The sequence below is a fragment of the Virgibacillus carmonensis genome (assembly GCF_057836705.1).
The window spans coordinates 56,757-113,092 of record NZ_JBYQFJ010000010.1 but is presented as its reverse complement, the minus strand read 5'-3'; the positions used below and the strand labels follow the sequence as shown (position 1 = coordinate 113,092).

The following is a 56,336-nucleotide window of genomic DNA, read 5'->3' as shown; positions in this document are numbered from 1 at the left end:
AAAGGTTAAGAATCAGGAACAACGCAAAGATATGAACGATGATTATATTAAAGAAAATCAAGCTGCTATGGATAGATGGCGCTCTCAATGGCAGGAATTAAACCAGCAGGAGTTTAAGCATGAAGCAGATTGCAATTGTCCAACATGTGAACAGGAACTACCTCAAGAAAAAGTAGAAGAGGCTAGGGAAAAGGCTCTAAAGCAATTTAATGCTAATAAATCCGAGCAACTTGAAGGCATCAAAAATAAAGGGTTGGACGCAAATAAAAAGGTTGAATCAGTTAAAACAGAAAACGAATCCATCAATATCAAAATCCAAAAATTGACGGCTCAAATTGACGGTAAGCATTCGGAATTATCCAAGCTGGAAGAGAAGATAGAAACTACTAAAAATAATGTTCAACCTATCACTGAGAACGATAAATACAATCAGTTGATCAGTGATAAAGAAGCACTAGAACTAAATATTGAGGGATTAAATAAATCCGTTGCGGAATCTGTTCAAGCTGTCCAGGAAGAGATTACAAGCTTAAAAGAACAACAAAGTACCATTCAGATTGATTTAAGCAGACTAGCGCAATCGGAGCAATCAACTAACCGTATCGCTGAGTTGGACGCTCAGCAGCAAAACTTGTCGGAACAATATGAGCAATTGGAACATGAATTATACCTATCGGAAGAGTTTATTCGAACTAAGGTTAACATTTTAACTAAACAGATTAACAGTAAGTTTAAGTACGCAAGATTTAACTTGTTTAAAGAAAATATCAATGGTGGCCTTGAAGAGGTTTGTGAAACCACATTCGAAGGTGTTCCTTATAGCTCTGGCCTTAATAATGCAGCACGAATAAATGTCGGTTTAGACGTTATAGACACACTTTCTAAGCATTACGGTGTTCAAGCACCTATATTTGTCGATAACGCTGAGAGCATTACTAAATTAATAGATATAGATAGTCAGATTATAAGCTTAGTAGTATCTGAACCAGATGAAACACTACGTGTAAAAAATGTTCGAGAAATGGAGTTGGTTTAATTGAGCAACAACCTAATGGTCAAACCTGTTGAATTTGAAGTGAATGGTGAGACGGTAACGCTATCAGGTAACACGGTCAAAAACTACCTTGTTAGAGGAAACGGTGATGTGTCTGATCAAGAACTGGTTATGTATATAAATCTATGTAAGTTTCAAAAGCTAAACCCATTTTTAAATGAAGCGTACCTGGTTAAGTTCGGAACACAACCAGCTCAAATCATTGTATCAAAAGAAGCGTTTATGAAGCGTGCAGAGAATCATCCGAAATATGAAGGTTTTGATGCAGGCATTATCGTTGAACGTGAAGGTGAATTGGTTGAGGTTGTGGGTGCTGTAAAGCTTGAAAAAGACAAATTAATTGGTGGTTGGGCAAAGATTTTTAGAAGTGATAGAAAACAACCAGTTGTTGTAAGAATCAGCCTTGATGAATTTAGCAAAGGACAAGCAACATGGAAGCAGATGCCATTGAACATGATTCGTAAGTCAGCAATTGTTAATGCGCAGCGTGAAGCATTTCCAGAAACACTAGGTTCTTTATATACAGAGGAAGAGGCTAATTCAGCCCCACGTGAGGAAATTGTCTATGAACAAGAAATCAGTAAGAATGCTAATTCAGAGGTAATTGATATCGATTCTGTAAAAGAAGATAGTAGTGAACCTAACCAAGATAATACACACCAGGATCAAACAAGTTTAGACCAGGTTATGAACGACATGGAAGAAAAAGAAACTGCTTCATCTGAAGGACCAGGATTCTAATGATTGAGATTAAAACACTGGCTTCTAGTTCAAAGGGGAATTGCTACTTCGTGACGGATGGTAGCACTCCCTTGCTCTTGGAAGCAGGAATACCCTTTAAATCGATTAGAAAAGCATTGAATTTCAAGACTAGCAATCTAGCAGGGTGTTTAATCACCCATGAGCATAAAGACCACTGTGCGGCCGTAAATGACGTTTTAAAAGCAGGCATTAACACATACATGAGTAACGGCACCAAAGAATCATTAAACATAGAGCATCATCGATTGAAGCCTGTTCAAGCTAAGAAGCAATTTCAAGTCGGTACATGGACCATATTACCTTTTGGTGTGCAGCATGATGTTTCAGAGCCTTATGGGTACCTGCTAGCAAATAAGGCCGGTGAGAAGCTTTTATTTGCTACAGATACCTATTACATCAAATACAAGTTTAAAGGGCTCACACACGTCATGGTTGAATGTAATTACAGTAAAGATATCTTGAATGAAAATATAGCCTCTGGACGCGTTCATGAAGGCATGAAAAAAAGGTTGCTACAATCTCATTTTAGCTTAGAAAATGTTAAGGGATTTTTGAAGGCGAACGATTTAGCGAATGTGCAAGAGATCCACCTGCTGCATTTGTCAGACAGCAACAGTGATGAAGCATTGTTTAAAAGAGAGATCCAAGAGCTAACTGGAAAACTAGTTTATATAGCATAAGAAGAGGGGTGATGTTGGTAATGCTAGGGTGGGTTAAATTACACCGAAACATCATGCAGAGCGATACTTTTTCAAAATTAAATGCCATTCAACAGCTGATAGCTATTTACATTATTTTAAATGCTAATCATGAAGATGGCGTTTGGTATGACAGATATAAAGATATACAAGTTCCTGTAAAAAGGGGTCAGTTAATTACTTCCAGGAAAAAGATAGTGAACGAATGGTTCAAGGGTGATAAAGAAGTGACTGAGCAAAAGGTACGGACAACTATAAAGAAATTAGAGGGACTAAACTTTTTAACCACCCAAGCAACCAACAGTTACACCATTATAGAAGTGCTTAACTACAACGTTTATCAGAAAAAAGATAATGAAACTAACCAACAGAATAACCAAGAAATAACCAAGTCTCAACCAGCAATTAACCAGGTCTTAACCACAAACAAGAATGATAAAGAATGGTCTAAGAATGTAAAGAATGATTTAAAAGATTCTACTACTACTGTCGACGCCATTGTTTTTTATCAACAAAACTTCGGGACCATTTCTCCTAGAATGTCTGAACATATTCTGGGTTGGATTAACGATGTTGGAGACGAAATGGTGATTGAGGCATTGGATAGAGCCTTGAAGCGAAATAAAAAATCTTGGGGATTTGCAGAATACCTTTTAAAAGATTGGGCTCGAAAAGGGATTAATACGGTTGATCAAGCGAAGGCCGAGGAAGTAGAGTTCCAGAACCAGCAAACCAATCGGACTGGATATCAAAATCAATCAAACGAAGTTGTTCCAGATTGGTTCAAGAATCGCAAAAAGCAATCGAATCCTAAACAGGAAAAGACTTTGGGGCAAGAAGATGAACAAAAATCCAAAGAAGAATCAGAGCGCATTTTAGCCATTTTAAATAAATACAGCGATTAAAAAACGATTGGGGATTGAATCATGAAAACAGTTGATGCACATGAAGAATACATGAAATCTCACATCATAGAGCAACTACACAAGGTTGGTTATTACAAAACAGAGGACAAGCCATGCAGGGAATTGGCTCATAAATTGGCGGTTGCCAGGGCGATGGAAGTAGATGTTTCCAAACCTGAAAATAAATATTTCTAGAAAGGGTGGCTTTGATGGGCGTACAAGCTGTTGAATATGACAGACAAGGAAGAATGGTTTATCACCCAGATTTCCACTCGAAAACAGGAACAAGATGGTCAAAATCCGACTTGGAGTATCTTTGCAAATACTACGAATTTGACAATCGTCGAAATATCTCATTTGCCCTGGAAAGACCAGAAGGACTTCTTGCATGTAAGTTATCGGAACTTAAGAAGTCAGGGAAATATGAGTATTATAAAAACCTTAATAGACATTGGTAAGGAGGATAAATCATGAATTTTAAACACTGGATCCAATGTAAATTATTCGAGAAACACAGAATTGACTATTGTTCCGATCGCTGCATTGTCTGTGATCGATTGAGGAGGCGCAATTGATGAGACCGGGTGAAAGGAAACGATTAAGAATTGTTTCCGAGAGGCAAATGTTTCTAATGCGTGAGCTATATAGATTTGGTATTAACCAAACTAGTGATGGCAGGAATTTCGAAGATGTACCCTTACCCGTTTTAGAAGTTGATTACATCAACGAAAAATGCAGAATGGCAAATATAACACAGCTGCAGGAGAGTGAATGGCAATGATTAATTATGGCAATCGGGGCATGGCGTTTGAATATAGCTTGGATTACACCAACCAGATCTACATAAATCAAAGAAAAGCTATGATCAATAAACGGCCAACACCTATGAAAATTGTTGGAAATGCTAAGGGAAATAAATATGTTTGCGTGTTTGATAGCAAATCAACAGTTGATTATGACGGGATTTACAAAGGGAAACCAATTGCTTTTGAAGCGAAGTCAACGAATGAAAAGCGATTGCCACTAAGCATGGTTACCGATGATCAAATCAAATACCTAGAATCAGCAGAAAAACAAGGAGCTATCTCATTCCTAATCGTCGAAATGAGGATATCTAGAGAGGTTTACTTGATTCCGAATAACATGCTCCAGAAATATGTGAAAGAAGCTAGAAATGGTGGTAGAAAGTCTATTCCGATACGTGATTTGGAAGTCTATGCGTATCTAGTTAAGTCACAACAAGGTGTTCCACTTGATTATTTGAGTGTTGTAGATAAATTACTTGCTGCAGCAACAGCATAATTAAAACAAAATTGGAGGTTTTGAAATGGACTACATGGTTAATTTGAATGAATTTGCAGATGGTGCTCTAGCAGAACGATTTAACGAGGAGCTTCAAAAGATTTTAACGAACATCGCGGATCCTAACACTGATCCAAAGAAGAACCGTACGCTTACTATCCAGATAAACATTCATGGTGATGATAGACGCGATGTGTTGAATGCTAGTGTCATAGCGAAATCAAAGCTACTGCACGCTAGGGAAGTTGAAACAAAGCTTCTAACCGGAGTTGATGGTCAAGGCAACATGGTTGGAAAAGAGCTCAAGTCAGGTGCAAAAAATCAAATGTTTATCGATAACGATGGTGATGTGGCCCAAGACGACGGGGAGAAGGTTCAAGAAAGAGAAAAGGTGCTCAATTTTAGGGAGCAGCGGTAGTGGACCAGCTAAATCTGTTCGAAGTTGATTACCAGGAGATCATTATCCCTAATGATGTTATCTCACCACTGGAATCAACAAAAGGTGTCAAAACAAAGGAATTCAAGAAACAGCAGCTGCGATGGTCTGAATACGTTCAGGCCATCCAGAATCATCATAAATGCTCCTGGAACGATGCTAGGAATCTATTAATAAAACATCGAGATGAACAAGAGCCAATAAAGGCGCAAAACAAATAAATAAAATATTTGGAGGAATGAAAAATGATTAAAGAAGCTATTCAGTATGTTGTAGGTATGGGGAAAGCTGAGATCCATGAAAGAAATGGACAGGATTACTCGGACAAGTCGTTGCAACTTTTGAAAGAGCCAATTGCTGGCTCATTAGGGGTAAATACACTTTCAGGATTAATTGATTATCTAAAATCAGAATTCGATGGTACCGACCAAGTAATCGTTCATGTGGAAAGTCCAACAAGCGTTGTTGCTCATTCGCAACTTAACGGGGATAAGAACAGAGATGCATGGGTCCATGCTGAAGCAATGCTGCCAAAATTCCACTTTGATCGTTTTTACGATACAGAGTTATTCAATATCAAATTACAGTCAGCTTTTGTGAAGAGTGAAGACCGCGACATCATGCTTAGGGTAGTTGGAAACATTACGGAGGAAAATGTCCAGACTCACGGCGACGATGGTGTATCACAAAAGGTTGTTGCAAAAACAGGTGTGGCATCCGTCGGAAATGTTGAAGTTCCTAACCCTGTTTCCTTGGCTCCATATCGTACATTCGTAGAGGTTGATCAACCGCAAAGTGATTTCATATTCAGGATGAAGTCGGGCCCAGAATGCGCGCTATTCGAAGCAGATGGTGGGGCTTGGAAATTAGAGGCTATGAGAAACATTGAGGAATATTTGTTGAAGCATCTTGATGAGGAAATTCAATCAGAAAGAATTACCATTATTGCTTAAATAATAAGAGGGGCCTGCTGCTTAGGTGGGCTCCATTAAAAAAAGCCAAGAGCATGGCTCCTGACTTCATTCGACAAATATATTATATCATACGGGGGTCTGCTTTGTGCGATTACAAACCGTTCCAGTAGAATTAGATAAAGAAAAATTGAACATAGATGTTGACTTAAATGCAGGAAAAAAACCGTTTATTGTCGTATATTGTAATGGAGAAGCAAAATTAACCTACCTTCCTGAATATGGTGAGACTAAAGTAATTACACACCAGGGTAAGGTGAAAAGGGTTAAGTTTGATGAGGGGGAGGATTTTTGAAAAATTATCTTAATACGCTACTAGCTGACCCTAGCTTTATGGGAGCTTTACTTGGCGCACTTCTCACAGGGGGAATTGCGATTTATATAATGAACTGGAATAACGTCCTCAGTAAGAGACGGAATCAAAAAAACATATTAGAGAATTATTTAAAAGAGTCTAGTTATTTACTTTCTGCTATTAAGTCATTGCAGGAGCATTTAAATCAGTATATTAATTATCAATTTGATGATGAGAATATTGAGACAAGGGTGGATGACGAAGGTTTTCCTACTCAAATTGTAAATGATGTTATATTTGCCAAAAAACTGAATGAATCCGATATAAGAAATTACTTAAATAAAGTTAAGTCTATTGATAGACACCATTTCACATATGACACTTTTAACATTTATTTAGACATTCTAAATTTGTGTGAATCAAAAATTGAATATTTTTGGCAAAGAAGTTTGAATGTAAATTCGGATGGAATAGCTGATATTCTAGGATCTTCATCTGAGGAATTAGAAGGTTATATCAAAAGACTAGATAAAAAGCATCAGGAAAATGAAAGGAAATATAACAAATTATAAAAATCTCGAATAAGTTCTACGAGGGGGAAGATTTATGAGTACAGCAGATATTATACAATTAACTGTTACTGTTTTAGGGTTCTTAGGAGTGGGTTTCATTCCACAGTATTATTATGAAAAAAAACTAAACAAACTGAAGAGTGAAATCGCAAGGTTAAATATTTCAGTTGAACAAAATCATCCAGTGAAAATGGAAAGGTATAAAGATTTTGTTGATAATTTTTTTCAGCATACAAAAATCAAAGACGAGAAGAAGAAAAATGAAAAGGCAGGTCAAAGTATTAGAGATATATCAAATGCAGTTTTCTTATTTGGTAGTGATCAAACCATGGAAGCATTTTTAAAAATTAGGGAATTAAATCCCATGACAAAAGAGGAACAACACCAAACATTAGCTTACACCGCTAAGTTTATGGTTGAACTGAGAAAAGATTTAAATGGCGGAAAAAGTAATGTTAGTGCAAAAGACTATTTAAGATTATTAATTAATGATTATGATAATATAGGTGATAAATTAAATAAATATTTATAGTTTCTACCAGCTAACTGGAAGAAACCGAATGAAAACTTATTAAAGAAGATGAAGGTAGATGAGAGGGAAGATTTTTATGGATGCTAATAGAAGAAATGCTTTACGAATAATCAGTAAATATAACCAGAGGAAAAGAAAATTTGAAAATTTTTCCAACGCCTTACAGAATTTGATAGAGAGGCTTCTTTACGCTAAAGGAATTTATGTTCATAGTGTCCAAGCCAGAGTAAAGGAAGTATATAGTCTTAGAAAAAAAGTCGATGGTGGAAAGTATTCTGATTTAGAAGAAATCACAGATTTAGTAGGAATAAGAGTAATAACTTACTTTGAAGATGATGTAGACAAAATCTCAAATGTTATCGAGGAAGAATTTAAAATAGATGAGGATAATTCCATTGATAAAAGAGAAAAGTTGAGTCCCAATACTTTCGGGTACATGTCTGTGCACTATATTGTTAGTTTATTATCAAGTAGAGAACAATTGGTTGAGTACTCTGAGTTCAAAAATATGAAGGCAGAAATTCAGGTTAGATCTATTCTACAGCATGCATGGGCAGAAATAGAGCATGACTTGGGTTATAAAAATGAAATAGATGTTCCAAAAGAGATAAAAAGAGATTTTTCTAGAGTAGCTGGTTTATTAGAAACAGTCGACAAAGAGTTTGTGCAAATTAAAGATAGGTTAGAAGTTATTGAGGGTAAGATTAGTGATAAATTGAACGAAGGAGAATATGATATAGATCTTAATAAAGCTTCTTTAATTAATTATATTATTGAAAGCAAACTTATATCTGAAATGGATAATAGTATTGCAGATTATGGTCTTTTAGAGGAAACGGTGAATATAACTGGTTTATTAAATAAATTAAAGTATTTTAATATTGAGAAAGTTGATGAATTAGACAAGTTATTAATCCATAATAAAGATAAAATTATTAAGTTGGCAAAAAAATGGTTAGATCTTAGAGAAAATTCAAGCAAATTAGGACACGGTATTTCTATTTTTTATACAGGATATTATATGGCGAGTAAGGATAGTAATAAGGAAATGCTGGAACATTACCTAATTGAAAACAAAATTGGGGAAATAGACAATAGGGAAGAAATTGTAGAAGAACTTTTAAAGTTAAGCAATGATTTATAAATGAAATTTGTTCTACCAGCCAACTGGAGGACACTGAATGACAGCGAAGCAGCTGCCGTTTGGTGTCCTTTTTTTATTTCAATTTAGGAGGGGTTCAATTTGAGAGGTTTCAAAGTATTTATCATTGCGTTAGCAATATTTATGATTTTTGTAAGTATCGCTGGAATTATAGCTGAGATATTCCAGATAAAAATTACATTCATACTGTCAATATATTCATTTGCTGTGGTTTCTTTATTGCTTGTTGATGAGGTGAAGAAATGAAACAGGTCTATCGCATTAAATTCGTGATTAGTCCATATCGGAAAGATAAAAAGAAAAAGGCGCAACAACCGATAAGATGTAGTAAATATGCTCAATTACTTTTCGATGAAGGGGCTGGATTCAATGAACGTAAAACAAATTGAAGACCTAATCTATCAGTACCATTGGAGAAAAAAAGAACTTGATCGAATCAGTAATATATTATGGGGATCAAATCGTCATAGCAAGTCCGTAGGTGTGGCTCAATATGGAATTGAAGCAACATTACCTAAACCAAATACAAACCTTAAGAGCATGGCTGAAATGGACGATATGGATGCAAGGGAAAAACGTTTGTTTGAACGATGGATAACCTATCAAGAAAAAGTAGAATTTGTGGAAACCATGATGTATAAGCTTTTTGATGAACAGCACCAAATTATATTAGATTGCATGATGGAGGGTATGAGTTATCGTTCTATAGCAGATCATTTACATGTTAATCGAAATAAGGTAACAGATATGAAAAAAGATATGTTGTGCCAAATATGCCAATAATGACAGAAATGACAAAAAGTGCAACATTTTTAGAATTATTTTCCACACTGTAAACTGTGGGTAGGGCGGCTAGGCGAACAGTCCTGGCTGAATAACATTACGTTGGCAGCCTTTCAGATGCTCTTCATTTTATGTGCCTCCTAACCGATAATTTCATTGGTGAGGTGATTTATGTGAAGTATATTAAAAAAGCATGGCCTAAAGTTAGTGTCTTACTTTTTATTATTTATTTATTAGGTGCATTAGCATCTGTATTATTAATGATGTTTATGATTTCTGTAGTATTCCTGTCGAATAAAATTACAGACGTTTATACAATTAATACTATTACTTTGATGATAGCTTTATTATCAATTCCAGGTATTTTTATCACAATGACTGGTGTGGTTCCAAAGAAGAAAAAGAATAAAAGTGTTAAAATGGAAGGTCAATGTTCTAATTGTTGGGAAAAAATGAATTTTTACTATGAAGAACAGTAATGCAGGAATTTGCCTTCTTTTGTCGAATGTGTTTGATGAAAGGAGAATGTGATTTATGGTGACAAAGAATATAAATCGGTTACATTTTATATACTGGTTTATCATTTGGGTTTTAATTACAGGTTTTACTGCTGGAGTAAGTTTCTTCAATAATACTGATATGATAAATATAATTTCTGTTTCCTCTGCTATTATATCAATCATTATTGGTGTATTAGCTATCTTTATATCTATATATCAAGGTATAACACAAGGTACAAGTATTCAAAAAATTAATCAATCCGCAGAAAGAGTAGAAATTATAACGAAAAAATTAGAAAGTTTCAAGTTTGAAAAGATGGATCAAAAGATGGACACAATAATTGATGTGGTGAGTAGTGATTTTAAGTCAAGCCCAGACCAATTAAATGGAAATTCCGATGAGGTAACCAAAGATTTATTAAAAATAATTTTCTTGAAAACCAGAATAGATACTAACATTTCATATTTTTTAATAAAATCTTATGAGAAAAGTAATATTTTAAATATGGCTGCTTTTACGAATCTTTTTAGCAACAGAAAACGAAATGACAAACTGAATGAAGATGTATATAGAGGAGCGGTAATAGAACATTTATCATTACTAAATAGGACTAATTTTATTGCAATAATTGGATCGCCTACCCAAGATTCAATTGAATTTGAAGACATGAGCACTGAATATATTGAAACTGTTAAGGACCAAATTGATATTATAAGAGAAAGCAAGGAAAACTTTGTCATGTTTAAAGAGATAGATAAAATGATAAGAGAAGATTAGCATCCAAATTGGATGCTTTTTCTTTTGCCCAAAAAAACGAATCACTGGAGGCGGTGACAATGTAAATGCCAAGAAAAAGAGATCCAAGACGTGATGAAGCATTTGAGATATGGAAAAAAACCAAAGGCGAACGAAAGTTAAAGGATATTGCTGCTGAATTAGATATAAGTGATTCCCAGATTCGCAAATGGAAAAGCCAAGATAAATGGGACGATAAATTAAAAGGTAACGTTACTAATTCGAAAAGGAGCATTACTAAACAAAAAGATACGAATCGAATTAGGGATGCTACTCCTGAAAAGCAAGAGTCTTTGCAAGGTGATGAACTCACTGATAAGCAAAGGCTTTTTTGTATTCATTATGTTAAGAGTTTTAATCAAACTACAGCCGCTATTAAAGCAGGGTATTCTCCAGATAGAGCTCACGTAACAGGTAGCGAGCTGGTAAGAAATCGTAAGGTTGGCGAATATATCCGAGAATTAAAAGGCAATATGACCGACTCGTTATTCATTGATGCGATGGACGTATTACAGAAGTATGCAGCTATTGCTTTTGCTGATATTACCGATTACACCATCTTTGGAAAAAAGGAAGTAGAAGTAATGGGGATGTTTGGACCCGTTAAAGATGAATTTGACAACCCTCTTATGCAAGAAATTAACTATGTAGACTTTAAAGAATCGAATGCAATTGATGGAACAATTATTACAGAAGTCAAACAGGGCAAAGATGGCGTTGCTATTAAACTAGCTGACAAGATGAAAGCGTTGGACAAGCTGGATAAATACTTTGAATTACTTCCAGATGGTTACAAACGAAAACTGGAAGAGGAAAAAGTCGCTATGCAACGTGAAAAGTTAGCACTTGATAAGGCAAAAGCTAACATTGATGATGGCCAGTATGAAGATGATGGATTTATCGAAGCGTTAGGTGATGCGGCGGAGGTGTGGAACGATGACAGCGACGATGGAAGCACCGAAGAAACTTAAACCAGCGCTATTTAGATTTAAGGCTTTTTCTAATAAACAGAAGAAGATTTTGACCTGGTGGCAAAACAAGTCACCGGTTAAAGAAAAAGATGGGATTATATGTGATGGGTCCGTTCGAGCTGGTAAAACAGTAGTCATGTCACTTTCCTATGTAATATGGGGAATGGAAACATTTCACGAAGAAAACCTAGGCATGGCTGGAAAAACGATTGGATCATTAAGACGTAATCTCATTACACCATTAAAAAGAATGCTTAAATCAAGAGGATACCGAGTAAAGGACCACCGATCTGATAACTACTTAACAGTAACTTTTAGGGGTAAAACAAATTACTTTTATATATTTGGCGGAAAAGATGAGAGCTCACAGGATTTAATACAAGGAATTACATTAGCTGGAATGTTCTTTGATGAAGTAGCACTAATGCCTGAAACATTTGTTAGTCAAGCGGAAGCACGTTGCTCTGTCGATGGTTCGAAGTACTGGTATAACTGCAACCCTGCAAGTCCTTATCATTGGTTTAAAGAAAAATATATTGATAACTTACAGGGTAAAAACTTAATTAGATTACATTTCACAATGGACGATAACCCATCATTATCTCAACGAGTAATCAATCGGTATAAGCGCATGTTTACAGGTGTTTTCTATAAGCGATTTATTCTTGGTTTATGGGTGCTTGCTGAAGGTGTTATCTATGACATGTTCGACCAGGACACTCATGTAGTTAAAACGAAAAAACGTAGCTACTCTGAATACTATGTGTCGATCGACTATGGAACACAGAACCCAACTACATTTGGGTTATGGGGGAAACATGAAAAGACATGGTACAAAGTCAAAGAATATTACTATGATGGACGTAACTCGTCCAGACAAAAGACAGATGTTGAATACAGCAAGGATTTAAAAGAATTTGTAAAAGGTATCCGGGTTAAAGGTATTGTGGTGGATCCATCGGCTGCTAGTTTTATAGCGCAATTAAGAAGAGATAGGTTTTATGTTATCGAAGCTAAAAATGCAGTGTTGGATGGAATACGTAACATGCAAACAGCATTAAGCGGATTGATGATTCTATACAATGACTGCTGCAAAGAAACCTTTCGGGAGTTTTCTTCCTATGTTTGGGATAAGAAAGCGTCTGACCGAGGGGAAGATAAACCGGTTAAGCAGTTCGATCATCTACTTGATGGTGATCGCTACTTTATACAAACAATTTTGTTTGCTCCAAAAGCAGGAATAAGTTCTTCAAGCGCCTGGTAGGCGTTTTTATTATGCATTAAAAAGGCAGGTGAGTACATGACAATAAAGTGGGCTAAGTGGAATAAATCAATAATCGAAAAAGAACATGGTAAAGTATATTTTTATCGTGATCTATACGAGGGTAACCATTCACAGATATTCTCCAGGGCAAAGGAATTAATCGGTAAGGGTGAGATTATTGATAACATTGTGGAAGGCTCACAGAAGGCTAAGAATGTTCGAACACCTTACATTATGGCTAATATATCTAAACTCATTCCCGAGATTCCCGCTATGTTGGTTGCCCGTTCAATCGGTGGTATTACATCCTCAGTGGCTTCGACAGAAGAACAGGATGATAATTCTAATAAAGATACGAACGATCAAATTGATAATCCTGGCGATGCTATAAATGATATTCAAATAAAGCTTATAGACCAAATCGAAAAGAACTCAGGCCTTAAGTTCGAACATTGGAGTAACATCGTTCAACAACAAGTAGACGGTGGTCTTGTCGGTGTACCGTGGAACGATGAGCGCGGCTTGAGAATCGATTTCAAGCAACGTGATGTATATTTCCCTCATGAGGATGGATTAGGCGCTGATTTAGCATATGAACGTGAATTTGATGAGGAAGATTATTTGCATGTTTATCGTGAACGAATTGAAGATGATGGATTAAGGGCTACGCATTTTTTGTATCGTCTTAATTCGGGCGACCGAACAGAAAAGGTTGAAGAAGATAAGACGAAAGAATTACTTGGACTAGATGGGTTAGAAGAACTTTATGCAGGGCGTACTCGTCAATTTATTGTTTACTGGCCGAATGAAAAGACATTCTCAAACCCATTAGGTGTTTCCTGCCTTAAGAACCAAGAAGGCAAGCAAGATGAGATTAACTGGACTCTTACTAGGAGCGCAATCACCTTTGAGCGTAATGGAAAGCCAAGGGTAGCAATCTCAAAAGAAATAATGGCAGCTTTGCAGGACGCGGCACAAGAGCGATACGGGGACGAAAAGAAGATTGATCATCGTGATTTAGAAATCACCACTTTTGATGATAAAGGTAAGGCTCTGGAAGTCATTCAGATTGATATTACGAAAATAGGTGATATGCAGTGGATTAAAGACTTAATGAAGCTAATGCTCATGGAAACTAAAACTTCGGAAAAGGCGGTTGACTTTTATCTGGATGGTGAAGGCTCAAATGCCGCTCAATCGGGCGCTGCTAAATTCTATGATTTATTCATATCTCTTATCAAAGCTGAACAAATACAAGGGGAGTATATTTATTTCCTGCAGCAGTTATTCGAAAATACGTTATGGCTTGCGAATAAAGATGATGCAGCAGTCATTATTGAAGAACCAGAAATCACTATTAAGTCCATGATTCCGATTAATCGCAAAGAGCTAATTGAGGAAAACAACAAAGCATATACAGATGGCACACAATCGCTTGAAACAACGATTCGAAGGAATAACCCGGATGCATCCGAGGAATGGATTCAGGAAGAGATTATAAGGGTTGAGGAAGAAGCGCAAGGGGATGATTCAACATCATTAGTAAGCGGACGTAATACGTTATCTAACTATATGGACAATCGCGACAAAGATGGTAATCCGATACAGGATGATGACGAATGAACGAAGAAACGTTATTAAAATACATCGGATCTGTTGTTAAGGAAATCCTTGCAAGGGTATTTAATGCGCGTGATTTACAAGACAAAGAACAAGAGAAAAAATTAATTGATGAAATAATATCCATACTTGATCAGTTCGGTTGGACACTAGATAAAGTTATTCCGCAACAGGTAATTGTTAATTATTTTGGCGGTGTCGATAAAGCTACTAAGCTACTGAATGGAGAAGGTATGGCCATTGATCCTACACTTTCTTTAACGAAAGATGGACAAGTTGCAAAAAGGTTTAAGAAGAAAATTCATAAAGAAGCTGTTGCGGAATTGGTGGACGATACCCTACTTGACTTGAAATCTGCAATCAGAACTGCAAAAAAGAGCGCAGAGACTAATATAACGCAGATGCTTGATGATGTTCGTGAAGACCTTGCAAAAGGTGCTATAACAGGTGATGCAAATAAGGTTGTAAGTCAACGTGTTGGCAAGTCTTTTGCTAAGAATGGTTTGACTAGCTTTGTAACATCAGATGGTAAGGATTTACCGCTTGATTATTATAGTTCACTTGTTGTTAGGACTAAGAATAGGGAAGCAGGAACGAGTGGTGCAAGCACTAGATATCAAGAAAACGGTGTTGGACTAGTTAAGATCAATGAAAGAGCAGATACGTGTCATATATGTGCTAAATTCAGGGGAATGGTTGTTGATTTGACTGGTGAGCATGAAGGTTTCAGAAGTGGTGTCAAATTGCCGCCTTATCACCCTCATTGCAGAGGGAATATAATCCCATTTGTAATTGAATTCAAAACGGATGAGGAAATCCAAGCGGAAAAGGATAAATGGAAAAAGTTTAAGCCTGAAGAAGATACACGGACAGATGCGCAAAAGAAGGCTTATGAAAAAGAGCAGTCCACCAGACGAAAAGCCAATGAGGAAATAAAAATGTTTGCTCGTTATCAGGCTTTGCTTGGCGATAATATGTATAAAACCATCGGCGCTTTTCGGCGCGGCAAAAGGGAAAACTCAATAAGGTTTCAAGAATTGCAAAGTGAATATCGGAGCATAACGCAACAGATTAGCAGACGCTAGTCTTTTTATTATGTTTGAAAGGCGGCAATTAGATGATTCCGAAACAAATAAAAGTTGGTGGATTGAATTATAAAGTCGAACAAAAGCCGTTTGTCGAAATAAACAACAATAAAAATTATCTTGGAGCTTGCGATTATGACAAAACAACCATTGAAATATTTAAAGGGCTATCGGAAGAAAAAGGACAAGAAGTATTTACGCACGAATTAACGCACGCAATATTCGAACAAGCAGGTTTTGAAGAACATGACGAGGATATGATTAATCGCGTTGGCAAAGTGCTTCACCAGGTACTTAAAGATAATTTTAATTTCTAGTGGAGGTGATCATAAATCTCGGTGCTATTCCGTTAAATAGCTTGTCTATAACCATGCCGATGACGCTATAAACTGCATGAGCAAGGTTCCTGCTACCAAAGCAGAGGAAAGGAGAAATACAATGTTTAAAGCTTTTTATGTTTGGTTCGTTCAAATGATAAATAAAATGTTCACTCGTTTATTTAAGCGCAACCTTCCAGCGCAAATGGAAGAGGTTAAAGGTAATCATCTTAAGTTGAATCTTCAATACTTCGCCAAGGAAGATGACCCCGAGGACGACCCGGAAGACGATCCCGAGGATGACCCTGAAGATGAAGACGACCCGGAAGATGATTCTCCTAATCTAGATGAATTGCTTAAAGATAAGAAGTTCAAGAAACAATACCAGGCTAAAATGAAAAAACAGCTTGGAAAACGTATGAAAAAGTTTGAAGGAATTGATCCAGAAGAGCATCGCCGACTCAAAGAAAAGGCAGGTAAGAAAAAGGATAAAGAAGATGAGCAAGAAGAAGAGGAACTAGAAACATTGAAGAACGACTTAAGCGAGAAAGAAAAACGTCTCGTTCGCGCGGAGCGGACTGAAAAAAGAGCGCTTGTTAAAGAGTTTGCAGCAGATAACGGTCATAATCCTAGATTGTTAGCGCGTTTGATCAACGTGGATGATATTGAATTGGATGATGACGGTGAGCCTGAAAACCTAGACGAGCTCTTTGAAGATTTAGAAGAAGAATTCCCTGAATATTTTGGGGAGCAAGAAGACGATGACGAGGATGAAGAAGAAGAAACTAAAAAAAAACGTAAGAAGAAAAAGAGTTCTTACAATCCTGGTTCTCGTCAAAAGAATAACAAGAAAACAAAAAACGAAGATAAAAAAGCTAAAGGCGCTGAACGAGCAAAACAACGCCATAAGAAGGAGGAAGACAAGTAATGAACTTACAACCACGTAAGGAACAAATTGTTGGTCAAAAAGAATTTTTACGTAATGCGCAAGGCATTGAAGTGAAAACTGCAGGGGCAACATTAGATGCTGCATCTTTTACTGCAGGTGAATATGTGAAGGCAGGTACAGCAGTTTTTAAAGATGGAACAAGCGGTTTATATAAAGCATGGGATGTAACACCAACTACTGGTACGCCAGCTACCGCCATTGGGGCAGGTCTAGTCATGAGCGATGTAAAAGTTATTGCAGGACAAAATCCTATTGTCGGAGTTTTAGCTGCTGGTCATCCAATCGAATCAAAATGCACAAATGTTAATGCAACATTTAAAGAAGCTACAAAAGGCCGTATTGTATTTGATATTTAATTTGAAAGATATGAAGGAGGAAAACTGATAATGCCATTACATTTACAAGAATTTCAGGGAGAAGAATTTCAAGGGTATGTTGAAAATGTACCTGCAGTAAAAGATTATAAATTACGTAATGTGTTGCCGACCAAACCGATTAAGGATATTAATTTTTCATATAACGTGATCAATGGTAAATATGGTCGTGCTGCATCTATCACAGGATTTAATGCATCTGCTCCATTACGTGATAAAAAGGAACTAGAGAAAGCATTCGGTTCTGTTGCAAAAGTTCAACATGGTGTACGTCTGGACGAAGAAGAATTACTTCGCTTTAATCGTCCGCGTGATGATGAAGAAAAAAACCAGGCAATTGACTATGTATACGATACAACTGATGATTTAATTCAGGGTGTTTATGATACAGAAGAATTCCTACGTGCGCAGGCTGTGTACAAGGGGGTTCTAAATTATAACGATAAGGAAAACGATGTGCAAGTTGAGGTTGATTTTGGAATCCCTGCTGAAAATAAATTAACTGTTACAACAGCTTGGTCGGACCCAACATCTACACCATTAGCTGACCTTCAAACGGCAGTTAACCAATATAAATCAGCTAATAAACGTCAAAAGCCAAAAGTAATGCACATGACAGGTGCAACTGAAGCGAATTTATTACAAAATGAACAGATTCGCGTGCAAGTTTATGGAACAAATAATGGTCAAAGACTGCTTACGAAGAATGATATCGCAAACGTATTTACAGCCCTTGGATTACCGCAATATGAGCTCAATGATGATGTTGTTGATATTTATGGGGAAGGCGAAGTTCCACTATTAGAAGATAACAAGGTAGTCCTTCTAGGTGATGACCTAGGAAAGACTTATATCGGGCCAACTGTTGAAAAAAACTATCAATCTGGTATTTACACCGTTACTGAAATCAGGGAGAGCAATCCACCTAGCCAATCTGTTTATATTGGTGAGACCGTCTTTCCAGCTCTATCTCGTCCGCAATCAATCGTTATCATGGATGTATAAGCAGAGTCTTAATCGACTTTGCTTTTTTCATTAACAAATAAAAGGAGGGCATCCACATGCCAACATACAAAGCTAATGCTTATTTAGTACACAAAGGGAAAATTGTTCAAACCGACCAAGAAATTGAACTAACAGAAAAACAAGCCGAACGTTTAGGGGATAAAGTAGAAGCTTCGCATGAAAAGAAGTTAGAAGACCACACGGTTCCTGAATTAAAAGATATTGCAGAGGGAAAAGGAATTGAAGGTTTTTCAGAAATGAAGAAAGCAGAGCTTGTCGAAGCTATTATCGAATCAGATAAAGAGTAGGTGATTCATATGGATTTCATTGCAGTAGATAACTATCTGCATAAGCTCCATTACACGGAATACTATACAGAGCTTGATGCGACCATTCGCGAAAAGATTGCTTTTACAGCAGAAGAAATGTTGAAAAGGCATTTTAAAGAAAACCTTATTACAGATGAGGTTGTCGCCTTACAAACACTTTATATCATAGAGGGCGAATCAGAAGAATTCGCCAAGTTTAAAAGACAAGGCGTGAAATCGTTCACTGTTAAGGGGCTTTCGTTTTCTTTTGAAGGCGCCAATATTTCTCCTGAAGTTATTTCTTTAATTAATAACACCAAATCAGCAGCAGGAATCGGGAGGTTGATCTAATGCCAGCACCACCAATGAAAGAACAGATTACTATCTTTAGTCCTGTTGTAGATGCAAATGGTGATTTTATTAAAGATAGTTATGGTCGTTATAAATTTGAAGAGCGCATTGCTACGGCAAGGGTGCAACAAACGACTAAGATTGTTCTTAACAAAGACGGTCAAGAAGTACAGGCTTTATTAGAGATTGACCTTCCATCTGCTGAACAAGTCGCCTACGGCTTTAAAATAAACTGGATTGACCGCTTTGGTTTACTAATTGAAGGCATTGTATTAACGATTGGTGAAACGCTCAATTACGGCGGTAACAAGGTCTATTTTAGGACAATTAAAGTTGGCTAAAAAAGAAACGTTTTTTAATATGGAATGGGATGGTCTGGAAGAACTAGAAGCCGAATTCGATAAGATGGAAGCGAAGTTTGAGGAAGTCCTTGTTGAAGAATACACCAAATACGGCATGTTGGTCGAGGAAGGCGCAAAGGCTCTTGTGCAATACGACGAAGGAGATTTAGAGGACTCTATTAATTTTAGTAAAGCTGAAATAAAAGGCGATGAAGTTAAAGTAGAAGGTGGCTCTAATAAAGCTTACGCTCTTAGACGACATGAAGAACCTTATCGCGATGGTGTCCACGCTAAGTATAGCAAAGGTGCCAAATTCGAAGCTTATTATGTGAACGGGTTAGGTCAAGGCACACGTGCTAAACCTTCTTGGCGCGGCTACCAACCAGGTCGTAAATACTTGGAAAACGCCATTAAAGCAACCGAGGAAGATTACGACAAAATGAATGAAGGAATCCTAGATAGAACGCTTGGTGATAAATCATGATACAAAAATATCTAGCTGACGAACTAGAAAAGATTATTCCTGACTTAGAATGGACGAGCGACTTTTACACTGGTCAAGATCACACGGGTACTATTTTTAGTGAGGGTGGCGGTAAGCCTGGCATCTATGAAATTGGTATGCAGTATCCATCCTATATGGTTTATATCCGCTCGTCTAGTTGGAATTACGCTAAATCGGTAGCACAAAAAGTATATAAAGCTTTGCATAAAAAGAAAAATTTTGTTGCAACAGTAGAACAGTTTGATAAAGATGGAAACGTGATTGGCTCAACAAGCTATCGCGTTTTTTTTATTGCTGCATCATCTACGCCAAATCGAATCGGTGTCAAAAACAACATCATGGAATACAGCATCAATTTCGACGTTACATTAACAGAAACAAAGGAGGAAACGACTAATGGCATTACAAGCTGAAAAAATACCGTTCGGTCTAGCTGATTTTATTATTGGTGAAACAGGAAGTGAAGTCCGTTTCGACGGTCAAAGTGAGTTCCAAATGGAGGGTGGAGAATTAACACTCACACCTATTTTACAAGATATTGTAGTAGCTGATTTAGGTGAATCTATTTACGATCAAATCGTTACAGGATATGAGGGATCCGTTACATTTTCCGCAGCGCAACAAACCTTAGAAAATATGAAACTTGCTATGAGTTACGTGGAAGAAATTATAGATGCAACTACTACCGAACTAACTGGATTAATGGATGCAAAAGTTGGAACGTCAATGAGGTCAAAAGCACAAAAGATTCGTATCCATCCACGTATTTTAGGTGCGGATACAAGTCAGGATATCGTCATCTACAAAATGGCATCTAACGGTGAATACACGCGTTCCTACACAAATGAACAGGGGATGGTTCCAATGACGTTCACGATGTACCCACGTGATGGTGTGGATGCTAGTAAACCAGGTAACTTTTTCTACGTGGGCAGCACGGATCCAAACGCAGCATAAAAAATAATTAATTAATTTTAGAGGGGGCCTTTGCTCTCTCTTTATTTATATCCAAGGAGGAATACTATTGTCCACTCAAATTACGTTAAAGGTCAAAGATGAAGAAGGCAACGTACAGAAGCAACAACATGAAATTGAGGATATTGATCTATTACAGTTCGAACAAATGATGAAAGTCATCAAAGATATTTTTACTCAATTACAAAGTGACGAATCACTTAAGAAATTATTTACCGACATATTTAAGGATTCTGGTGAAGAAGAGGAAGTAGATTTACAGGATGAAAAATTCATCCAGTCACTTATCGATTCTTTTGAGACATTGGCTGTTCACGTACCTGCTAAAGCTGTACATCTACTATCTGTACTTAGCGGCATTGAAATAAATACGCTACAAAAACAGAAGGCATTAGACGTTTTGGACATTTACGATGCTGTAATTGATGAAAACGACATTGAAAGGTTATTCAAACGCGGAAAAAAGTCTTTAGCCGGAACAAAAGCGAAGATGGCATTTCTAAACCTCAAACAGAGAGCGACTCGCAAGCCGAATACCGCGAAAGCGCAAGCTTAATCGAAGCCTTTGTTTTCAAGTTGTCAGGAAGTCTAGGCGGTCGCCGGGAGGTATTGCAAACTAGGGCGATAGAACTATTAAAGTACATGGATATGGCGCTTGAAAAGGACGAAGCAGAGGCAGAAAAGGAGAAGTATCGTATTTGGATGCAATATCTTTCCCTTTTATATTCGCAACGCCCAGAAGGGAAAGAGCCAGCCAAACTTAAACAAGCGCGTGATGAGTTTGTGAATGCGATAAAGCCCGATGATAAAAGTCAAAATCAAATTGACCCGGCTAAAATTTATGATTGGGATTTTGAAAAACTAAAACGAATCCAGCAACAACAGTAGAGGGGAGGGTGAATATTGGCGACTGTTAGGGAATTACGCACGCAATTCACGGCAACTATAAAAGGATTTAAATCTTCAATGCGAGAGGTGCGAAAAGAACTATCTCAAATAGGGCCTACAACAGACAAAGCGGTAGATCAAGCAAAAGAAAGTTACGACTATTTAAATAAATCAAGTAAAAAACTGGATAAACAGATTGAAAAAACAGGAAAAAATAATAGCATGAATGTTTTGGAAAGTGATGCAAAGGGCGCAAAAGAAGAAATAAACGAGTTAGGTAATGAAGCAGATCAAGCAGATAAAAAACTTGAAGATTTAGGTGATAATGACCTTGATCAATTAAAAGATGAGCTTGGTCAATCACGCAATAAAACCTACCTACTTAATAATGAATTGGAAGTTACGCGAGATAAAGTGGATAACGTCAATGAAGGTGGCCTGTTCAGTAAATTTAGAAACGCAGTCGTAAACACAACCATTTCATTACGTGGATTAAAATACGCCTTAGTCGGATTAGCACCAGCAGCCATTCCGGCTATAACGTCTTTAACAGCTGCCGCGGGAGGTCTAACTTCTGCTTTCACCTCTGCAGCTGGCGGATTGGGTGTTTATGCTTTCGCAGCCGAACATGCGATAAGTCGAGTGATTGGATTAGAAAAGAATTTAAAAAAAGGTGGAGAAGAATTTCAAAAGCTTCCCGGCTATTGGCAAGATGCGATCAATTCTGTGGGAGCATTTAAAGATGTGTGGTTTACGTTTCGCCGTGATTTTACAAGACCTATAACAGAAACATTTACAACCTTTATGCAAGCTGCCACAAGTGTTCTTAGCCAACTAAGACCGGCTATGGAGTCTACAACAAAAGCTGTGGACAATCTCACGAACTCTTTCAATGAAGCAGTAAATGGTAGCGGCGCTAAAGCCTTCTTTGAATGGATGGGAAATACAGCTGGTGCGTATGTTGAAAGACTTGGCGAATCGATTGGATATTTGGTCGCAGGTTTTATGAATTTAATGGTGGCATTCGATCCAGTGGCACAATCGATTACCAAAGGTTTGCTTCGCATAACAAAAGGCTTCTCTACGCTAAGTGAGACACAGGGTTTTAAGAACTTTATCGATTATTCGATGGAAATGGGACCTAAATTTTTTGACCTCTTGAAAAATATGGGTATGTTCTTAATCGAATTCTCTGTCTTAATATCTCCTATTGGGGATGCAATTCTAATCATGCTTAATAAAGCGTTTGAAGGTTTAAGAAGATTTGTAGGGTTTTTACAAACACAACTGGATAAGATTGGAGGGCCAATCAATAGAGCTAAGCAGACTATCAAAGGCCTCTTTGCTTTGTTCACAGGAAATAAAGGAAAGGGAGTCAGTATTCTCTCCCGACTTGGGTTAACATCAGGACAAATCCAGAAGATGAATAATGAAATCAACAAGATTCAGGATTGGATAAATGGCTTTGTTACTAATGTAGTTGGCTATTTTACTTATATGTACAAAAGGTACACCGAAGTTTTTAATATGTTATGGCCGTTTATTAAGCCGTTGCTCACACGAATTGTGAATTTTGTAGGAAGTATCGTTTCACAAATTGCGACGTTTTGGGATAAAAATGGAAAACAAATCTTGAAAGCGGCAGATAATGCCTTTAGCTTTGTGCTTTCAATCGTGAAATTCGTTATGCCGGCAGTAATGGCGATTATCAATACGATTTGGGGTGCAATACAGAATATCATTCAGGGTGGATTAAACGTCATCATGGGTGCAATCAAAATATTCACTGGTATTTTCACTGGTGACTTTTCAAAAATGTGGGAAGGCATCAAACAAATGTTCTTTGGAGCTATCGAACTCATATGGGGATGGATTAACCTTACATTCTTTGGTCGAATTATTAAGGGTGCAAAGCTATTATTTACAGGGTTTAAGTCCATTGTGTTATCTGGTTGGAAGGCAATTAAATCATTTTTCGCAGGAAATATTAAAGGAATCATTAAAAACCTATCAGCGGCATGGAGCAAAATTCAACAGGTAACGCGAATTACATTTCGTTGGATTAAGGAATTCTTTGTTAATACATGGAACAGTATCAGGACCATTTTTAGCGGAGTTATAACAGCAATTCGCTTAGTTCTGACAACTGCTTGGAAATTTATTAGCACTGTCACACGAACAACATTCTCAGCAATTGGTAAATTCTTTTCTGCACTATGGTCAGGGATCCGTAAAACGTTTGAATTTGTTATAAATACTATAGTCAATTTTATAAAAGGTCGTTGGAATTTCATTAGTAGCACCACAAGTAGGGTATTTAGTGCTATTGGAAAGTTTTTCAGAACTTTGTGGAATGATATTAGAATTATATTTTACACGGTTATTAACAAAGTAGTTAGTTTTGTTAAAACTAGATGGGAAAACTTAAAAAATAATACCTCTATTGTCTTCAGTGCTATTAGTAGATTTTTCAAAGGAATTTGGAACACAATTAAAGATTTGATATTCGGACGAGTTTCATCAATCATGAACCGGATTAAAAACACTTGGAATAATATTTGGGATACAACAAAAAGCGTATTCAGCAAAATCTACAACACTGTCAAAGGACGTTTTGATGATATTGTAAATCGGGCAAAAGAGTTGCCTAAAAAGATCGGTGACGGGATTGGAAAGATGGCTGATAAAGTTAAAGGCGGCATCACAAAAGTAATAAACGCCATGACTAAAACGCTAGGAAAAGGTGTTAACGGCGTTGTAGGTGGAGTCAATTGGATTCTAGACAAAGTTGGTGTAGATTCCAACATTCCTAAGTGGAAAGTTCCAGCGTACGCAAAAGGTACAAACGGTCATCCTGGCGGTCCTGCTATTGTTGGAGATGGCGGTGGTCCAGAATTGATCCAAACTCCAGATGGTAAAACCGTATTGAGCCCTGGAATTGATACACTAATCAATTTACAAAAAGGTTCAAAAGTATTGCCATTCAAGAAAACAAAAGAATTACTAGAATCAATTCCTGCTTATAAAAAAGGAATAGGTAAAATAAAAGACTTTGTTGGTAATGCATACGAAGGTACTAAAAAGGTTGCTTCAAAAACTTGGGAAGGTACAAAGAACGTTGCGGGAAACGTAAAGGATGCAGCATTTGATGTATGGGATTATATTTCTAACCCTACGAAACTATTTAACAAAGCAATGGATCTATTTGGTGTAGAAACACCACAATTCCCAGGCATCTTGAATGGATTTGGAAAAGGCATTTTTAAGAAAGTAAAAGACGGATTCCTTGGATTTGTTAAAGATAAAGTTGAAGGTTTTGGGTCATTTGGTGCAAATGTATCTGGCAACGTAAAAAGTTGGATTTCTTCAGCAATGGCAGCAACCGGAGTGCCTTCTAGTTGGGCAGGACCATTATCAACAATCGCTATGAAGGAATCAGGCGGTCGTACCGGTCCGTCAACAATTAATAAATGGGATAGCAACTGGAGACGAGGAACACCATCGATGGGATTAATGCAGACTATTAGACCTACTTTTAATGCTTATAAACAAGCAGGTATGGATAATATAATGAATCCCGTCCATAATGCTACAGCTGCAATTAATTATATTAAGAGTAGATATGGAAATGTGTTCAATGTTCCAGGCATAAAGGCTTTGCGTGAAGGCAGACCCTATCAGGGTTATGCGAATGGTGGCATTGTTGATACGAAACAACTAGCCTGGATCGCAGAAGGCGGTTGGGCAGAATCTATTATCAGTCATGATCCAGCTAAAAAAGAGCGATCAAAAGGAATTTGGCAGAAAACTGGGCAAGAATTAGGATTCATGGACGGGGATGGCGATAGAGGCAATCGAATGATTCAGTTATTAGAAGACATTCGAGAAGGCATCGCTGCTGGCAAAGACATTAGTGTCATTATGAATGAGCGCGAAGTTGGTAAAATGGTAGAACCAACAGTGACTGAACAACAGGAATGGAACAAGGAAGTCAAGAAGAGCTTTAGGAGTGATGGTAATGAATAATTTTTCTTTTAATAATATAACAAAACCTTACATTACCAAAATAAAGATGAAAAAACCTTATTGGGCACCGAGACGAAGGAGTTTATTGACGGTACCTGGTAAACCGGGAGGCTATTTACAAACTACAGATATAGATCCATTAATAATTCCAGTTGATATTTGGTTAGAAGCTAATAGTCCTTCTGATTTGAATTCAAAAGCCGAAGATTTAGTTTTATGGTTGGATTCAGATGAACCTAAGGCACTGGTTTTTGAAAATATACCAAATCGCACTTATTATGCTGTTTTGGATGGTGAGCTTGATCCAAGTGAGATTGTCGAACACGCTTTTTTGACAGTCTCCTTTTTGTGTCCAGATTCACACAAATATGGGCCTGAAATCACAACCACCTTTCAATCAGACGTGGTAGGAATCGAAAACAACGGAACAGCCGAGACATACCCTGTTTTTGAACTAGAAGTATTGGCTCCTGTCACTTTCGCTATGATTCAAAATCAGAATGAAGAATACATGATGATTGGTCATCCTGTGGCGCTAGATGAAGAAGTAGTAGACACCCGAACACTTTTACTAGAAGAACGGGGTGCAACGTTAAGCACGTGGCAAACAACCCCTACTGAGGTTGACGGTGGTGTGGTTGATGGGAATTTAAGTACAGACGGTGACGGTATAACCGTGCCATCATATGGCGCAGAAACAGCAAACTGGCATGGTCCGGCTTTAATTAAAGAAGTTGTTCCTGTACAGGATTTTGAAGTAGAGATGCACTTACAGGGCAGAACCACCGAACCTGAACAGACTTTCCGTATAGAATGCTATTTACGTGATGAGGCATTAAATGAATTAGGTAAGCTATCTATATTAGATAACTCGCCAAACGTCCATACAAAGGTAGCGGAAGAACGTATCGGGTTAGATGAATACCTGATAAGCTCTTCGAATTATGAATACAGGCAAGATTACTTTTTTGGTATGGTTCGCTTTCGACGTGTTGGCCAAGATTTTGAATTGTACGTTACTCGTATTGATAATTCTAACGATCACGTGGAGACTTTACGAAAAACATTTAAAGACGCCGCCAATGCTTATCAAGGAAGATTAAAATACGTACAAATTCACATCGGTAAATATGGCACCACCCCACGTGCTTATGCACCGAAAATAGATTCTATCCAGGCATATGAGCTCACACAAGCAACTGTTGATCAAACACCTTATATTGCAAACGTGGGTGACAAGTTAAAATTCGATATGAAAAAAGGCGAGCTGCTAATAAACGGCGAAGATCGCACTGACTTGATGGATTTTGGAGCTGATTTTTTTGCGATTAAACCGGGGTTTAATACGTTATTAATGCATCCCTCTAATAGCTTGGGTGTGACGATGAAGCGTAGGGAGGTATTTAAATAATGAATCCCAAAATACTCATAGCAGACAAACAGACCGATACTATTTTATCCGTCATCCGTCACGGGGAATTTTGGAATGATAACCACCACATCGAGCTAAAAGATTACTTACAGACGTTTGACTTCGATACGTTTGCTAATAAAAATTTTAGTGAATATTTGACTGGTCGCAATCGAGTTATCATACCCGATGAGGATGGGGAATACGTTGAGTTTTTAATCACTCGTGCTACGAAATTACGTGATAGCAAGGGGTTTTTATCCTATCAGGTGAATGCATCGGCAACCTATGTTGATTTAATAAAAGCTAAAATTATTAGTCCGCAAACGCTCGAAGGTCAAACCGTTTCCACCGCAGTTAGTCAAGCACTGGTAGACACCGAGTGGGAACCAGGAACGATTACCTATAACGGCAGTAGAACGCTTCACATTGAGGAACACACCAACCCCTATTGGTTGCTCAAACATATTGCAAGTGAGTTTGACTTGGAATTGCATTTTAGAATCGAAGTCAAAAACAATAAGGTTGTCCGCAGGTATGTAGACTTACTAGAAAAACCAGAAAAATGGAGTGGTAGACAGGTAGAGTTTGGTCGTGATCTTCTAGGCATCAAACGAACCGAATCGGCTGATATTGTGACCGCCTTAAAAGGTATAAGTCCTGCTGATAGCGATGGAAACAAGAAAGAAATTTTAGTCGAGGACAAGGATGCTTTGACGCGTTGGGGTCGAAATGGTAAACACTTAATCAAACCTTACTATCCTGAATCGACTGACCAAGATATGACGCTTGATAGACTTCAAACTTTAACAGAAAACGAGCTAGAAAAGCGTATCAATGCAGTTGTAGAGTATGAAGCAGATATAGCTGACTTGGAGCATATACCTGGTTTAAAGAACAAAAAAATACGGTTTGGGCAAATCATACGAATTAAGGATACAAAATTTAATCCACCACTTTATCTAGAAGCAAGAGTCCATACCCAAGATAGGGAATTGAGCGACAAGTCTAAAAAGAAAGTCTTACTAGGTGATTATAAAGAATTTACTGTTGAACAAGTTCGGTCTATTTGGCAAGCTTTACAGATTGCGATTGCTGGCAAAAGTAGTCTTGCAGAGGTATTGGAAGAAACCTATACGCAACAACAAATCGATGATAAAGACACAAATGTTTTTGAAGATGGTAAGACATTTGCTCAACTGCAAGCCGATAACGCATTAAAGGCAGCTAAAGCAGACGCAACTACTAAGGCAAATGAAGCACAAGCGGCGGCTGAGGCAGTAGCGGTAGCCAAGGCAAATCTAGCACAAACGCAAGCAGAAGCACATGCAGATGGTGTTGTTCGTGTCGAAGAACAAGCCCGGATTGATGCGGATATTGCTAAACTTGCAGAAGCTAAAGCAGATGCAAAAGCTAAAGCCGACGCTGCAGAGGCAGCTGCTAATAATTATACGAATAGCAAGTTGACGAATTATGTTGATACGGCTTTATATGATAATGAAATGCAAGCTATCCAAGCACAGATTGATAATCAGATTACTTCTCACTTTAAAGATTATGAGCCTAGCCTTACTAACTTACCAGCGAGTGACTGGACAACAAATGCTGAAAAAGATAAGCATATCGGTGACCTTTTTTATAATTCTAGTACTGGTTATTCTTATCGATTCATGCTTGCTGAGACCGTTTATAAATGGGTGCTTGTCCGTGATGAAGGGATAGCAAAAGCCTTACAAGATGCGGCACAAGCGCAAGACACGGCTGATAGTAAAAGAAGGGTATTTGTTGCACAACCGACCACACCTTACGATACAGGCGACTTATGGGATAACAACGGGGCTGTTTATCGTTCGACTGTTACGAAAACAACTAGTGCTACATTTAGCATGGCTGACTGGTATTTAATCGGTGATGTGACTGGCGAAAATACTTCAGCTGATACCGATAAGGTTGGTGGGCGCCCTGCAGATAAGATTACCGATGAAGATTACGTCAGTGGAGCAATTAATGATATTGAAATTGGCGGAAGGAATTTAATTATAAGGACAAGCTCAACACTTATCAACGATACTATTACCACGTATGGTTCAGTAATAATAAGTGAAGTTATTGATGATATTGGATTAAATATAGGAGATTCCATTACTGCAAGTGTTTATGTTGCAGGGGTAGAAGTAAACAACGTTAAATTAAGATTCACATTTTATGATGAAGTTGGTTCATACTTAGATACACCTTATACGGGGCTTATTTCAAAGGATGGAAGATACCATATTTCTGCTAATGTTCCAAATAATACGTACAGATTCGATTTTAGAATTTATCCTAATGACTACACAGAAAACTTTGTTATTCAACGTAAAGAATTAAAACTTGAAAAAGGAAATAAAGCAACCGATTGGACACCAGCTCCAGAAGACCAAAAAGCGTATACGGAAGCCTATTCTGTTGCTAAAACCATCTACGATACAAAAGTAACGGAATTAACCCAAGACATTGCTGATAAAGCAGGGCTAGATTATGTAGATGGTCAGTTAGTATCTAAAGCTAATAAGGCTGATGTATACACCATAACCGAGGTGGATAACCGGCTATTGAATTACGTTGGTGTTACAACTTACGAGACTGATCAACAGGGTGTAGTAAATAAATTAGATAGTCACTCTACTAGACTAGGGCAGAATGAAGCGGCAATCGGATTAAAAGCTGATGCTAGTTATGTAGATACGCTTGCAGGTACGGTTGACGATCATAGTGCTGAATTATTAGTACAAGCTGATGCGATTACTAGTAAGGTTGATGCTACCTATGTTAGCGGAGTGACTGACAACCTTAAGGAATATGTTCAAGCAAGAAGCGATAATTTAATGACTAATGGTAATGGTTCAATGGGTGATAACACAAACTTTTCAAGCTTGACATTTTCAGGTGAAATACCAGGGGAAGGTGCATTCGGTTCATTCAATACAGCGTCGACGGCAACATTTGTAAATGATGAATTAATACCTTTTAACGGTAACGACGTATACAAGCTAGGGGTTACAGCTAAGCAAAGTCCGTATGTTGGAAATACCGCATACTTAGGGTTTTCTTGTTATGACGCCGACGGCATAGCGATTGACCCGGAAATGGGGGATTTGTATCACGATCAAACCACACTAGCGCAACCATTGACGCCAGGTGATACTAAAGTTTATTTGACTAATTCGGCCGGGTGGTCAGATGGAACGACAGCCCACGAAAGGCAAATGTTAATATGGGGCTATAAAAATAGTAAAGGTTACACCTACCCGATTAACACATATAGCAGACTTGTAACAGGGGATGATACATGGACGCAAGGTGCAATAGATAAGACTAATCATGTGATAACTCTTAATAGTCCGTGGAGTTTAGAAAACCCCGACGATCCTAACGGTGTATGGCCAATAGACCACCCAGTTTCAAATACCAGGCGTGGCGGTAATTACGTATATGCCATGTTAGGCAATTCGCCAATACCGGAAGATTGGACGAAGTATGATTGTATTGTTTCTAAAAAAACCGTATGGGGTGGAACCGCAGGAATAAAATTTCTCGCTTTACCAAATAGAGGTGCTGGTGGTGGTTCAACCTATTTTGCTAATTTATTCTTTAGAAATATACAAGCTTTTAAGGAAGCTGAAGGGTACACTGACAACGCTATTGCACCAATTAATCAAACCATAACCGAACATTCAAGCTCCATCAATCAACTTGCAGAATCTATTACGTCCAAAGTCGAGTCATCGGTTGTCGACACACTAACAGGTCGAGTGAGCGCGAATGAATCTACTATCTCACAACACGACACTCGTATAAATGCTAAAGCCGAATCATCAACTGTCGATGCGCTAGGCACGCGTATGGGTAGCGCTGAATTAGATATAGACGGACTTAACACAGCTATAACAGCTAAAGTTGAAACATCAACATTTAATGCACTAGAAGGTCGTGTCGACACAGCCGAAGGTGAGCTTAATTTGCTACCCGGTAAATTCGACTTGAAAGTTAGCAAAAATGGGGTTATTGGCGCCATTAATCTAACACCTGAAACAGCTACTATTAACGCAGAAAATATTAATCTAGTTGGTGCCGTAACGGTACTATCTGATATTACAGGTAACTTAGGAACAATCAATGCTGGTTATATAACAGGAACAGACGTGGTTTCCAGCAATCCTAACGGTGATGTAGTTTCACTCCAAGATGGGCGAATTGAAACGTTTGAAGATGGTAAAAAATCGTTTGAGATAGACAAACTGGGTATGGCAGCTTACTCGCCAACAACAGGGGGGCAAGTAGCAACATTTAGATCGAGTCAGATAGATAATACGTATCACGGTGCGGATATAAGAGGACAAGGAGATTATCTATACTTCGGAAGAGCTGACAACATTGATACGGGTGTTACAAAAGGGCAACTAGGATTCCAATGGTATGCCAACGAAATAGGTCAAACTGAAGAAGCATTCTTGTACGGAGGATCGGCAATAAAGGATAGTGGTATCTTAGAACTACGTTCGACGCATACCGGGGGAACGGCAGGTACTGATATTCCAAAAAAAAGAATATTAAACTACACCGATTCGGGCGGAACAGCATGGAGCAGCATTCTCGCCTACTCAGGTCGAGATAACCGTTCGCCACGAGATTCGTCGTTTCGATCTGGACACGAATTTTGGCAATATACAGGTGATGGCGCTGGTGGTGCAGACATGCTACTGGATATGGATTCCGACGAAGATGGCTCATACGCCCGTTTTTACACAGATAGAGTAAGATTTCCTCAAGATGTGATTATGGAAGCAAAGGGTAATGGTATTTATCATGGTGTTGGCTCATGGGTGAACGACGCTAATATGGGGTCTTTAAGTACAAATGGTGTATTCTTTGTGGAATATATAGATGTAATTGTTAACAGCGATTCTACCGCTTACGCATATGGGCAGGTAGATTATAATACTCCAACAGCCGAAAACCTCTTTGCGGTATGGGGTCAAGTAAGTGGTCCTTACGCTAGTTCCGCAGTTTGTGGTTTTGAGAACATCACTTCTACTGGCTTTAGATTATTTGTAACAGGTACAGGACGAACAACAGCGATCGCAGGACGAACATTCCAAGTACGTTGTTTGATGTTCTATGAGCCTGCATAGGAGGGTTGATATGGAGTATAAAACGATTAATCACCCAAATAAGTACATGACAGGATTTGAAGTAACGGAAACAGAAAACGACATACAAATTGCAGAAGGTAGGTTGGTTGTAAAAGATAAATTTTATAACTTTGAAGCTGTTGCGATTGAAATAGATCGTACCGATTATGTTTTGTATGATTTGTACATCGTCGAAAGTGAAAACAACTATTCTTATCACTTGCAAAAATCATATCTCGCTAACAGTTATATGCCCTCTTATGATGGTGACTTAAAACTTTTTCATACTTTCATGAGCTTGGAGGTCAAACCAAATCAAGCAGATAAAGGCTATGTTTGTCATATTAGACAAGCCGAAATTTAAAAGGTAGGTGTAACGGGCAAACCGCCAATTGATGAAGAATCTTAAACCGTATATTAAAAATAAGCCGAATAAGTCTAAGGAAGAAAAATTAACTCTTGAAGCATTAGACAAACGACTAACTAAAATCGAGGAGCGATTAGATGCAATTAAAAATTAATGACGTATTTGATTTGAACAAGGGGCTTAACACATTATCAGAAAAGGAATTACCAATCAGCACAGCATTTAAAATTCAACGTATGAATCGCATTATTGGAGAAGAGTTGAAAACGGCTGATGATTTACGCTCAAAAATTATACAAAAGTATAAAGAAAAGGATTTAGAAAATGGCAAGGTTCGAATCAGGGAAGATAAGCTGGAAGAGTTTAATAAAAAATTAGACGAACTTATGGCGCAAAAGGTAAAGGTGGATATTCAAAAGATTAACTTGAACGAACTAGCTAGTATTTCTATTACACCAAAAACAGCATCCCTGCTAAATACCATTTTAGAGGAGGAAAAATAATGGCTGAGAAGTTGATAGAAAACATGGAGATTAAGGTAAGCAATGTGCAGTTTTTGACGGTGGAAAAGGAACAGCAAGTGAACATTCACTTTCGAGGTGTGGATCCAAACGGAACACTAAACATTAACGGGTATGTACCAGCTACGATGGATGAGTACAATACAGACGCAAGTATTGAAGGATTAAGCAAGTTAGTTAAATCGAAAGTGTTGGTGCGCCTAAAGTAAGGCGTATTTTTTATGCACTAAAACAACTAGAGAAAACAGAACGGACGGAATTAAAGGGGGTTGAAATCAATGTTGAAAGGAGAAGTGAAGGGATGTGAGCAGATTGGAAGTTGCGGCAACAAAAGGGATTCTAGCTGTTTTTGCTAGCTTTATTGTCTATATCATCGGCATTGTAAATGAAGCTGTTGTCGTACTGGTGTTTTTTATGATACTTGATTTTATAACGGGATGCATGAGGGCATATATGACCAAATCACTTAATAGCACGATTGGAGTAGCAGGGGTCATGAAAAAGTTTGCCATTTTAGTAATGGTAAGTATGGGCGCTGGTATTGAATATTTAATATTGTCTACAGGACAGAATACACACGGACTAGTACTGCTTGCAGTAACTAGTTTTTTTGTTGTTAATGAAGGCTTAAGCATTTTAGAGAATTGCGCCCAAATCGGGTTACCTATACCGCCCGTACTTTTTAATGCTCTTGAAAAATTAAACAAAGAGCCGTTTGGTAAAGAACAATCACTAGAAAGAGATCCTGCATTAGAAAAAGAAGATAAAAAAGCGTTACTGAAAGAAATAGATACGCTTGAGCAATCAAAAAAAGAAGAAAGATTGAAAGGTGGTGAAAATGAATGAACCTAAAAGTACGTTTCAAAAATCCAGTATTCATCGCACAATTTGTTTTATCTATAATCCTGCCAATGCTTGCTTATGCAGGATTATCAGCGCAAGAATTAACTTCATGGGCTATTCTAGGTGGTTTGTTGCTTAATTCATTGAATAACCCGTATGTGATAGCAATGGTTGTCGTGAGTGTTTGGAATGCATTAAATGACCCTACTACAGCAACTATTTTTGATAGTAAACAAGCTTTAAAATATGTTAAGCCACGAAAGGAGGTTAAGTAATATGAGTTATTCGTTTGAAAGATTACCGCAACTAACAGATATCAGAGATACTATCCCTCGTGAAGGTGCTTATCACCAGCGAAGTAGATCTATACCTGGACTGACCCGGGTATGGCACCATTCACTGACTAAGAAGAATCTAAGTGGTTCAGTTGCCGAAGCGTTCGCCCGTTATCACATTGGATTATGGGGAAAGAGCATCGGGTATCATATTGTAATTGAACCGCAAAATATTGTCGATACACCAAACGGTAGAAGAGCTGCAATCAAATATTGTAACAGTATCGAATTGCTTACCTATCACGTTGGCAATAGTAACGGGTATAGTTTAGGTATATGTGTAGCAGGAGATTACCGTTACGATGAATTAGATGCCCCTACAAAGGCTAGCATTGACGAGTTGCAGCAGGCCTTAGTTAATGATGGTATCGGAAGTGAGGACAAAGCTCATCAGGAAATGCCTGGTTACGGATGGAAACCTTGTTGTGTGTTTAATTATAGCAACGTCTTTAAATTCTTGGATCCTAATGTTGTTCAAGAATCACTACCAAACATTTACACGATCCAACAAGGTGATACGTTTTGGAGTATTGCTAAAGGTATAGATGGTTTGACAGTAGATGAACTAATTAAAGTTAATCCTGGTGTGGACCATAACAAACTACAAGTCGGCCAAAAAATAAATCTAGCTGCAGCAAAGAAACCGGCTCCTGATACACAAGTTGGATCTGTGCAAATAGAAGGTAAAATAGCAGAAGTTCAGCGCACATTAAATAAACGGTATGGTTTAAATATTGCGGTTGATAATATATTCGGCAAAGAAACCAAGTGGGCGCTGACAGTAGCTTACCAGACCGAATTAAACAAGCAATTTGGATTTAATTTAGTTGTAGATGGCATTTGGGGTCCTAATACTGAGTCTGCATGTATGACTGTACCAAAAGATTCAAAAGGTAACATTACATGGATTGTACAAGCTATTTTATTTTGTTATGGGTATAATCCTAAATGGCTAGATGGCATTAATGGTAAGTTAACGATTGCGTGCGTTAAGCAGTTTCAATCTGACCACAACTTATATGTAGATGGTTTACCAGGCAAAGCAACTTTTTCTGCTATGCTAGGATAATAAATAGCCCCACATAAGTGAGGCTAGGGGTCGGAAGTTAAGGGTTTTGTGACTAACATGACCTTATTTAAAGGTTTTCCAATTAAAGTAAATTAATACCGTAAATATTTCATTTTCTGTGGTGTGGTAGACCACGTCTAGCAAGTTCGGAAAAGCTTGTTAGATAAATTATGCCAAACAAAAGCCCTTACCATGTTGGTAGGGGCTTATATAATCTACTAATTTAATAATGCTTTTTATCATCAAATTTCTTATCATTAAATACTGCTGCCCCAACAATAATAAGCAAGATAAACAATACAACGATTAATGCAAATTCATTATTTCCACCATAATAGCTCATGTTCATTTTCCTCCAATTATAATTATTTTCTACACGGTATGATATGTGCAACTGGTCAAAAAGTTTGGGCGATTATTTGTGAAAATAATGGATTGAATTCAGCATTTCTATAGGTGTGCTGGCAGACCACATTCGATAAGTCGGAAAGCTTGTTGAATAACTAGACATTATTACTTTTTCATTCTATACTTTTGCCATCTTTCCTCAATAAATCCCTTTTCTAATAAGTTATCTACACTTTTCTTTACTTCTTTGTATTTGGTTATTTCCTTAATTGTCACTGCTTCAGGGTAGTTCTTATCAAGTTCAACAAGTATGCTGATTTCAATTAGGGTAAGCCTGTTTTTTTGTGCCACTTCTATAATATTTTCCATTTGGCCTTCACTCTCTTTTTTATATGTCCTAAGCTAGTTTAACAAAAGTTTTTTTAAAAAGCAGGATTTAATATTTTTGTGTCGAATCCGATATATAGGGTATAAGAGTAATACGAACATAAAACAAAGCAAATGCAAACATTTGTTCGCAAGTGTGTTCGATTTGTGTGTACAAACTATTATTCTTGTACTATACTAGTTTGTATAAATCTCATTTTTAATTGCTTATTATTAGCAAGTTAGCCCCTTTTATTGCATATGTTCATTAAAGAATGGAAATGACTATGAAAAAAGGTGGTGTTTTTATGGAATTCAAAAAAATCCGTTTATATTGTGAGGGAAAAACAATGTATCGCACTAATATTCAATCAGTGGCGAATTTCTTTTTGTCGTTAGGTGATGAAACAATTACACATAAAAAGTTGCAGAAACTATGTTACTATTCATATTCTTGGGGTAGAATATTTTTTAATCAGAGTGTATTTAAAAATAACTTCCAAGCGTGGATTCATGGTCCGGTTGATCCTGAGTTATACAGTGAATATAAAGTTCACCGTTGGCATCCTATACCACTTGAAAAAGATTCAGGTGTTAACGATGAGGAAGTAGTCCAACTATTACAAGAAGTATATGACAGTTATGGGCATTTATCTGGGGATCAATTAGAAGCTTTAACACATTCTGAAGAGCCTTGGAGAGAAGCAAGGAACGGATTAGCTCCATATGAACCTTCTAACAATATTCTTAAGGATGAAACGATACGTCAATTTTATCAAAGAATGCATGTGGAAATTCAAGAAGACTAAATGGCAAAGAAAATTAATATACCTAAGGCCAAAGAACCGGATCATCCAGCAGTGAGAAAAAAGTTATATGCTTATTCACAAAATGAAAAGATTAAAGGAATTAATGAGGACTATGTAGTTTTTTCGTGGAAATTTTTTGACAGAGACCACGAACTATTTAATTGCGGTTCTGTTGAAATGGAATGGTTTATAAGTGTATTTGATATCTTGCAACAGATTTCAGGCATGCCGTTTATAGTGTTTAGGCAGCAAAAAAACAAAAGATTAAGAGTTCATCCGCATGACTGGAAAGACACTACTGCAAAATTCGAGATAGATACAACGCTTTTAGAGCAACTCGAAGAAGATAATGCATGCATTCAATTTTCAATATCACAAGCAAAAGGAAGAGTACATGGATTTATGATTGACAATGTATTTTATATTGTATGGCTAGATAGATATCATAATCTGTATCCATCTAAAAATCATGGTGGAATTGAGAAGTATGACTACCCTTTAACCCCTTATGAAGAGTTGGAAGTTGTATTAGATAGTAAAAATATAGAATTAGGTAAACTAAAAAAAGAAATTGACGCATATGAAGAATTGCTTGAAGAATATTAATGCTATAATAACATTTTAAAAGTCTCATTGAAGAGGCTTTTTTATTATGGGGTATTAGTTAATGACATGCACAAAGAAGGATCTACCAACATTTCATCGAATAAGTACATAAAAGGAGAAGAATCCATGCAATATGAAACCCCACCGCACGGCGGTAACTATAAACTTGTAGCAACAAAAAATTATAAAAATGATATCGGACTTGTTGTCTTGTGCCCTGGTCGCAGAGAATACAGCTGGAACAATGTACCTCGCCTTAAAAATGAAGAATTGAGAAAGTACTTATTATCTTTGTCAGAAGGAATTGAAGCTGGTATATATGATGTAGAACTGTTAGATAAAGAATTAGATGGAAAGTGAAGCCCCAAAAGTGAAGCCCCAGTTATGAGGCTTCTTTATTTTAGTCTACTTCAGCTAATACTCTCTCAATAATCTCTTCCTGTAATTCATTTTCCCATTCTGAGTGGTAATCTTCCCGTATCTCCGACATAGCACCACCGCGCCAAATGTTATCCTCATATCCCAACAATTCTTGCGCATCTTCAAAATTTGATAAATGACCTGGTAATTTTTTCATAAGTAAATCCCTCCTTATTTCTATAATCGAAATAGAAGGGAAAAAGGTGGCGCATATTTTTTAAAAAATTTTTAAACAAAAAAAGACTGCTATCACAGCAGTCTACACATAATTTATATCTACAATTTGCTCAAGCATCAGAAAATCAATACCGTTATCCTCAAATATTTCTATGTGATTTCCTACTACATTACGCACAACACATTCAACAGAGAGCATTCGTCGTTGCTCATAATAATTAATCACAACATCTTGACCGCTGTCTATAGATTGCATGACCACTCGCTGAATATCCTCTAACTGATCCTCGCTTAAAATTGGTTTATCTACATCGTTTAGTGATTCCCAATATTCCTCAAGCATCTTACTATGTTCTGGCATCATCATTTTGGATGATTCCCACTTCATTGTCCCGCGATCGTTTATCATATTATCACCCTCCTGTTAAGAACATTTGTTCTATTATATGCATAAGTGGTTTATTTATCAATGTTATTTTTTAGAAACTAAAAAGCTCCTATGATACAAAGGCTTTTCGCTTACTAGGCGGCGTAGTCATTTTAGCGATTACTGGATTCAGAATACCAGTTTCACCAGACCTAATAATATTTATCGCATGATACTTCTTCAATTTCAGAGATTCCTCAACAGTAAATGGCGCTATTTCCTCTTTTAATTCTGAAAATGTTTTCTTGCTGGAAGGATAAATATGATAATGGATCCCTGCTGATTTAATAATCTCTGCTAAATCACGTGGTATCTGTTCAAAAGAGTGGAACATCCATACATATCCTAGTCGCCATTTTCTAGATTCTACAACAGCAGACTTCCAAATTTTTGTTGAACGCAAGTATTGATGTGGCTCGTCAAATAGAACAAAGAAGGGGTGTTGGTTTTTTTCTTCACGCAAAGTCATTGCCAAGTCAATCTTAGTTGATAGCAAATTAACAATAAGATCCACAGCTTCCATGCCTAACTCTGACTTAGGAACATCTATTATAAATGCTTTGCGTTCACTCATTAACTCCACCATGTCTATTGAATCGTCTGAATCCATGCATTCGAATAGGTATTCATCACCTAGAATCGTATCTAATCGATTCATAATAGGGGATAGTATTTGCGCTTTTTTTCCATCTCCCATATTAGAAAAGTCTACTAATGTTGATTTGTGTATGCCTTCATGCATTTTTTCTATTACTTCTTTCCTATACTCATCATCTTCAAAAATACGTATTATTTCTGATAGTTTACCCGTCTGCATAGCCATTACCGATGCTCTAATGTATCGTGCGGTTTGTGCCCCAGCTTCATCTGTTGCAGTGTTGAAAAAGCCTATGATAGTGTTCGCTAATCTGTTTCTAGCCTTTGATGAATGATTTACCTCGCACCAATCAAGTGATATTGGTACTTTCCCTAATTTTATTCTAGTGACTTGATCAGGTGATAATGCAGCTTGAACCTCGTCACCAATTTCTCCCTTTGCAGGGTCAATGGCAAGTGCCCCAAATCCATTATTAACCGATTGAACTACCCAATTAGCTCCAAATCCCTTTGTTTTACCAGATCCCATACCTCCAATAGCAATGTTTGGTAAGCATAATTCATCATGGTTGCTAGTAGGCATATAGATAGTCTGTTTTTTGCCTTTATGCGTAACTTCACCTAATTCTATACCACCTTTTTTAAGCGCATCCGGTACACCTGTTTCACGCCCTGTTACTGTTTCAATGATAGGGTATTCTTCTTGTAATGTTCTTTGCGGAAGCTTGATAAAATGCGCTATTTCGGGCGGTGTTATTATTTGATGTTTCCCGAAAAATAAAGGAACGCGCATACGGTGATTTTTCATGTCGTTTACGAATTTCTTTATTTTATTTGAATGAATGCGATTTTCGACTAATTCATTATCCTGATTTAGTTGCTTAAGAGCCATGTTCAATCCTCTTGCAATCTGACCTCTACGGCGTTCATCTTTCGAATAAACTGTAAATCGTAAAATGAAATCAAAGCCACAATTACTAGGTTTCATGTTAGTTGATTTATGAAATTCTTTATTTCCCCATCGTTTAGGTGGTTTATCTTCAAAATTTGTTCGTTTTTTATCAGCGTCCTTATACCAGTCACCTTCTGCAGCCTGAAAACCGAATTGCAAAAATACTTGATCATCGGCTTTTATAAATCGTGATATTTCCAAAACTTCTTCTAATGGTATCTGTTGCATAGTTTTATCCGTTTTTAATGACATAAAGAAGGGGTTTTTTAGTTTGATGTTGAAGGCAATCGTATTTTCATGTTTGCCTGGAGCAATCTGTTTATCAGTATCTTGAATAGTGACATCTTTCCAAGTCATTTGTGTTTGTTGTTTTATTAAGTCGTTTAGATCATCGTTTGTCGTGATAAATGTTTGGTATGCTTTTGACGTGATATTTGTTTCAAAGAATATTCTGTCTGGATCATGGAGCTTACCATTTTTGAATCGTTCTAATAACTCCTTAAATGTATCGGCTAAAATGTCAGGTAATTGATCTACTTTATTATTTTTCACACCTGCATGTGGGATAATTTGAAACGTCTTATATTTAGTCTGTTTAGCATGGTCTTTGGTGTGTTTAATTAATTTTAATGGAATTGTCTTACCATTTACTTTAGCTTGAAATTTAGGCTTGAATAACGTTTTTTTAATAGTAGGTAATACGATTGGTTGAAATCTTATTTTTAAAGTAGATCCTTGCCATGTCATATCCATTTATAAAACCTCCATTACAGCTTTAAAGCCTTCCATTAATTTTACGGTTATCCCATCCGGGGCTTTGACTGTCTGATATAATGCATAAAATACGCCTCCGATAAACCCAAAAACTAGACCGACGAAAAACTTCATTTTCCCATCACATCCTTTATTGATCCAGAAACTCTGATACCTTCAAAAGCCTCAGTTAGTGCGCCGTTTAAAAGTGTGCCTATGATAGCGACTAGCATTAAAATACTTGGTACCAAAAATACTCCACCAACGACAAGCCCAGTAGCCATTAATGCCTTTTTACCTAATCGTTTTTTAAATCCTAATAGTATGAACCCAGCAAGGGCCATAATTATCCCCAATCCTAATGCAATATCCTGAAAAACATATGTCAATGGTTGCATTTCCTCGTAAAAACTCCCTGCATAAGCGCTTGTTTTTGCAAGAAAGACACCTGATGTAACCCATATAGACATGGCAAACTTTTTAAGTTTATCTGATTTCTTTAATGCGTAAAATTCCTGAAATTGTTCTTTTAATTCCGTGTCATACCAATAATCTCCGTTTAAATTAACAATCATTTTTTGACCTCCTATGCATAATTAAACAAAATATCGTCAATAATACTAAAAAAAGAGAGGTGAATCACATGTTACCGTGGGCATTAATTGCAATTGGCGGAGCGCTTATTACTTTTTCCCAACTTCCACTTTAATGGTTTTTAAATCACGAGCAATAAGTGATTTGGCATAACCAGAAAAATTCTTGATACTTTTGATTTGATCGTAAAGATACTTTTCGTTCGGATTGTCAACATTAAATGATATTGGTTTATTCTTCATTGTAGTCAATTCCAGACCTCCTTAAATGTGATGATATGTAATTGTATGTAATAAAGTGTGCTAATATGCACATTATTTCATCGTTAATGACAAAAAAGCCGCCTATTGCGGCGGCCAAATGTCATATACGGATTTATTTAAAGCGAAAGCAATTTTATATGCTTTATCTAATTGCGGGGCTGCGCCCTTTAAATATGAATTTATTGTATTTCTATGTACACCAGATTTTTTAGCAAGCCAAGTAATAGGTCGTCCATCCAATATAATGGTTAATCGGCACTCCATTTAATCACCTCTATATGGATAATTCGCCTGAAACACTGTTCATTCCTGCATAACACTTCATCTAATTTTGACATAAAAAAAGCCCTTCTGTCGAAAGGGCGCAAATATCTTATGAAGCTGTTGTTTGCCTTCGCTACACTACCAGCGTATGCGCGTTGATAGATAGTTTAGAACCAAAATAAGAAAAAAGGTGTGATTTTATGATTTATTTATTTCTCGGATTAATTCTAGGAGCTGTTTTAGGATATAAAATAAATAACCTGGTAAAGAAATTAAATGCAGGAATTGAGTTTAAGAAATTCGGTTACAACATTTATATAGGGAAAACTAAAAAAGCTCCAGTAGTAAAAATGGATTCCATGCAAAAACTGAAAAAGAAAAATACTGCACCAATGAAATTAGATAAATGTGAAACATGTAACGATGAAGATATGTTTATCGCAGGAACAAAACATTTAATTCCATGTCCGAAATGTAAACGGAATGAGAGTAAATTTAAAAAGTTAATGTGATTGCTTAAAAGTCACAAAAAAGTAACAGATAAAAATATAAGTAATGATAAACCGGTAATAAATCTAAATAAAATATATATAAAAGTCACGAATAGTATAACAAAACGATTCCAAATTAATCACAGGTAATCACTTGTCATATTGACATGATTTGGCGGAAAAACCAATAGCTTTTAACCGCATGAATACTGGTCTTCTGCACAAATTATAGGTAGCACTAATTTGCATCTATTTTGGAGGGGAAAGACTATGCTTACAAGTGAACACGTAGCAGATTTTAAAAATAGGTTAGTTAAAAGACAGTTGGAATTATTTGATCAAATGGAATCTGAAGGAGAATATTCCAGAATTAATCAAGAGCTATCCAATTATGACAATCATCCAGGCGATATGGGTACGGAAATGTTCGATAGAGAACGCGATCAAGCGTTGTCACAGCATGCGGAGGTTGAACTTAAGGAGATCAATGAAGCATTATCAGCTATTGAAGAAGGTACGTATGGTCTATGCCGAACTTGTGGGATTGATATACCTTTAGAGCGATTAGAAGCCATTCCAACAGCAGATCAATGTTTTGCTCATGCAAATAATGCTGGATTTGTGGCATATCGTCCAGTTGAAGAGGATATTTTAACAACGGATCTTCACCAACATACAAATGAAACGCAGACTGGATATGATAGGGAGGATGCATGGCAAGAAGTTGGCAGATATGGATCATCGGACACGCCTTCGGATTTGTACGGGGATCATGGTGATTATGATGACATGTATGTCAATAGTGATGAAAGTGTTGGCATAGTGGATGATACAGAAGGTTTGGGAAGAGCAACATTTGACGGCCATCCGGAAGAATAAAGTGTAAAAGGTTGGAACGCAGTAGTTCCAACCTTTTTACTATTTTAAAGAGGGAGATCCCTCTTTCTAAAAATAATGATAGCTAGTGCATAAAGAATAATCCCTGCAACGCCTAAACTAATACTTATGGGCAGAATGTCGACATTTCCTTCAGCGATGCTTGTAGCATCGAATAAAGAAAATACAGTAAAATAGTGTAGCCAATCAAGTTTATCACTAATTTTTGCCAGCATGTCTACAGCAAAAAAGATAAAGGATAACGCACCTGAAACAGCTAAAGCTCTTTTTTCATCATTCAATAAGCAAGAAAATAAAAAACAGTAGCCACTAACGACAAAAAACAGTAGGTACGTCACAACATTTAATTTAATAAACGATCCTGCAGCAAAGTTGTTCTGCTCAATAAACAAATCTGCGCCAATAACTCCTGTTAAGGTGGTAATTGTAATGATAACTGCAAGGCAAATGAGGATAACAGAAGCCTGTGTGATAGCTATTTTTGTGCGGGAAAGTCCACTCGATAATAGATAAGCCATTGAGCCTCGATCAACTAAACGGGCAATTAGCTGTGTAGCGGTTGTAACGCAAAAGATTAATAAAATAATAATAAACAATAACCCATAGTATTCTCCAGCTACAAAACCACTGAGGCTAGATATTCCAGCATGTAAGCCAAATGCTTTCATATAACCTTCAGGTAAGGTTTCAAACATAGTATCAAACACTTCAGAATCGGCAATATATGGATAAAGCCAAATGATCAAAACTAAATAAAACATCGACCCAATTGTAAAGCTGCTTACTGTTTTCGCATTATTTTTCATCATTGTCACAAAAAGAGAACCATTCATGCTTGATCACCATCCCTGTTGTAGAAATGCATAAAGACGTCCTCCAAGTTTTGGTGATGAATATCAATGCTAGTAATTCCGCATTCACTGATTGAATTTACAAATGATTCATAATCCCCTTGAATAGCTACCTGGATTTGATGGCCATCGATTTGAACGATTTCTAGCGAGCTATTTTGAATTTTTTCGATATCATCACCTGTTTTTACGGTAATTTCGAAAATTTTTCGCTGGAGTGCTTGTAGCTTCCGAATGTCCTCAATGGCAACTAGTTGACCAGCTTTAATAATCCCAACTCGGTCACTGGTTCGGTCGATTTCTGAGAAACTATGGGAGGACATTAAAATTGTTTTCCCTCGTTCTTTTTCTTCTTTCACTAAATCAACAAAAATATTTTGCATTAATGGATCCAATCCGCTAGTAGGTTCATCTAGGATTAGTACCTTTGGATCGTGCATAAATGCAGCAACGATGCCGACTTTTTGTTTCATACCTTTAGACATTTTTCGAATAGGAGTCTTCGCATCAAACTGAAAACGTTCAATTAATTCTTCTTGTCGTTTGATTGGTTTCATTTTCCTCATTCCTGCCAAAAGCCCCAGGAACTCCCGTCCATTCATTCCTTCTAAAAATGCAGTTTCGCCTGGTAGATAACCAACGGATTGTTGAATTTGCGCACTTTTCCCCCAGCAATCCAGCGTGTTAATCGTTGCGCTACCAGAAGTGGGCTTCATGAACCCCATCAGGTGTCGAATAGTCGTTGACTTTCCAGCACCATTTGGCCCTAAAAATCCAAACACTTCGCCATCGGCAACTTCAAATGAAACGTCAAAAATTCCTTTTCCATTAGGGAATTTCTTTGTTAAGCCTTGAATTGAAATTGGCATGATTCACACCATCTTTCTCATATATTATGAAATATTAATAAGTATATATTTCATAATATATGCAAGTCACCTTCATTACAATACATTTTTGAAATATTTCATTTGTTTTCTTTCATAAATTTTAATAAACTGAAAGTGAGGTGAAATGAAATGAACGGTTTTGAACGTCGTAAGCAACAGAAAAAGATTAGCATTCTAGAAGGCGCATTGGCATTATTTATGAAAGTTGGAATCAAAAAAGTTTCAATTGCTGAAATTGCAAGGGAAGCGGATGTCTCTCAGGTTACAATTTATAATTACTTTGGAAGTAAAGACGAATTAACTGATGAGGTAGTTCGCTTTTATATAGAAAAAACGTGGGATGAAACAGAAGAATTACTTAATAGCGAATTAACTTTCCCAAAAAAGATCCAACAACTTATCTTTTCTAAAAAACAAACTGCTGAGGAAATGAATGAAAATTTCTATCAGGAGTTTATGATGGATTATGGGGCTGGGAACAGTTATCTTGAGGAGTTTTATACGAATAAAACATTACCCAAAATGATGGAGTTATTTGATGAAGGGAAAAAAGAAGGATATGTAGATCCATCAATTTCCAATGAATCGATTTTGCTTTATATTCAAATTTTTAAAGAACAAATGCAACGTAAAGACGTCTATTCACAGCTATTGCCACTCACGGAAGACATTACGAAGTTATTTTTTTATGGAATAATAGGGAGTCAAAATAAGTGAAACTTAATTAGAATGAAAGAAAAACTCTTGCCAAAGATCGGACAAGAGTTTTTGATTGCTTATGACCCATTTATTCCACCAAATGGGTTGATTAATTGCATGATTGATGTAAGAACGGATTGCATAATTAAACCAGTTGCAAGAATGTTCAGGATGTAAATCACGATTAATAAGTAAACTGGATCTATTCCAAGTGGCGGCTTTTCTAGTAAGATCAATGTTGGAATAATTAAAATTGCCCCAAGTATACTGACTGAAATGGCTACTATCCCAATAGAATAAAGACTAATTAACGTTAGTATATAACCTGTTGCTAGCAATATCAAAAATGGTATTACGTATCCTCCATATTTAGCAACAGTTGATGGAAAGGAATACTCACTACCAGACAGCTTTAAACCAGCAAAGGTTAAGGCAATGATAACAGAAAATAAAACAATGAATTTAAGAAAAGGCCATAAGAGTCCATCAGTAATCGGTAAAGATTGAGGGGATGGAGCGCCAGGCATACCACCGATATTCCCCATAAACGAATTAAGGAAACTGTCGAGAGTTAGATAATAGCCTAATGAAAATAATAATGAAAGAATTACGATAGATACAATACCTGATAAAAGATCATTTCCATTTGCGCGCTTTGCATCACCTGGCTTCCTTAAAAGCGTAAGAAAAAAATGACCAAAATTAGCGGACGAAACTTTTATTGTTTCAAGTGCTTCATTTGACTGCTTTGGTTCCTCATGGTGTTGTGTGGTATCTTTTGTTTCAGGTACTGTTGATACTTCTGTTTTTTCCTCAGTAACTGCTGATTCATTCTGTGAAATTAATGCTCCACAATTTGTACAAAACTTTCCTTGTTCTGTTTCCTGGTAGCAATTTTGACATTGCATAAGTTCACTTCCTTTTGTATGTAATGATTTGTTATTGGTATATAGACTCTATAATATGTTCGACATTGTTTGCAAAAATCCTTGTATTTACTAGAAAAACTCGCCATTCGCCTCGTCCTTAATAGCGAATGGCGAAGTTTTAATTATACCGGCGTTTCCTTAAAACTTATATACTTTCTTTACGTGTAAAAAAAGGATGACCCACAATGGATCATCCTGCAATCAAATTCCTACTTTTGTCCGCGTTCTACTAATGTCAGTTCAACTGTTTGGGCTTCACCGTCCCGGGAAACTTCTATTTTAACAGTATCGCCAATCTTCGTTTCAGAGTACAAATATTTTCTTAAGTCTAAAATAGACGTTATTTGCTGACCATTAATTTTTGTTATGATATCGAATTGTTGGAGCCCTGCGTCTGCTGCAGGTGATCCTGGTTGAACTTGTGCAATCACCATTCCGCTTTTAATATTTTTCGGTAGTTCGATTTGGCTACGATATTGAGCTGGCACTTGTTGAAGGGATGCAGTGCTAATTCCAATAAATGGACGTGCAACTTCACCTTCATTTTCTAATTGCTTCATGATTGGAATTGCTGCATCAATAGGAATAGCAAATCCAATTCCCTCTACTTCTTTTTTAGCAATTTTCATGGAGTTGATTCCTATTACTTCTCCTTCAGAGTTAACAAGTGCCCCACCGCTATTACCTGGGTTAATTGCTGCATCTGTTTGAATTACCTCTGTAACCCAATCAGGCTGTTTATCTTTGTTTGTATCGATGCTAACTGAACGTTCTTTACCGCTTATAATTCCTTTTGTAACAGAGTTTGCAAAGTTCATGCCAAGTGGGTTACCGATCGCTATTACAGTTTCCCCAACTTTCGCTTCTTCTGAAGAACCTAATTTCGCTACAGTCTCAATTTTCTTCCCATCAATTTGTAGGACGGCTAAATCCGTTAGTGGGTCTGATCCTAGTACTTTAGCTTTAATTCGATCACCATTGTTTAAGACAACTTCTACCTCTTCTGCACCCTCGACCACATGCTGGTTAGTGACAACATAAGCTTTTCCGTCTTCTTTTTTATAAATAATACCGGATCCTGACCCGACTTTCTGACTTGGTGCCCATACATCTTGTTGTTGCAGGTTAGTAATACCAACTACCGCTTCGGATACCTCTTCAATATTGGAAGCTACTTCTGTATTACCTGTAGCTATTGTTTGGGCGATTTCAGGTGTTCCACTATTTTGGGCAGATGTTGAATCTTGACCGTTATTGTTTATGGGAATAAGGTTGTTAGTGAACAATAATACGACAGCAACAGCTGCAACAATTCCGCCTATTAGACCGCCGAACAAAACACCTGCACCTGATCTTTTTGATTTGGATTCCTTTTTCTTTGGTTGAGCGGGTTTAGTTAAACCAGGGTCAGTTTCTTTTCGATCGTACCTAGTTTGAGGTGTATCATCCTTTAGATTTATTTCGTCTATATTATTTCCTTCATGATTGTCATTATACTTATCATTACGTTCCATCAATTGATCACCCTTTTTTGTTTGATTTAGCCTCTGCGCTCATTTATAAAAGCGCTTTGCTTTTCTTTCTATATTCCATATACTACATACTTACTTTGGCATGATTTTGGTAACAATGTGGAAAAAGTATGTAATCTATCTATCATGCTTGCTACAGTTTCTTTTCCTCAAAAGGTCTTTAATCAAACATCTTTGTGAAAGGCTCTTTTCGTAAGTTTTGTTGCTAGCTAATCCTTGCGAAAAATTGTGTCATAACGTACCGCTCCGGAAATACACTTTCGCTAGCATGGCGTCCGACTTTCGCTTCAGGCAGTTGACTCCTGCGGGTCACCGGCTAAAAACGGTCACGTCCTGTGACCAACACCGGTACTAGAACGTCGTGTTCGTCGAAGCAACAGCTGAAGATCCAGCGGAAAGCGACTTTCCGAAGCGGAATCGGAGTTGCCGCACTACCATAGATTGTTGATTTTGTGCCAAAAACAACAATCTTTTTAGAAAACAACCTTGTGAAAAGAGTGTCAAAGAGTGGGTAAATTAAGCATTTCTTTCCATATCATTATGCACAAGTCCCGACTTGTGTAAAAATATAACTATGTATAAAAGATATTCAAAAAGTCACCAAATGATAAACTACGAATTTCTTCGCTTTGCTTGTCTTTCCGGTCCTCATGTAGAAGGAACCTAGAGGAACTTCTACTTAAAAATCGCCCACGTCTGTGGGCAACGTAGAAGTCAGCACATCGCGCGTAAGTCCGGTCCCGGGGACTTCGCCGCCTGGAACTTCTTGTTTCTAATTCGGCAACTTTTTGAACACGCACTTTATAGACAGTGAATGAAAGGGAGGGTTTAATCATGAATAATCATATAGGGGTTGTCGAGGATGACACAAACATCCAAAATATCGTGTCGGCTTATTTAAAAAAAGAGGGTTTTACCATAACCGTATTAGATTCTGCTGAGGATGCCTGGGAGCTATGGGAAACACAACCACCTGATATGTGGATTTTAGACATTATGCTTCCCGGAATGGATGGGTATGATTTTTGTAAGAAAATTCGGGAGGAAAGTGATATTCCTATCATCATTATTTCTGCTAAAGATGAGGAGATTGATAAAATTCTTGGCATCGAATTAGGTGGGGATGATTATTTAACAAAACCTTTTAGTCCTCGTGAGTTGGTTGCACGTGTGAAGCGATTATTTAAACGTTCGAATCCTGTTATACAGGAGGCAGAGCAAGAAAAGGAGAAAATTAAAATAGATGAACTCTTAATAAGAAAAAATGATCGCCGTTTATTTTGGAATGGTCGGGAAATCGAAGTCACAACGAAAGAGTATGAAATGTTACTTTTATTTGCTGAAAATGTAAATCGTGCCTTCTCTAGGGAAGAATTACTGGTTAAAATATGGGGCAATGATTATTTTGGGAGTGACCGAGCGGTTGACGATTTAGTTAAACGGATTCGTAAAAAACTGGATGATATTCAATTAGACACTGTTTGGGGTTATGGATATCGCCTGCGAAGTGAAGAGGAATAGCATGAAGCTCCAATATCAGTTGAATATTGCTTTTACGACATTACTTCTAGTTATCATGTCCGTGACAGGATTTGTGATCTATTCATTAATTCTTGATTTACTAATTCAAGACGAAAAAGCGGAATTAGAGCAAAAAGGTGAACTACTGGTACAAATACTGAATCAGGAAAGCAGACAACCACGTATTGATCAATTTGGTGGGTTTTTACAAGATCAAAATCTGCAGTTAATTTTATATGATCGAATCCAGAATCAAGTTCTAGATTCTACGATGCCTAAACAAATTGTGAATAGTTTTTTGTCCGATAATGATTTTTCAAATTTGGATAAAGAATTATGGGGTTTAGGGAACGATAAGTATGTAACTTCCCGAATTCTTTTTTATCCAGAAAGCACAGGTCTTGAACTGATTTTGTTAACACCTTTAAATGAATTACAAGCCGTTCAGCAGGATTTTATTAAGAAATTGTTTATTGTGTTTGTAATAGGTGCAGTAGCTGCAGTTATTTTAAGTTACTTTTTCACTAACAAGTTAGTTACCCCATTAACTCGTTTAAAGTGGCAACTTAAAAAAGTTGAGAAGCGACAGTTTGATTCGATTGAACCGATAAAAGCAACAGGTGAAATTAAGGAAGTAGAAAAAAGTGTATTTGAAATGGCGAATGAATTGCAACGCTATATGAATTCACAGCAACAATTTTTTCAAAACGCCAGTCATGAATTGAAAACCCCATTAATGACCATTCAAGGATACGCAGAAGGAATTCGTGATGGGATTTTTGATCCAGATGAAAAGGAAAAAGGTTTAGAAGTAATGGTCACCGAGGTGAACAGGCTCAAGAAAATTATTAATGAAATGATTTTACTGGCGAAATTAGATAGTGAACAAACGTCGTATGAACCGGAAACGGTCTACCTGAAGGATATAGTTGATCAGGTATTAGATCGTGCTTTGCCTATTACGAATGAAAAAGAGATTCGAATTTCACATGAAGTTGATGAAACACTAACCATTCATGCGGATGCGGAGAAGTTATTACGTGCTTTATTAAATATAACATTTAATGGGATTCGGCATGCTAAGTCACAAGTTGTAATAAATGTACGACAGATCAACACCATGATTACAATTAGTATTGAGGATGATGGGGAAGGTATTGATAAAGATTTGATTCCACAAATTTTCCACCGTTTCATTAAAGGAAAGCAAGGGGAAACCGGATTAGGCCTTGCTATAGCACGTGCGATAGTAGAACAATCAGGTGGAAATATTACGGTAGGTAGTTCAGTTTTTGGTGGGGCTAAATTTATTGTTGCATTCAAAGAAAAATAAAAAGTTTGAAATTAAGATGAATTGTGCTATACTATTATAGTTTGAGTTATCTGTAATGAAAGAGGAGCGTACTAATATGCAATTAAGAGAAGATATTCGGAACATCGCGATTATCGCCCATGTTGACCATGGTAAAACAACACTTGTGGATCAATTATTAAAATACTCGGGTACTTTTCGTGAAAATGAACAAGTGGATGAACGAGCTATGGATACCAATGATATTGAGCGTGAACGTGGAATTACGATTCTTGCTAAAAACACAGCGATTAAATATAACGATATAGCAATCAATATTTTGGATACTCCAGGACATGCCGACTTTGGCGGAGAAGTGGAGCGTATCATGAAAATGGTTGACGGTGTTTTATTAGTCGTTGATGCATATGAAGGATGCATGCCACAAACTCGATTTGTATTAAAGAAAGCATTAGAACAAAAACTTACTCCTGTAGTAGTTTTAAATAAAATTGACCGCCCAGGTGCTCGTCCAAATGAAGTAATTGATGAAGTACTCGATTTATTCATCGAACTTGGAGCTGATGATGAACAGTTAGAATTCCCAGTTGTTTATGCATCTGCATTAAATGGTACATCTAGCGATGAACCAGAAGAACAAGAAGAGACAATGGATCCTGTTTTTAAAACTATTTTAGAAAATATTCCAGCACCTGTTGATACTTCAGATGAACCATTGCAATTCCAAGTAGCATTGCTTGATTACAATGATTACGTAGGAAGAATTGGTGTAGGTCGTGTATTTCGTGGAACTATGAAAGTAGGCCAACAAGTTTTATTAATGAGAGAAGACGGGTCCCAAAAGTTATCCCGTATTTCGAAATTATTCGGTTTCATTGGTTTAAAACGTATTGAAATTGAAGAAGCAAAAGCAGGAGATATTGTTGCAGTTGCCGGGCTTGAGGATCTCAACGTAGGGGAAACAATTTGCCCACAAGATCATCCGGAAGCATTACCTTTTTTACGTATTGACGAACCAACATTGCAAATGACTTTCCTTGTAAACAATAGTCCGTTTGCAGGTAAAGAGGGTAAATATTTGACGTCAAGAAGAATAGAAGAGCGTTTAATGAAACAGCTAGAAACAGATGTGAGTTTGCGTGTTGATCCAACAGAATCACCAGATGCATGGATTGTTTCAGGTCGTGGAGAATTACACTTATCTATTTTAATCGAAAATATGCGACGTGAAGGCTATGAATTACAGCTTTCTAAGCCACAAGTAATTATCAAAGAAATTGATGGTCAAAAATGTGAGCCAGTTGAGCGTGTACAAGTAGATGTTCCAGAAGACTACACTGGTGGTGTAATGGAGTCACTTGGAGCTCGTAAAGGTGAAATGATTGACATGGTTAACCATGGTAACGGGCAGGTTCGTATCGAATTTAAAGTTCCTTCCCGTGGATTAATTGGTTATGCCACTGAATTTATGTCGCAAACTCGTGGTTATGGTATTCTGAATCATACGTTTGATACGTATGAACCAGTTGTCAAAGGCCAAGTTGGTGGCAGAAGTAAAGGTGTTCTAGTTGGACTTGAGAATGGTAAAGCATCAACTTACGGTATCATGCAACTAGAAGATCGCGGGGTTATTTTTGTTGAGCCAGGTACAGAGTTGTACGCTGGTATGATTGTTGGTGAACACAATCGTGACAATGATTTAACCGTAAATATCACGAAGGAAAAACACTTAACGAACGTTCGTTCAGCAAATAAAGACCAAACCTCTACAATCAGAAAGACAAGAGTCATGTCATTAGAAGAAGCAATCGAGTACTTGAATGACGACGAATATTGTGAGGTTACACCTGAATCGATTCGTTTACGTAAAAAGATCCTAAACAAAAATGAACGTGAAAAGGCATCTAAAAAAACGACTATAGGCTAATAAAAAACCAGTGAGGGAATCTCACTGGTTTTTTATATAATTTGAGGAGAAGAGTCGGGGTTAATCGGCGGTAAATGATCAAATCAGCCGTTATATTATAAAATTGGCGGATAAAATTTAAGGCTGTTTTCGCATAGTTTGTTGCTAATATCACCACAGTTGATATAAAATGCGACGTATGCGCTGGGTTGTTTTCCGCTGCGGACCGTTGCTTTCCGCGGGCACGGCTTCAGCCTCCTTGCCCCGGCAAGGGGTATGCCGACGTTGTCCGCAAAGGACGGTTTTAGTCGGCCCTCATCATTAACCACTCTGCGGGGTCTTCAGACTCGTGCTGTTCCCGCAGGAGTCAACGGTCCTCCGCTCCAAACAACTGCCATAATTTGCTGGCTACCTGTGTGTAATATAAACAATCAAATAAATTGAAATTGTTAAGCTAAACCCTAGTGAAGTGGATTTCCGGAACGGTTGTCCACCCACCAAACAAAGTACATACGTCGCATTCTATAGATTTCGTGTCAAAAACAACAACCTTTTAGAAAACAGCCAAATTTAAAAATGGCTGATATCCTTGTGGATCGGCGGATAAAGGTGCAAAAGAGCGGATATATGGCTTTCGAGTTCTCTCAATGATCATAACTGTGTCAGGAAAAAATAGATTTATTAGATGTTTCTCTAGTAAAAAACTGGGCGGATTGCCCAGTTTTTCTAATGTATAATGCTATGAAAGTTAATCGAAAAGCCCCAAAGTTGATCATTAATCCCGATTCAGTAAAACTTAAGCATGTGGATCAATAAACGCCTGAACAATTTCTCCCCATTTTTCAAATTCAGTTAAGAAACCATCATGACCAAAATTGGTTTGAATATGGTGATAGGAACTGGTTGGCATGACCTCTGTTAAAGCTTTAATATGGTGTGGTTCGTATATTAAGTCATTTTCGAAACTTATGGCTAGTAATGGTCGCTTGAACTTCTTGGATGCTTGTTGCCATCCACCACGGCAGTCACCAATGTCGTGCCCATTCATCGCTCGTAATAAGTAACTATAGCTGTTGGGGTCAAATCGTTGAACTAATTTCTGCCCCTGATAATTCAAATAAGATGACACTTCATATTTGGAATTTACCTTTTCCCGGTTGAATCTGTCTGTAAATAAAGAAGAACTTCGATAGGTCACCATGCCAATCATTCGTGCTATTTCCAATCCTTTAACAGGATCCTGTTTGATCGCGGATAATGCAATATGGTTAAAAGCAATTCCGTAATCAGAGAAGAAAGGGGTCGCTGCTAGAACAATTAGTTTCTCCATTATTGTCGGATAGAGAATACCCCATTCTAGCACTTGCATTCCACCAAGAGACCCACCGATAACCGCTATTAGGTTGTTGATTTCTAACTCCCTCAATGCCTGGTATTGTGCATGCACCATATCACGAATTGTAATGGAAGGAAAAGTTGTTCGATAAACTTCATCTGTTCCGGGATTAAGGGAACCGGGTCCTGTTGAGCCATCACAACCGCCGAGTACATTAAATGTGATTACTTGAAACTTTTCTGTATTAATGTACTTTTGCTTACCAATTAACCCATGCCACCATCCTGGTGATTCGGTTGTACCGACTGTAATATGATTTCCTGTTAGAGCATGACATACTAATATGACCGGTGCATCAATTGGCCCAACACGCTCATATTGTAATGTTACGTCATCGATTACTTCACCAGAAATTAGAGGGAGTGGGCCAATGGATATATTTTCTGTTGTTGAAAAGGTTTTCTGAAATATTTCCATATGACCCCTCCTTCGTTTAAACTTCAACAGGTATATTTAATGGGCTATTTCCCCTTATACGGATTGTTTCATGAAAAGGGTTTTTACCAGAAATAACGGTAATTCCAGCTGCCTCAGCGTTTTCTAATGCTTGATCGGAAACTGCCGGCTCTTCAGCCCAAACTATTTTCACCTGTTTATTAATGAGTTGTTCAATTGTTGTTGGTAAAACCTTTCCATTAAACCAAACTGCATCAATGTCAAACGGAATATCTGCTAGTTGTTTGTAGGAACTTTCCTGTTCTGATTCAGTAATTGGTACAATATAAAAGCCCAATTGCTGTAGTTGCTCTGCACTTCTATTTAGATGGCTCGAAGGATCACCAGAATCAAAAAATGCAATTACTTTCTTACTTACAGCACCCTGATCTCTTTTAAAAGGTGAGCCGACCAACCATTTTACAGTGTCTTCTGTTGTTAGAGGAATCGTTAGGTCTTCATTTGTTGCTTTTGCAATAGCTTGATCTAAATCGGTTAAAATATCTTCTGTTGATTCAATACCAATTGAAAGTCGAATTAATTCTTCAGAAACGCCACTTTTTTCCAAGTCTTCCGCACTTAGTTGTTGGTGTGTTGTTGAAGCTGGGTGAATAATGAGTGATTTCGCATCTCCAACATTTGCCACGTGTGACCAAAGTGTAACGTTGTCGATCAATTTTGTACCTGCTGCGCGACCACCCTTAATCCCAAACGTTATGATAGAGCCATAACCATTTTTAAAGTATTTCTTTGCCAATTCATAAGATGGATGTTCTTTTAGTCCAGGATAGTTAACCCATTCAACTGCTGGATGGTTTTGCAAAAAGTCGGCGACTTCTTTGGCATTTTTGTTATGTCTTTCAATCCGTAAATGCAATGTTTCCAAACCTTGTAAAAGTAAAAACGCATTGTGTGGACTCAAACATGCCCCGATATCGCGCAATAGCTGCACCCGTAATTTTGTTGCAAATGCTGCTGGGCCGATATCCACGTAGCGAATTCCGTGGTAACTTTCATCGGCTTCAATAAATCCAGGGAATTTTTCATTATCAAAGTTAAAACGGCCGCCATCCACAACAATCCCGCCAATCGCGGTACCGTGACCTCCAATCCATTTTGTAGCAGAATGGACGACTATATCAGCTCCCCAAGTTAGTGGCTTGGTGATATAGGGCGTTGCAAATGTGTTATCAATAATAAGTGGAATGTTGTGACTGTGAGCAATCGCTGCAATTTCCTCAACATCGAATACATGTAAGCTAGGATTGGTGATAATTTCTCCAAAAACAGCTTTCGTTTTATCTGTTATTGCTTCTTCGATCTCACCAGGATTAGTGGCATTGACAAACTTAACGTTAATTCCATATCGAGGTAACGTATTAGCAAACAGGTTGTAAGTTCCACCATATAAATTACTATCGGCAATGATTTCAT

Annotated in this window: 70 protein-coding genes (2 of these 70 cut by a window edge); 55 read left to right on the top strand and 15 right to left on the bottom strand. The window is 37.3% G+C overall.

What is annotated here, in order from left to right; all coding sequences use genetic code 11:
* The 46 genes from AC3G7N_RS10375 to AC3G7N_RS10150 form a co-directional block, all read left to right on the top strand.
* On the top strand, window positions 1-1,036 hold the 3' portion of the coding sequence (locus AC3G7N_RS10375; RefSeq protein WP_489422077.1) for an AAA family ATPase. 941 nt of this gene lie to the left of the window's left edge; the window shows 1,036 of its 1,977 coding nt (coding positions 942-1,977); its start codon lies off the left edge, out of view; its stop codon occupies window positions 1,034-1,036.
* A gap of 15 nt (window positions 1,037-1,051) precedes the next feature.
* Window positions 1,052-1,795: a phage recombination protein Bet gene (bet, locus tag AC3G7N_RS10370; RefSeq protein WP_489422104.1), complete on the top strand. Its 744-nt coding sequence runs from the start codon at window positions 1,052-1,054 to the stop codon at window positions 1,793-1,795.
* Complete coding sequence (locus AC3G7N_RS10365; RefSeq protein ID WP_489422076.1) at window positions 1,795-2,496, top strand: MBL fold metallo-hydrolase; 702 nt, start codon at window positions 1,795-1,797, stop codon at window positions 2,494-2,496. The genes bet and AC3G7N_RS10365 overlap by 1 nt, the downstream gene beginning before the upstream one ends.
* A gap of 53 nt (window positions 2,497-2,549) precedes the next feature.
* The gene (locus AC3G7N_RS10360) at window positions 2,550-3,419 is read left to right on the top strand and encodes a DnaD domain-containing protein (RefSeq protein ID WP_489422075.1); all 870 of its coding nucleotides are present in this window, start codon (window positions 2,550-2,552) and stop codon (window positions 3,417-3,419) included.
* A gap of 21 nt (window positions 3,420-3,440) precedes the next feature.
* Window positions 3,441-3,614 (top strand): hypothetical protein, encoded by a 174-nt coding sequence (locus tag AC3G7N_RS10355; protein WP_489422074.1) that lies wholly within the window; start codon window positions 3,441-3,443, stop codon window positions 3,612-3,614.
* A 14-nt stretch (window positions 3,615-3,628) separates the two neighbouring features.
* Window positions 3,629-3,877: a DNA-entry nuclease gene (locus AC3G7N_RS10350; protein ID WP_489422073.1), complete on the top strand. Its 249-nt coding sequence runs from the start codon at window positions 3,629-3,631 to the stop codon at window positions 3,875-3,877.
* Window positions 3,878-3,993: 116 nt separating this feature from the next.
* On the top strand, window positions 3,994-4,200 hold the full coding sequence (locus AC3G7N_RS10345; protein ID WP_489422072.1) for a hypothetical protein: 207 nt from the start codon (window positions 3,994-3,996) through the stop codon (window positions 4,198-4,200).
* Window positions 4,197-4,721 (top strand): Holliday junction resolvase RecU, encoded by a 525-nt coding sequence (locus AC3G7N_RS10340; RefSeq protein ID WP_489422071.1) that lies wholly within the window; start codon window positions 4,197-4,199, stop codon window positions 4,719-4,721. The genes AC3G7N_RS10345 and AC3G7N_RS10340 overlap by 4 nt, the downstream gene beginning before the upstream one ends.
* A 25-nt stretch (window positions 4,722-4,746) precedes the next feature.
* On the top strand, window positions 4,747-5,139 hold the full coding sequence (locus AC3G7N_RS10335) for a replication terminator protein (protein WP_489422070.1): 393 nt from the start codon (window positions 4,747-4,749) through the stop codon (window positions 5,137-5,139).
* Window positions 5,139-5,378: a hypothetical protein gene (locus AC3G7N_RS10330; protein WP_489422069.1), complete on the top strand. Its 240-nt coding sequence runs from the start codon at window positions 5,139-5,141 to the stop codon at window positions 5,376-5,378. Before AC3G7N_RS10335 ends, AC3G7N_RS10330 begins: the two co-directional genes overlap by 1 nt.
* A 24-nt stretch (window positions 5,379-5,402) precedes the next feature.
* Window positions 5,403-6,110 carry a hypothetical protein gene (locus AC3G7N_RS10325; protein ID WP_489422068.1) on the top strand — a complete coding sequence of 236 codons (708 nt, stop codon included), beginning with the start codon at window positions 5,403-5,405 and terminating at the stop codon, window positions 6,108-6,110.
* Between the two features lie 106 nt (window positions 6,111-6,216).
* A complete protein-coding gene (locus AC3G7N_RS10320) occupies window positions 6,217-6,423 on the top strand; it encodes an XtrA/YqaO family protein (protein ID WP_489422067.1) in 207 nt (68 codons plus the stop codon).
* Complete coding sequence (locus AC3G7N_RS10315) at window positions 6,420-6,995, top strand: hypothetical protein (protein ID WP_489422066.1); 576 nt, start codon at window positions 6,420-6,422, stop codon at window positions 6,993-6,995. Before AC3G7N_RS10320 ends, AC3G7N_RS10315 begins: the two co-directional genes overlap by 4 nt.
* A gap of 34 nt (window positions 6,996-7,029) precedes the next feature.
* A complete protein-coding gene (locus AC3G7N_RS10310; RefSeq protein WP_489422065.1) occupies window positions 7,030-7,527 on the top strand; it encodes a hypothetical protein in 498 nt (165 codons plus the stop codon).
* 76 nt (window positions 7,528-7,603) lie between these two features.
* Window positions 7,604-8,671: a GTP pyrophosphokinase gene (locus tag AC3G7N_RS10305; protein ID WP_489422064.1), complete on the top strand. Its 1,068-nt coding sequence runs from the start codon at window positions 7,604-7,606 to the stop codon at window positions 8,669-8,671.
* 99 nt (window positions 8,672-8,770) lie between these two features.
* The gene (locus tag AC3G7N_RS10300) at window positions 8,771-8,935 is read left to right on the top strand and encodes a hypothetical protein (protein ID WP_489422063.1); all 165 of its coding nucleotides are present in this window, start codon (window positions 8,771-8,773) and stop codon (window positions 8,933-8,935) included.
* Window positions 8,932-9,078, top strand: a complete 147-nt coding sequence (locus AC3G7N_RS10295) for a hypothetical protein (protein ID WP_489422062.1) — start codon at window positions 8,932-8,934, stop codon at window positions 9,076-9,078. Before AC3G7N_RS10300 ends, AC3G7N_RS10295 begins: the two co-directional genes overlap by 4 nt.
* The gene (locus tag AC3G7N_RS10290; RefSeq protein WP_489422061.1) at window positions 9,059-9,472 is read left to right on the top strand and encodes a sigma-70 family RNA polymerase sigma factor; all 414 of its coding nucleotides are present in this window, start codon (window positions 9,059-9,061) and stop codon (window positions 9,470-9,472) included. The genes AC3G7N_RS10295 and AC3G7N_RS10290 overlap by 20 nt, the downstream gene beginning before the upstream one ends.
* Before the next feature lie 131 nt (window positions 9,473-9,603).
* Window positions 9,604-9,951: a hypothetical protein gene (locus AC3G7N_RS10285; RefSeq protein WP_489422060.1), complete on the top strand. Its 348-nt coding sequence runs from the start codon at window positions 9,604-9,606 to the stop codon at window positions 9,949-9,951.
* A gap of 55 nt (window positions 9,952-10,006) precedes the next feature.
* Window positions 10,007-10,750, top strand: coding sequence for a hypothetical protein (locus AC3G7N_RS10280; protein WP_489422059.1), 744 nt, complete (start codon window positions 10,007-10,009; stop codon window positions 10,748-10,750).
* Window positions 10,751-10,815: 65 nt separating this feature from the next.
* The gene (locus AC3G7N_RS10275; protein WP_489422058.1) at window positions 10,816-11,739 is read left to right on the top strand and encodes a terminase small subunit; all 924 of its coding nucleotides are present in this window, start codon (window positions 10,816-10,818) and stop codon (window positions 11,737-11,739) included.
* Window positions 11,705-13,003, top strand: a complete 1,299-nt coding sequence (locus tag AC3G7N_RS10270; RefSeq protein ID WP_489422057.1) for a PBSX family phage terminase large subunit — start codon at window positions 11,705-11,707, stop codon at window positions 13,001-13,003. Before AC3G7N_RS10275 ends, AC3G7N_RS10270 begins: the two co-directional genes overlap by 35 nt.
* Before the next feature lie 36 nt (window positions 13,004-13,039).
* The gene (locus AC3G7N_RS10265) at window positions 13,040-14,626 is read left to right on the top strand and encodes a hypothetical protein (protein ID WP_489422056.1); all 1,587 of its coding nucleotides are present in this window, start codon (window positions 13,040-13,042) and stop codon (window positions 14,624-14,626) included.
* Complete coding sequence (locus AC3G7N_RS10260) at window positions 14,623-15,708, top strand: phage minor capsid protein (RefSeq protein ID WP_489422055.1); 1,086 nt, start codon at window positions 14,623-14,625, stop codon at window positions 15,706-15,708. Before AC3G7N_RS10265 ends, AC3G7N_RS10260 begins: the two co-directional genes overlap by 4 nt.
* 32 nt (window positions 15,709-15,740) lie before the next feature.
* A complete protein-coding gene (locus tag AC3G7N_RS10255; RefSeq protein ID WP_489422054.1) occupies window positions 15,741-16,025 on the top strand; it encodes a hypothetical protein in 285 nt (94 codons plus the stop codon).
* 121 nt (window positions 16,026-16,146) lie between these two features.
* Entirely contained in the window at window positions 16,147-16,953 is an 807-nt protein-coding gene (locus tag AC3G7N_RS10250; RefSeq protein ID WP_489422053.1) for a hypothetical protein, read from the top strand.
* A complete protein-coding gene (locus AC3G7N_RS10245) occupies window positions 16,953-17,330 on the top strand; it encodes a hypothetical protein (RefSeq protein WP_489422052.1) in 378 nt (125 codons plus the stop codon). Before AC3G7N_RS10250 ends, AC3G7N_RS10245 begins: the two co-directional genes overlap by 1 nt.
* Before the next feature lie 30 nt (window positions 17,331-17,360).
* Window positions 17,361-18,353: a major capsid protein gene (locus AC3G7N_RS10240; RefSeq protein ID WP_489422051.1), complete on the top strand. Its 993-nt coding sequence runs from the start codon at window positions 17,361-17,363 to the stop codon at window positions 18,351-18,353.
* 56 nt (window positions 18,354-18,409) lie between these two features.
* A complete protein-coding gene (locus tag AC3G7N_RS10235; protein WP_489422050.1) occupies window positions 18,410-18,661 on the top strand; it encodes a DUF7210 family protein in 252 nt (83 codons plus the stop codon).
* A 9-nt stretch (window positions 18,662-18,670) separates the two neighbouring features.
* Window positions 18,671-19,012: a hypothetical protein gene (locus AC3G7N_RS10230; protein ID WP_489422049.1), complete on the top strand. Its 342-nt coding sequence runs from the start codon at window positions 18,671-18,673 to the stop codon at window positions 19,010-19,012.
* Window positions 19,012-19,353, top strand: coding sequence for a hypothetical protein (locus AC3G7N_RS10225; RefSeq protein ID WP_489422048.1), 342 nt, complete (start codon window positions 19,012-19,014; stop codon window positions 19,351-19,353). Before AC3G7N_RS10230 ends, AC3G7N_RS10225 begins: the two co-directional genes overlap by 1 nt.
* On the top strand, window positions 19,295-19,837 hold the full coding sequence (locus AC3G7N_RS10220) for an HK97 gp10 family phage protein (protein WP_489422047.1): 543 nt from the start codon (window positions 19,295-19,297) through the stop codon (window positions 19,835-19,837). Before AC3G7N_RS10225 ends, AC3G7N_RS10220 begins: the two co-directional genes overlap by 59 nt.
* Window positions 19,834-20,271, top strand: coding sequence for a hypothetical protein (locus AC3G7N_RS10215; RefSeq protein ID WP_489422046.1), 438 nt, complete (start codon window positions 19,834-19,836; stop codon window positions 20,269-20,271). The genes AC3G7N_RS10220 and AC3G7N_RS10215 overlap by 4 nt, the downstream gene beginning before the upstream one ends.
* Window positions 20,255-20,815, top strand: a complete 561-nt coding sequence (locus AC3G7N_RS10210) for a hypothetical protein (RefSeq protein ID WP_489422045.1) — start codon at window positions 20,255-20,257, stop codon at window positions 20,813-20,815. Before AC3G7N_RS10215 ends, AC3G7N_RS10210 begins: the two co-directional genes overlap by 17 nt.
* Before the next feature lie 67 nt (window positions 20,816-20,882).
* Entirely contained in the window at window positions 20,883-21,389 is a 507-nt protein-coding gene (locus AC3G7N_RS10205; protein ID WP_489422044.1) for a hypothetical protein, read from the top strand.
* Between the two features lie 86 nt (window positions 21,390-21,475).
* A complete protein-coding gene (locus tag AC3G7N_RS10200; RefSeq protein ID WP_489422043.1) occupies window positions 21,476-21,721 on the top strand; it encodes a hypothetical protein in 246 nt (81 codons plus the stop codon).
* Between the two features lie 15 nt (window positions 21,722-21,736).
* Complete coding sequence (locus tag AC3G7N_RS10195; protein WP_489422042.1) at window positions 21,737-25,747, top strand: transglycosylase SLT domain-containing protein; 4,011 nt, start codon at window positions 21,737-21,739, stop codon at window positions 25,745-25,747.
* A complete protein-coding gene (locus AC3G7N_RS10190; protein ID WP_489422041.1) occupies window positions 25,740-27,158 on the top strand; it encodes a distal tail protein Dit in 1,419 nt (472 codons plus the stop codon). Before AC3G7N_RS10195 ends, AC3G7N_RS10190 begins: the two co-directional genes overlap by 8 nt.
* Window positions 27,158-32,332 (top strand): phage tail spike protein, encoded by a 5,175-nt coding sequence (locus AC3G7N_RS10185; RefSeq protein ID WP_489422040.1) that lies wholly within the window; start codon window positions 27,158-27,160, stop codon window positions 32,330-32,332. Before AC3G7N_RS10190 ends, AC3G7N_RS10185 begins: the two co-directional genes overlap by 1 nt.
* Window positions 32,333-32,342: 10 nt before the next feature.
* A complete protein-coding gene (locus AC3G7N_RS10180) occupies window positions 32,343-32,696 on the top strand; it encodes a hypothetical protein (protein WP_489422039.1) in 354 nt (117 codons plus the stop codon).
* Between the two features lie 28 nt (window positions 32,697-32,724).
* Entirely contained in the window at window positions 32,725-32,853 is a 129-nt protein-coding gene (locus AC3G7N_RS10175; protein ID WP_489422038.1) for a hypothetical protein, read from the top strand.
* A complete protein-coding gene (locus tag AC3G7N_RS10170; RefSeq protein ID WP_489422037.1) occupies window positions 32,837-33,202 on the top strand; it encodes a hypothetical protein in 366 nt (121 codons plus the stop codon). The genes AC3G7N_RS10175 and AC3G7N_RS10170 overlap by 17 nt, the downstream gene beginning before the upstream one ends.
* On the top strand, window positions 33,202-33,429 hold the full coding sequence (locus AC3G7N_RS10165; protein WP_489422036.1) for a hypothetical protein: 228 nt from the start codon (window positions 33,202-33,204) through the stop codon (window positions 33,427-33,429). Before AC3G7N_RS10170 ends, AC3G7N_RS10165 begins: the two co-directional genes overlap by 1 nt.
* A 94-nt stretch (window positions 33,430-33,523) precedes the next feature.
* Window positions 33,524-34,066, top strand: coding sequence for a phage holin family protein (locus tag AC3G7N_RS10160; protein ID WP_489422035.1), 543 nt, complete (start codon window positions 33,524-33,526; stop codon window positions 34,064-34,066).
* Window positions 34,063-34,338, top strand: coding sequence for a phage holin (locus AC3G7N_RS10155; RefSeq protein WP_489422034.1), 276 nt, complete (start codon window positions 34,063-34,065; stop codon window positions 34,336-34,338). Before AC3G7N_RS10160 ends, AC3G7N_RS10155 begins: the two co-directional genes overlap by 4 nt.
* 1 nt (window position 34,339) lies before the next feature.
* Window positions 34,340-35,467, top strand: coding sequence for a peptidoglycan-binding protein (locus tag AC3G7N_RS10150; RefSeq protein WP_489422033.1), 1,128 nt, complete (start codon window positions 34,340-34,342; stop codon window positions 35,465-35,467).
* A 223-nt stretch (window positions 35,468-35,690) separates the two neighbouring features.
* Here AC3G7N_RS10150 and AC3G7N_RS10145 read toward each other — a convergent pair whose 3' ends face one another.
* The gene (locus tag AC3G7N_RS10145; RefSeq protein WP_489422032.1) at window positions 35,691-35,816 is read right to left on the bottom strand and encodes a YjcZ family sporulation protein; all 126 of its coding nucleotides are present in this window, start codon (window positions 35,814-35,816) and stop codon (window positions 35,691-35,693) included.
* 164 nt (window positions 35,817-35,980) lie between these two features.
* Window positions 35,981-36,184 carry a hypothetical protein gene (locus AC3G7N_RS10140; protein WP_489422031.1) on the bottom strand — a complete coding sequence of 68 codons (204 nt, stop codon included), beginning with the start codon at window positions 36,182-36,184 and terminating at the stop codon, window positions 35,981-35,983.
* A 305-nt stretch (window positions 36,185-36,489) separates the two neighbouring features.
* Here AC3G7N_RS10140 and AC3G7N_RS10135 point away from each other — a divergent pair, with 305 nt between their 5' ends.
* The 3 genes from AC3G7N_RS10135 (at window position 36,490) to AC3G7N_RS10125 (ending at window position 37,956) form a co-directional block, all read left to right on the top strand.
* Window positions 36,490-36,990: a Panacea domain-containing protein gene (locus AC3G7N_RS10135; RefSeq protein ID WP_489422030.1), complete on the top strand. Its 501-nt coding sequence runs from the start codon at window positions 36,490-36,492 to the stop codon at window positions 36,988-36,990.
* Window positions 36,991-37,596: a hypothetical protein gene (locus AC3G7N_RS10130; protein ID WP_489422029.1), complete on the top strand. Its 606-nt coding sequence runs from the start codon at window positions 36,991-36,993 to the stop codon at window positions 37,594-37,596. It begins immediately after the preceding gene.
* Window positions 37,597-37,722: 126 nt separating this feature from the next.
* Entirely contained in the window at window positions 37,723-37,956 is a 234-nt protein-coding gene (locus AC3G7N_RS10125; protein ID WP_489422028.1) for a hypothetical protein, read from the top strand.
* A 40-nt stretch (window positions 37,957-37,996) separates the two neighbouring features.
* On the opposite strand, the gene AC3G7N_RS10120 is transcribed toward AC3G7N_RS10125, so the two are convergent.
* The 7 genes from AC3G7N_RS10120 to AC3G7N_RS10090 all read right to left on the bottom strand — a co-directional run bounded on the left by AC3G7N_RS10120 (window position 37,997) and on the right by AC3G7N_RS10090 (window position 42,043).
* Window positions 37,997-38,173, bottom strand: a complete 177-nt coding sequence (locus tag AC3G7N_RS10120; protein WP_489422027.1) for a hypothetical protein — start codon at window positions 38,171-38,173, stop codon at window positions 37,997-37,999.
* Between the two features lie 102 nt (window positions 38,174-38,275).
* Entirely contained in the window at window positions 38,276-38,602 is a 327-nt protein-coding gene (locus AC3G7N_RS10115; RefSeq protein ID WP_489422026.1) for a YolD-like family protein, read from the bottom strand.
* An 88-nt stretch (window positions 38,603-38,690) separates the two neighbouring features.
* A complete protein-coding gene (locus AC3G7N_RS10110; RefSeq protein ID WP_489422025.1) occupies window positions 38,691-40,922 on the bottom strand; it encodes a type IV secretory system conjugative DNA transfer family protein in 2,232 nt (743 codons plus the stop codon).
* The gene (locus AC3G7N_RS10105) at window positions 40,923-41,057 is read right to left on the bottom strand and encodes a hypothetical protein (protein WP_489422024.1); all 135 of its coding nucleotides are present in this window, start codon (window positions 41,055-41,057) and stop codon (window positions 40,923-40,925) included.
* A complete protein-coding gene (locus AC3G7N_RS10100; protein WP_489422023.1) occupies window positions 41,054-41,497 on the bottom strand; it encodes a hypothetical protein in 444 nt (147 codons plus the stop codon). The genes AC3G7N_RS10105 and AC3G7N_RS10100 overlap by 4 nt, the downstream gene beginning before the upstream one ends.
* Before the next feature lie 108 nt (window positions 41,498-41,605).
* Window positions 41,606-41,767, bottom strand: coding sequence for a hypothetical protein (locus AC3G7N_RS10095; protein ID WP_489422022.1), 162 nt, complete (start codon window positions 41,765-41,767; stop codon window positions 41,606-41,608).
* A gap of 93 nt (window positions 41,768-41,860) precedes the next feature.
* Window positions 41,861-42,043 (bottom strand): helix-turn-helix transcriptional regulator, encoded by a 183-nt coding sequence (locus AC3G7N_RS10090; RefSeq protein WP_489422021.1) that lies wholly within the window; start codon window positions 42,041-42,043, stop codon window positions 41,861-41,863.
* A 200-nt stretch (window positions 42,044-42,243) separates the two neighbouring features.
* Between AC3G7N_RS10090 and AC3G7N_RS10085 the strand changes: the two genes are divergently transcribed.
* Together AC3G7N_RS10085 and AC3G7N_RS10080 are read left to right on the top strand one after the other, a co-directional pair.
* A complete protein-coding gene (locus tag AC3G7N_RS10085; protein WP_489422020.1) occupies window positions 42,244-42,555 on the top strand; it encodes a hypothetical protein in 312 nt (103 codons plus the stop codon).
* A gap of 249 nt (window positions 42,556-42,804) precedes the next feature.
* Entirely contained in the window at window positions 42,805-43,413 is a 609-nt protein-coding gene (locus AC3G7N_RS10080; protein WP_489422019.1) for a TraR/DksA C4-type zinc finger protein, read from the top strand.
* Between the two features lie 44 nt (window positions 43,414-43,457).
* Here AC3G7N_RS10080 and AC3G7N_RS10075 read toward each other — a convergent pair whose 3' ends face one another.
* Both AC3G7N_RS10075 and AC3G7N_RS10070 read right to left on the bottom strand, forming a co-directional pair.
* Complete coding sequence (locus tag AC3G7N_RS10075) at window positions 43,458-44,240, bottom strand: ABC transporter permease subunit (RefSeq protein ID WP_489422018.1); 783 nt, start codon at window positions 44,238-44,240, stop codon at window positions 43,458-43,460.
* A 20-nt stretch (window positions 44,241-44,260) separates the two neighbouring features.
* Complete coding sequence (locus AC3G7N_RS10070) at window positions 44,261-45,151, bottom strand: ABC transporter ATP-binding protein (protein ID WP_489422017.1); 891 nt, start codon at window positions 45,149-45,151, stop codon at window positions 44,261-44,263.
* Between the two features lie 150 nt (window positions 45,152-45,301).
* Here AC3G7N_RS10070 and AC3G7N_RS10065 point away from each other — a divergent pair, with 150 nt between their 5' ends.
* A complete protein-coding gene (locus AC3G7N_RS10065) occupies window positions 45,302-45,889 on the top strand; it encodes a TetR/AcrR family transcriptional regulator (protein ID WP_489422016.1) in 588 nt (195 codons plus the stop codon).
* A gap of 59 nt (window positions 45,890-45,948) precedes the next feature.
* Here the strand turns inward: AC3G7N_RS10065 and AC3G7N_RS10060 are convergent, their stop codons facing one another.
* The gene (locus AC3G7N_RS10060; protein ID WP_489422015.1) at window positions 45,949-46,779 is read right to left on the bottom strand and encodes a zinc ribbon domain-containing protein; all 831 of its coding nucleotides are present in this window, start codon (window positions 46,777-46,779) and stop codon (window positions 45,949-45,951) included.
* Between the two features lie 230 nt (window positions 46,780-47,009).
* Window positions 47,010-48,314 carry a S1C family serine protease gene (locus tag AC3G7N_RS10055; protein WP_489422014.1) on the bottom strand — a complete coding sequence of 435 codons (1,305 nt, stop codon included), beginning with the start codon at window positions 48,312-48,314 and terminating at the stop codon, window positions 47,010-47,012.
* Window positions 48,315-49,166: 852 nt separating this feature from the next.
* Between AC3G7N_RS10055 and AC3G7N_RS10050 the strand changes: the two genes are divergently transcribed.
* The 3 genes from AC3G7N_RS10050 to typA all read left to right on the top strand — a co-directional run bounded on the left by AC3G7N_RS10050 (window position 49,167) and on the right by typA (window position 53,092).
* Window positions 49,167-49,853 (top strand): response regulator transcription factor, encoded by a 687-nt coding sequence (locus tag AC3G7N_RS10050; RefSeq protein WP_489422013.1) that lies wholly within the window; start codon window positions 49,167-49,169, stop codon window positions 49,851-49,853.
* Window position 49,854: 1 nt separating this feature from the next.
* Entirely contained in the window at window positions 49,855-51,186 is a 1,332-nt protein-coding gene (locus AC3G7N_RS10045) for a sensor histidine kinase (RefSeq protein WP_489422012.1), read from the top strand.
* 76 nt (window positions 51,187-51,262) lie between these two features.
* On the top strand, window positions 51,263-53,092 hold the full coding sequence (typA, locus tag AC3G7N_RS10040; RefSeq protein ID WP_489422011.1) for a translational GTPase TypA: 1,830 nt from the start codon (window positions 51,263-51,265) through the stop codon (window positions 53,090-53,092).
* Between the two features lie 775 nt (window positions 53,093-53,867).
* Here typA and metX read toward each other — a convergent pair.
* Both metX and AC3G7N_RS10030 read right to left on the bottom strand, forming a co-directional pair.
* A complete protein-coding gene (gene metX, locus AC3G7N_RS10035; RefSeq protein WP_489422010.1) occupies window positions 53,868-54,884 on the bottom strand; it encodes a homoserine O-acetyltransferase MetX in 1,017 nt (338 codons plus the stop codon).
* Between the two features lie 16 nt (window positions 54,885-54,900).
* A protein-coding gene (locus AC3G7N_RS10030; protein ID WP_489422009.1) for a PLP-dependent aspartate aminotransferase family protein crosses the window boundary here: on the bottom strand, window positions 54,901-56,336 show its 3' portion. 310 nt of this gene lie beyond the right edge of the window; only the last 1,436 of its 1,746 coding nucleotides appear in the window; the start codon falls outside the window, past its right edge; it ends in the stop codon at window positions 54,901-54,903.

What these genes read in the sequence shown, in the direction of transcription:
- AC3G7N_RS10185 (WP_489422040.1), top strand. Translation starts at nt 27,158, where the DNA reads ATGAATCCCAAAATACTCATAGCAGACAAACAGACCGATACTATTTTA.
- AC3G7N_RS10140 (WP_489422031.1), bottom strand. Translation starts at nt 36,184, where the DNA reads ATGGAAAATATTATAGAAGTGGCACAAAAAAACAGGCTTACCCTAATT.
- AC3G7N_RS10275 (WP_489422058.1), top strand. Translation starts at nt 10,816, where the DNA reads ATGCCAAGAAAAAGAGATCCAAGACGTGATGAAGCATTTGAGATATGG.
- AC3G7N_RS10165 (WP_489422036.1), top strand. Translation starts at nt 33,202, where the DNA reads ATGGCTGAGAAGTTGATAGAAAACATGGAGATTAAGGTAAGCAATGTG.
- AC3G7N_RS10305 (WP_489422064.1), top strand. Translation starts at nt 7,604, where the DNA reads ATGGATGCTAATAGAAGAAATGCTTTACGAATAATCAGTAAATATAAC.
- AC3G7N_RS10090 (WP_489422021.1), bottom strand. Translation starts at nt 42,043, where the DNA reads ATGGAGTGCCGATTAACCATTATATTGGATGGACGACCTATTACTTGG.
- AC3G7N_RS10170 (WP_489422037.1), top strand. Translation starts at nt 32,837, where the DNA reads ATGCAATTAAAAATTAATGACGTATTTGATTTGAACAAGGGGCTTAAC.
- AC3G7N_RS10120 (WP_489422027.1), bottom strand. Translation starts at nt 38,173, where the DNA reads ATGAAAAAATTACCAGGTCATTTATCAAATTTTGAAGATGCGCAAGAA.
- AC3G7N_RS10260 (WP_489422055.1), top strand. Translation starts at nt 14,623, where the DNA reads ATGAACGAAGAAACGTTATTAAAATACATCGGATCTGTTGTTAAGGAA.
- AC3G7N_RS10130 (WP_489422029.1), top strand. Translation starts at nt 36,991, where the DNA reads ATGGCAAAGAAAATTAATATACCTAAGGCCAAAGAACCGGATCATCCA.
- AC3G7N_RS10250 (WP_489422053.1), top strand. Translation starts at nt 16,147, where the DNA reads ATGTTTAAAGCTTTTTATGTTTGGTTCGTTCAAATGATAAATAAAATG.
- AC3G7N_RS10265 (WP_489422056.1), top strand. Translation starts at nt 13,040, where the DNA reads ATGACAATAAAGTGGGCTAAGTGGAATAAATCAATAATCGAAAAAGAA.
- AC3G7N_RS10350 (WP_489422073.1), top strand. Translation starts at nt 3,629, where the DNA reads ATGGGCGTACAAGCTGTTGAATATGACAGACAAGGAAGAATGGTTTAT.
- AC3G7N_RS10155 (WP_489422034.1), top strand. Translation starts at nt 34,063, where the DNA reads ATGAACCTAAAAGTACGTTTCAAAAATCCAGTATTCATCGCACAATTT.
- AC3G7N_RS10180 (WP_489422039.1), top strand. Translation starts at nt 32,343, where the DNA reads ATGGAGTATAAAACGATTAATCACCCAAATAAGTACATGACAGGATTT.
- AC3G7N_RS10225 (WP_489422048.1), top strand. Translation starts at nt 19,012, where the DNA reads ATGCCAGCACCACCAATGAAAGAACAGATTACTATCTTTAGTCCTGTT.
- typA (WP_489422011.1), top strand. Translation starts at nt 51,263, where the DNA reads ATGCAATTAAGAGAAGATATTCGGAACATCGCGATTATCGCCCATGTT.
- AC3G7N_RS10215 (WP_489422046.1), top strand. Translation starts at nt 19,834, where the DNA reads ATGATACAAAAATATCTAGCTGACGAACTAGAAAAGATTATTCCTGAC.
- AC3G7N_RS10325 (WP_489422068.1), top strand. Translation starts at nt 5,403, where the DNA reads ATGATTAAAGAAGCTATTCAGTATGTTGTAGGTATGGGGAAAGCTGAG.
- AC3G7N_RS10345 (WP_489422072.1), top strand. Translation starts at nt 3,994, where the DNA reads ATGAGACCGGGTGAAAGGAAACGATTAAGAATTGTTTCCGAGAGGCAA.
- AC3G7N_RS10365 (WP_489422076.1), top strand. Translation starts at nt 1,795, where the DNA reads ATGATTGAGATTAAAACACTGGCTTCTAGTTCAAAGGGGAATTGCTAC.
- AC3G7N_RS10110 (WP_489422025.1), bottom strand. Translation starts at nt 40,922, where the DNA reads ATGGATATGACATGGCAAGGATCTACTTTAAAAATAAGATTTCAACCA.
- AC3G7N_RS10335 (WP_489422070.1), top strand. Translation starts at nt 4,747, where the DNA reads ATGGACTACATGGTTAATTTGAATGAATTTGCAGATGGTGCTCTAGCA.
- AC3G7N_RS10235 (WP_489422050.1), top strand. Translation starts at nt 18,410, where the DNA reads ATGCCAACATACAAAGCTAATGCTTATTTAGTACACAAAGGGAAAATT.
- AC3G7N_RS10240 (WP_489422051.1), top strand. Translation starts at nt 17,361, where the DNA reads ATGCCATTACATTTACAAGAATTTCAGGGAGAAGAATTTCAAGGGTAT.
- AC3G7N_RS10290 (WP_489422061.1), top strand. Translation starts at nt 9,059, where the DNA reads ATGAACGTAAAACAAATTGAAGACCTAATCTATCAGTACCATTGGAGA.
- AC3G7N_RS10055 (WP_489422014.1), bottom strand. Translation starts at nt 48,314, where the DNA reads ATGGAACGTAATGATAAGTATAATGACAATCATGAAGGAAATAATATA.
- AC3G7N_RS10360 (WP_489422075.1), top strand. Translation starts at nt 2,550, where the DNA reads ATGCAGAGCGATACTTTTTCAAAATTAAATGCCATTCAACAGCTGATA.
- AC3G7N_RS10295 (WP_489422062.1), top strand. Translation starts at nt 8,932, where the DNA reads ATGAAACAGGTCTATCGCATTAAATTCGTGATTAGTCCATATCGGAAA.
- AC3G7N_RS10255 (WP_489422054.1), top strand. Translation starts at nt 15,741, where the DNA reads ATGATTCCGAAACAAATAAAAGTTGGTGGATTGAATTATAAAGTCGAA.
- AC3G7N_RS10280 (WP_489422059.1), top strand. Translation starts at nt 10,007, where the DNA reads ATGGTGACAAAGAATATAAATCGGTTACATTTTATATACTGGTTTATC.
- AC3G7N_RS10310 (WP_489422065.1), top strand. Translation starts at nt 7,030, where the DNA reads ATGAGTACAGCAGATATTATACAATTAACTGTTACTGTTTTAGGGTTC.
- metX (WP_489422010.1), bottom strand. Translation starts at nt 54,884, where the DNA reads ATGGAAATATTTCAGAAAACCTTTTCAACAACAGAAAATATATCCATT.
- AC3G7N_RS10355 (WP_489422074.1), top strand. Translation starts at nt 3,441, where the DNA reads ATGAAAACAGTTGATGCACATGAAGAATACATGAAATCTCACATCATA.
- AC3G7N_RS10135 (WP_489422030.1), top strand. Translation starts at nt 36,490, where the DNA reads ATGGAATTCAAAAAAATCCGTTTATATTGTGAGGGAAAAACAATGTAT.
- AC3G7N_RS10085 (WP_489422020.1), top strand. Translation starts at nt 42,244, where the DNA reads ATGATTTATTTATTTCTCGGATTAATTCTAGGAGCTGTTTTAGGATAT.
- AC3G7N_RS10285 (WP_489422060.1), top strand. Translation starts at nt 9,604, where the DNA reads ATGTGCCTCCTAACCGATAATTTCATTGGTGAGGTGATTTATGTGAAG.
- AC3G7N_RS10115 (WP_489422026.1), bottom strand. Translation starts at nt 38,602, where the DNA reads ATGATAAACGATCGCGGGACAATGAAGTGGGAATCATCCAAAATGATG.
- AC3G7N_RS10075 (WP_489422018.1), bottom strand. Translation starts at nt 44,240, where the DNA reads ATGATGAAAAATAATGCGAAAACAGTAAGCAGCTTTACAATTGGGTCG.
- AC3G7N_RS10070 (WP_489422017.1), bottom strand. Translation starts at nt 45,151, where the DNA reads ATGCCAATTTCAATTCAAGGCTTAACAAAGAAATTCCCTAATGGAAAA.
- AC3G7N_RS10270 (WP_489422057.1), top strand. Translation starts at nt 11,705, where the DNA reads ATGACAGCGACGATGGAAGCACCGAAGAAACTTAAACCAGCGCTATTT.
- bet (WP_489422104.1), top strand. Translation starts at nt 1,052, where the DNA reads ATGGTCAAACCTGTTGAATTTGAAGTGAATGGTGAGACGGTAACGCTA.
- AC3G7N_RS10045 (WP_489422012.1), top strand. Translation starts at nt 49,855, where the DNA reads ATGAAGCTCCAATATCAGTTGAATATTGCTTTTACGACATTACTTCTA.
- AC3G7N_RS10125 (WP_489422028.1), top strand. Translation starts at nt 37,723, where the DNA reads ATGCAATATGAAACCCCACCGCACGGCGGTAACTATAAACTTGTAGCA.
- AC3G7N_RS10200 (WP_489422043.1), top strand. Translation starts at nt 21,476, where the DNA reads ATGGATATGGCGCTTGAAAAGGACGAAGCAGAGGCAGAAAAGGAGAAG.
- AC3G7N_RS10065 (WP_489422016.1), top strand. Translation starts at nt 45,302, where the DNA reads ATGAACGGTTTTGAACGTCGTAAGCAACAGAAAAAGATTAGCATTCTA.
- AC3G7N_RS10150 (WP_489422033.1), top strand. Translation starts at nt 34,340, where the DNA reads ATGAGTTATTCGTTTGAAAGATTACCGCAACTAACAGATATCAGAGAT.
- AC3G7N_RS10190 (WP_489422041.1), top strand. Translation starts at nt 25,740, where the DNA reads ATGAATAATTTTTCTTTTAATAATATAACAAAACCTTACATTACCAAA.
- AC3G7N_RS10080 (WP_489422019.1), top strand. Translation starts at nt 42,805, where the DNA reads ATGCTTACAAGTGAACACGTAGCAGATTTTAAAAATAGGTTAGTTAAA.
- AC3G7N_RS10210 (WP_489422045.1), top strand. Translation starts at nt 20,255, where the DNA reads ATGGCATTACAAGCTGAAAAAATACCGTTCGGTCTAGCTGATTTTATT.
- AC3G7N_RS10245 (WP_489422052.1), top strand. Translation starts at nt 16,953, where the DNA reads ATGAACTTACAACCACGTAAGGAACAAATTGTTGGTCAAAAAGAATTT.
- AC3G7N_RS10230 (WP_489422049.1), top strand. Translation starts at nt 18,671, where the DNA reads ATGGATTTCATTGCAGTAGATAACTATCTGCATAAGCTCCATTACACG.
- AC3G7N_RS10050 (WP_489422013.1), top strand. Translation starts at nt 49,167, where the DNA reads ATGAATAATCATATAGGGGTTGTCGAGGATGACACAAACATCCAAAAT.
- AC3G7N_RS10105 (WP_489422024.1), bottom strand. Translation starts at nt 41,057, where the DNA reads ATGAAGTTTTTCGTCGGTCTAGTTTTTGGGTTTATCGGAGGCGTATTT.
- AC3G7N_RS10145 (WP_489422032.1), bottom strand. Translation starts at nt 35,816, where the DNA reads ATGAACATGAGCTATTATGGTGGAAATAATGAATTTGCATTAATCGTT.
- AC3G7N_RS10060 (WP_489422015.1), bottom strand. Translation starts at nt 46,779, where the DNA reads ATGCAATGTCAAAATTGCTACCAGGAAACAGAACAAGGAAAGTTTTGT.
- AC3G7N_RS10340 (WP_489422071.1), top strand. Translation starts at nt 4,197, where the DNA reads ATGATTAATTATGGCAATCGGGGCATGGCGTTTGAATATAGCTTGGAT.
- AC3G7N_RS10100 (WP_489422023.1), bottom strand. Translation starts at nt 41,497, where the DNA reads ATGATTGTTAATTTAAACGGAGATTATTGGTATGACACGGAATTAAAA.